Source organism: Alsobacter soli, from assembly GCF_003004785.1.
GTDB classification, from domain to species: domain Bacteria; phylum Pseudomonadota; class Alphaproteobacteria; order Rhizobiales; family Beijerinckiaceae; genus Alsobacter; species Alsobacter soli.
In genome coordinates this window covers 55299-110929 of record NZ_PVZS01000001.1, presented here as the reverse complement: position 1 = coordinate 110929, position 55631 = coordinate 55299, and the positions used below count along the sequence as shown (strand labels likewise).

The window sequence follows — 55631 nt, the reverse complement described above, 5'->3', positions numbered from 1 at the left end:
GCGAAGGGCTGGGACTACGCGCGGGTGCTGCCCTACTTCCGGCGCGCCGAAACGCGCGAGGAGGGCGGCGACGCCTATCGGGGCTCCGACGGCCCGCTGCACACCAGCTACGGGCCGATGAAGAACCCGCTCTACCGCGCCTTCGTGGATGCGGCGACGCAGGCGGGTTATGCGGAGACGGACGACATCAACGGCTTCCGCCAGGAAGGCTTCGGCCGCATGGACCGAACCATCCACGCGGGCCGGCGGTGGAGCGCCGCCAACGCCTATCTGCGGCCCGCCATGGGGCGGCCCAACCTGCGCGTGATCCCGCGGGCCATGGCCACCCGCGTCATCCTCGAAGGACGGCGGGCCGTGGGCGTCGCCTACAAGCCGGGCGGGGCGTCCTATCCGGAGCAGCAGGTGCGAGCGCGGCGCGAGGTGATCCTGGCGGGAGGCGCCATCAACTCCCCCGTGCTGCTGAAGCTATCGGGCGTGGGCCCCGGGGCCGAGCTGCAGGCGGCGGGCCTTCCGGTGATGCTGGATCTGCCCGGCGTGGGCGAGAACCTGCAGGACCACATGGAATTCTATTTCCAGGTGGAGAGCCGCGAGCCGATCACGCTCTACACGCACATGGGCGCCTGGGCGAAGCTGCTGATCGGCCTGCGCTGGATGGCGTTCAAGGACGGGCTTGGGGCGACCAACCACTTCGAGAGCTGCGGATTCATCCGCAGCCGGGCAGGGGTGCGCTGGCCGGACATCCAGTATCACTTCCTCCCGCTCGCCATCACGTATGACGGCAAGAGCCTGGCGAGCGCCCATGGGTACCAGGCCCATGTGGGGACGATGCGCTCCAGGAGCCGCGGCCATGTGCGGCTGCGCGGGCCGGACCCCTTCGCCAAGCCGGCGATCCGCTTCAACTACATGAGCCATCCCGAGGACTGGGAGGAGATGCGCGCCTGCGTGCGGCTGACGCGCGAGATCTTCGCCCAGAAGGCCTTCGATCCGTATCGCGGGCGGGAGATCCAGCCCGGGGCGGACGCGACCTCGGACGAGGCGATCGACGCCTTCCTGCGGGAGAAGCTGGAGAGCGCCTACCACCCCTGCGGGACGTGCCGCATGGGCGCGGCGGGCGACCCGATGGCGGTGGTGGATCCCGAGTTGCGGGTGATCGGATTGGAGGCGCTGCGGGTCGCCGACACCTCTACGTTCCCGACCATCACCACTGGCAACCTGAACGCGCCGGCCATCATGCTGGGCGAGAAGGCTTCCGACCTGATCCGCGGGCGCGACCCGCTGCCGCCCAGCAACGCGCCGGCTTTCGTGCACCCCGAATGGGAGGCGCGGCAACGGTGATTGTCGCCGTCATCCCCGGCCGGAGCGGCGCAGCCGCGGAGGGGAAGGGGATCCAGGGCAGCACGCGCCGGCGCGCGCGGGACTTATGCCCAAGCGCCTGGATCCCCTTCCGGGACTGCTGCGCAGGCCGCCGGGGATGACGGCGGAGTCTACTCCGCCTCGCTCCTCCGCAGCACGCCCGCGAGGGCGTCGCGGACGCCGATGGCGCCCACGAAGCGGTCGGCGGCGTCGAAGACGGCGACGGGGGCGGCGTTGTGCTGCATGGCGACCATGACGTCGCGCAGTGGCGTGTCCTGGCGGGCCCAGAAGGCGAGGGGGGCGTCCTTCGCCCAGGCCTCGGGATGGCCGAGGCAGTCCTGCCAGCGGGCGGGGGCGCCGTCGCGTTCGGCGGCGGTGACCTTGCGGTCCCCGTCGATCCGGAAGCGCGTCGTGCGGCGGCGGTCGAGCCAGACCCAGCCGTCTCCGGCGGTCTCCAGGTCGCGCGAGTCGCGCATGACGTTGTAGGCGGTGAGCACGCTGAGCGGGTTCACATGGGCGACGAACTCGCGGACGTAGTCGTCCGCGGGGCGCAGCACGATGTCCTCCGGCGCGCCGAACTGGACGATGCGGCCGCTTTCCATGATGGCGATGTGGCGGCCGAGCTTAAGGGCCTCGTCGAGGTCGTGGCTGACGAAGAGGATCGTCTTCTTCAGGTTGCGCTGCAGGTCCAGCAGCTCGTCCTGGAGCTTGGTGCGGATGAGCGGATCGAGCGCCGAGAAGGGCTCGTCCATCAGCAGGATGTCTGCGTCCGTGGCGAAGGCGCGGGCGAGGCCGACGCGCTGCTGCATGCCGCCGGAGAGCTCGTCGGCGTAGCGGTCCGCCCAGGCGTCCAGGGCGACCATCTTCAGCTTCTCGGCCACGATGCGGTCGCGCTCGGCCCTGGGGACACCGCGCAGCTCGAGCCCGAAGCCGACGTTCTCGGCCACCGTGCGCCAGGGCAGCAGGGCGAACTGCTGGAACACCATGGCGACGCTCTTCGTGCGCACGCCGCGTAGCGTGTCGGGGTCGGCGGAGGCGACGTCCACCATGCGGCCGCCGTGGCGCACGAGGACCTCGCCGCGCGTCACCTTGTTGAGGCCGTTCACGGCGCGCAGCAGGGTGGACTTGCCGGAGCCGGACAGGCCCATGAGCACGCAGATCTCGCCCTCCTGCACCTGGAGGCTGGCGCCCGCCACGCCGAGCACCTGGCCGCAGGAGGCCTGGATCTCGGCGCGCGTCCTGCCCTCGTCGAGGAGGCGCAGAGCCTCCTTTGGGCGGTCGCCGAAGATGATGTCGACGTTGCGGAATTCGACGGCGGCGTCGGCGGTCATGGGCGGGGCCGCCTGCGCTCGGGTTGCTTGAACACGCGGTCGAGCACGATGGCCAGGATCACGATGGCGAGCCCGGCCTCGAAGCCCATCGCCACGTTCACCGAGTTCAGGGCGCGCACGACCGGCTTGCCGAGGCCGTCGGCGCCGACCAGGGCGGCGATCACCACCATGGACAGGCTCAGCATGATGCACTGGGTGACGCCGGCCATGATGGTCGGCAGCGCGTAGGGCAGCTCCACCTTCCAGAGCAGCTGGCGCCGGGTGGCGCCGAAGCTTTCGCCGGCCTCGACCAGCTGTTTCGGGACGGAGGACACGCCCAGATAGGTGAGGCGGATCGGCGCCGGAATGGCGAAGATCACGGTGGAGATGAGGCCCGGTACGACGCCAAGTCCGAACAGGATCAGGGTGGGGATCAGGTACACGAAGGTCGGGATGGTCTGCATCAGGTCGAGCACGGGGCGGATGGCCGTGTAGAGCCAGGCCCGGTGCGCGGCCGCGATGCCGATCGGCACGCCGATGACGACGCAGGTGAGCGTGGCGAAGAGCACCAGGGAGAGCGTCTCCATGGTGGGCTTCCAGTAGCCCAGGTTGGCGACGAGCGCGAAGGCCAGCGCGATGAAGAGCGACAGCGCCCAGGAGCGGTGGAGCGCGTAGGCCAGGCCCGCGAAGGCTACGATCAGCAGCAGCGGCGGGCACCACAGCAGCGCGGCGGTGAAGGCCATGGTGACGGCGCCGAGGCCGGCCGAGATGGCGTCGAACACCGCCTGCGCGTGATCGTTCAGCGCGCCGACGGCGGTCTCCATCCACTTGCCGAGGGGGATCTTGGTCCCCGTGAACCAGCGCTCCATGGCTCTTCCTCCGCGGCCTTCATACCCGGCCGGAGCGGCTTAGCCGCGAAAGGGCGGGGATCCAGGGGCGGCCTGGCGCCCGGTCTCCTGGGGCCCTTCCCGGCGCTGCGCGCCGCCGGGGATGACGGCCGGGAGATCCGAACGCGTCTCCTTACTTGATGCCGAGCGAGGCCTTCACGGCAGGCAGGCCGGGCTTGCCGTCGAGCGTGGAGACGTCCTTCAGCCAGGCGTCGAGCACGGCCGGGTGTGCCTTCAGCCAGTCGCCGGCGGCCTTGTCGGCCTCCTGCTTGTCGAACAGGATAGAGCCCATGATCTCGTTCTCCATCTGCAGGGTAAACTTGAGGTTCTTCAGCAGCTGGCCGACATTCGGGCACTCGGCGAGGTAGTTGGCGCGGACATTGGTGTAGATGGTGGCGCCGCCGAGGTTCGGGCCGAAGATGTCGTCGCCGCCCTCCAGGTACTTGATCTGGTACTTGGTGTTCATGGGGTGGGGTTCCCAGCCCAGGAACACGATGGGCTCCTTGCGCTTGGTGGCGCGCTCCACCTGGGCCAGCATGCCCTGCTCGCTCGACTCGACGAGCTCGAAGCCCTTCACGTCGAACTTGTTGTCCTTGATCATGTCGAGGATCAGCCGGTTGCCGTCGTTGCCCGGCTCGATGCCGTAGATCTTGCCGTTCAGCGGCTTCTCGAACTTGACGATGTCGGCGAAGGTTTTGAGCCCGGCCTCATAGGTATAGGCTGGCACAGCCAGCGTGTACTTGGCGCCCTCCAGGTTGACGCCGACGACCTCGACGGACTTGTCGTCCACATAGGGCTTCCGGTCGGCCTCCATGGTGGGCATCCAGTTGCCCAGGAACACGTCGATGTTCTTGTTCTTCATGGACGTGTAGGTGACCGGCACCGAGAGCACCTCGGTCTTGGGCGTGTAGCCCAGGCCCTGCAGCACCAGGGAGGTCGCCGCCGTGGTGGCGGTGATGTCGGTCCAGCCGACGTCGGAGAAGCGCACCGTCTTGCAGGAGGCGGGCTCGGCCGCGGCGGCCAGCGTGGTGGCGGCGAAAAGGGCGGCGAAAAGGGCGGCGAAGGACAAAGCGAGGCGGTCGAAACGCATCGGGTGCTCCAAGTCAGCTTCCCGCCTCAAGCGCGGCGGTGGCGCGCATCGTGGATCACAAAGCCGTCATGGAAAAGGGGTCGGCGGCGATGCGCGAGGCGGCCAAGCCCCACAACCAAAGCGAGAGACTCCGTCCTTGCGAGCGGAGCGAAGCAATCCAGGAGCAGCTGCCGCCGGTCCCTGGATTGCTTCGTCGCTTCGCTCCTTGCAAGGACGGGGGAGCCGTCAATGCGTCGCGTCGGGCATGGAGGCCTTCTTGCGCTCGATGTAGTCGCGCAAGGCCTCGTCCACGCCGGGGTCGATGGGCGGGGCCTCGTATTCGGCCAGCATCTTCTTCCACAGGGCGTTGGCGCGCTGGGGGGCGTCCAGGCGGCCCTCGGCCTCCCACTGCTCCACGGAATTGTTATCGGCGACCGACGACCGGTAGAAGGCCGTCTCGAAGTTGGCCTGGGTGTGGGCGCAGCCCAGGAAGTGGCCGCCGGGAGGAACCTCCCGGAAGGCCTCCATGCCCTGGCCGTTCTCCGAGAGGTCGATGCCCTTGGCCAGCACGTGCATCATGCCGAGCTGGTCGCAGTCCATGACGAACTTCTCGTAGGAGGAGGCGAGCCCGCCTTCCATCCAGCCCGCCGCGTGCAGCACGAAGTTGGCGCCGGCGTGGAGCGTGGGGACGAGTGTCTGGGCGCTCTCGTAGGCCGCCTGGGCGTCGGGAATCTTGGAGGCGCACAGCGAACCGCCGGTGCGGAAGGGCAGGTTGCAGCGGCGCGCCAGCTGCCCGGCGCCGTAGATGGCGAGCGCCGCTTCGGGGGTGCCAAAGGTGGGCGCGCCCGATTGCATGGAGAGGGTCGACACGAAGGTGCCGAAGATCACCGGCGCGCCGGGGCGCACCAGCTGGGTGAAGGACACGCCGGCCAGCACCTCGGCCAGCACCTGCGCCAGCGTGCCGGCCACGGTCACTGGGCTCATCGCGCCGGAAAGGATGAAGGGCGTGATGATGGTCGCCTGGTTGTCGCGGGCGTAGACCTCCGCCGCGCCCAGCATGGTGTTGTCCCACACCATGGGGGAGTTGGCGTTGATGAGGCTGGTGCACACCGTGTTGTTGGCGACGAACTCTTCGCCGAACAGGATCTTCGACAGGTTCACGGTGTCCTGGGCGCGGTCGGGATGGGTGACCGAGCCCATGTAGGCTTTGTCCGAATAGCGCATGTGCGCGTACACCATCTCGAGATGGCGCTTGTTGACCGGGAGGTCGACGGGCTCGCACACGGTGCCGCCGGAGTGGTGCATGAAGGGGCTGGCATAGGCGAGCTTCACGAAGTTTTGGAAGTCCTCGATCGTGCCGTAGCGCCGGCCCTTGTCGAGGTCGTGCACGAAGGGCGAACCGTAGACCGGGGCGAAGACGGTGTCCTTGCCGCCGATATGGACGCTGCGCTCCGGGTTGCGGGCGTGCTGCACGTAGTCGCTCGGCGCGGTGGCGATCAGCTTGCGCGCGAGCCCGCGGGGAAAGCGGACGCGCTCGCCCTGGATGTCGCAGCCGGCGTCCTTCAGCAGCTTGAGGGCGGTCGGATAATCGCGGAACTCGATGCCGACCTCCGCCAGGATGGTCTCGGCGTTGCGCTCGATGATCTCCAAGCCTTCGGCCGACAGGATGTCGGCCACCGGGATGTTGCGGCTGATGTAGGGAACCGACACGGCCGCGCGCTGGGCCCGGGCGGCGCGACGGGCCTCGCGACCGCGCCTCGCCTCGCGGGGAGATTGAGCCTCGTCGTTCATGCCGTTCCTCGCCTGTGCAAGGTTCGCCGGGGGGCGGAACCATCTTTGCGGCAGGCTAGGCGCGGGATGCGACACGGCCTCACGCATGTGCGGCGCAGACTTGTCCGGCGGCGACCGCCTCGTCGCTCCCCTGCAGGGGAGGGTGGACGGCGCACAGCGCCGGACGGGAGGGGCCTTCCCCAGCGCTCCGCACCCACCGCCTTCGGCGGTTCCCCCTCCCCTCAGGGGAGGGACCGCCCCGGCGAGACGGCTCAGACTACAAGCGGCGCGGAGACCGAACGCGCCATCCTCCATGACGCGCATCCGACAGTCGGGGTCGGGGGGCGGTGAGCCTTGCGGGCCCCGCGCCTTGACAGTCGCGCTTATTCGCCGGCCTCTGGCCGGCAGCAGCGGCTTCGAGGGGACTGCATCATGAAAACACACGCGCGCGTGGTCGTGATCGGCGGCGGCGTGGTGGGCGTGTCGACGCTCTATCACCTGGCCCGCAAGGGCTGGTCCGACGTGGTCCTCATGGAGCGCAAGGAGCTGACCTCGGGCTCCACCTGGCACGCCGCCGGCCTGCTGCCGCTGTTCAACATGAGCTACTCGGTGGGCCAGATCCACAAGTACTCGGTGGCGCTCTATAAGACGCTGGAGGAGGAGACGGGTCAGCATGTCGGCCTCAGGCAGGTCTCCAACATTCGCCTCGCCCGCACGAAGGCGCGGTGGGACGAGTTCATGTACTACGCCGGCGTCGCCAAGACGATCGGCGTCGACGTGCGGGTGCTGACCCCGGCGCAGGTGAAGGCGATCTGGCCCCTCTGCGAGACGGACGGCATCCTGGGCGCCATCCAGCATCCCGAGGACGGCTACGTCCAGCCGGCCGATCTCACCCAGGCCCTGGCCAAGGGCGCCCGGAGCCGCGGCGCCGAGATCTACCGCTACACCACCGTGCTCGGGATCGAGCAAACGCCGACGGGCGAGTGGCTGGTGAAGACCGACAAGGGCGACATCACCTGCGAGCACGTGGTCTCCGCCTCGGGCAACTTCGCCCGCAAGACCGGCCAGATGGTCGGCCTCGACGTGCCGGTGATCCCGGTCGAGCACCAGTACATCGTGACGGAGCCGCACCCGGCCATCCAGGAGCGGCGCCGCCAGGGCCTGCCCGAGATGGGCGTCCTGCGGGAGAGCGACTCGTCCTGGTACATGCGCGAGGAGGCCGGCGGCCTGCTACTTGGCCCCTACGAGGTCGGCGCGCCCTGCTGCTATGTGGACGGCCCGGACGCGCAGAGCGAATACGAGCTGTTCCAGGAGGACCTCGACCGGCTCGCGCCGCACATCGAGACGGCCATCGCCCGCGTGCCCGCCTTCGGCGAGGTCGGCATCAAGAAGGTCTACAACGGCGCCATCGCCTACACGCCGGACGGCAGCCCCATCGTGGGCCCGGCCTGGGGCCTCAGGAACTTCTGGCTGAACGAGGGCCATTCCTTCGGCGTGACGGCGGCCGGCGGCGCCGGATGGCAGCTGGCGGAATGGATCGTGGAGGGAGAGCCCTCCATCGACATGATGGGCGTCGACCCGCGGCGCTTCGGCCCCTACGCCTCGCGGGGCTACCTGCGCGAAAAGAACGAGGAGGCCTACGCCAACGTCTTCACGACCCACTACCCGGACGAGGAGCGCGCCGCCGCGCGGCCGCTGCGCCAGACCCCCTGCTATGACCGGATGAAGGCGCTGGGCGCGGTGTTCGGCTCCGTGTTCGGCTGGGAGCGCCCCGGCTGGTTCGCGCCTCCCGGCTACGAGGTTCCGGCGAACGAGCTCAACACGGACGACGTGCTGCTCAACGAGAACCACGCGCCGGCCGCCTCAGACGGCAAGGTGAAGGAGCGCTGGAGCTTCCGCCGCTCCAACTCCTTCCCCTTCGTCGGCGAGGAATGCCGCAACGTGATGGAGAATGTCGGCCTGCAGGACATGTCGGCCTTCGCCAAGTACGAGGTGCGCGGCCCCGGCGCCGAGGCGTGGCTCGACTCGATCCTGGCCAACCGCATCCCGAAGAAGATCGGACGCCTGGCGCTCACGCACTTGCTGTCGCAGAACGGCGGCGTGCGCTGCGAGTTCACGGTGTTCCGCGACGGGCCGCAGAGCTTCTACCTGGTCGGCGCCGGCGCGTACGAGCGGCACGACTGGGATTACCTACAGAGGCTGAAGCCCCGGGACGGCTCGGTGGAACTGCAGAAGGTCACCACCCAGTACGGCGTGCTGGTGCTGGCCGGGCCACGCTCGCGCGAGGTCCTGCAGACGCTCACGGACACGGACCTGGGCAACGCCAATTTCCCCTGGCTCTCCGGGCAAAACATCTCGGTCGGCGCGGCCACCGCGCGGGCGCTGCGCGTCAACTTCGTGGGCGAGCTCGGGTGGGAGCTGCATCACCCGATCGAGATGCAGAACTACATCTTCGACAAGCTCATGGCCGCCGGGAAGCCGTTCGGCATTCGGCCCTTCGGCATCAAGGCCATGGACAGCCTGAGGCTGGAGAAGAGCTACCGCCTCATCCCGCGCGAGCTGTCCATCGAGTACGCGGCGCTGGAGTCGGGGCTCGACCGCTTCGTGCATCCGAACAAGGGGCAGTTCCTGGGCCGCGACGCCCTGGTCGCCTGGCGCGAGAAGGGGTTCAAGAACCGGTTCGTCACCCTGGACGTGCACGGGGTGACGGACGCCGACGCGCGCGGGTCCGAGCCGCTGTGGCTCAACGGCGAGCTGATCGGCCGCTCCACCTCGGGCGGCTATGGCTGGCGCATCGGCAAGTCCCTGGCGCTCGGCATGGTGCGGCCGGACCTGGGCGAGATCGGCCAGGAGCTGGAGATCACGATCCTGGGCCAAAACCACCGCTGCACGGTGATCGAGGAGAGCCCGTTCGACCCGAACAACGAGCGGCTGAGGGCGTGACCATCCCTCTCGATCGTCATTGCGAGGAGCGCAGCGACGAAGCAATCCAGGACCGGCGGGGCTGGCTTGCGCCAAAGCGAGCCCGGCGGCCCCTGGATTGCTTCGCTGCGCTCGCAATGACGAAGGATGCCCGGGCGCATGGCGCCAGCTTCCCCTTGAGGGGGGAGGTCGGATCGGGGAGGGATCCGGGAGGGGGTGGCTGGCGCGCGCCCTTGCAGGCCATTGAGGCCCGCGCCGGACATCACCCCACCCCGCCATTTCGCGGCGACCCTCCCCCTCCAGGGGAGGGTGGGGCCTGCGCTTCACGAGGTTGTTCATGAGCCGCCTGGTCGTCGGCATCGACACGGGCGGGACCTACACGGACGCCGTGGTGGTGGCGGCGGGCGCGCGGCGGGTGCTCGCCAAGGCGAAGGCGCTGACCACGCGCGGAGACCTCGCCATCGGGGTGGGCGAGGCGCTCGACCGGGTTCTGGCGGAGGCCGGGGAGGGGCGGCCTGGCGGCTTGACGGGCGCGGACATCGCGCTGGTGTCGCTCTCCACCACCCTCGCCACCAACGCCATCGTGGAGGGGCACGGCTCGCCCGTGGCGGCCGTGCTGATCGGCTTCGACGAGGCCATGGCGGAGCGCACCGAGATCGCTAAGGCGCTGCCGGGCACGCGCATCCTGCGGGTCGCAGGCGGGCACGACCATGGCGGCGGCGAAGCGGCGGCGCTCGACGTGGCTGCCATAGAGGCCTTCCTCCGGGAGACCGGCCCGGCCGTGGGCGCCTATGCGGTCGCGTCGCAGTGGTCCGTGCGCAACCCGGCGCACGAGCGGCGGGCGCGGGAGATGGTGGAGCGGATCACCGGCCGGCCCGTGACGCTTTCCAGCGAGCTGGCGCACGCGCTTGACGCGCCGCGCCGGGCGCTCACGGCGGCGCTGAACGCGCGCATCATCTCGGCCATCACGGCGCTGATCGCGGCGGTGCGGGCCGCCATGGCCCGGCACGGGATCGCGGCGCCCCTCATGGTGGTGAAGGGCGACGGGACGCTGGCGTCGGCCGAGGCCGTCGCGCTGCGGCCGATCGAAACCATCCTGTCCGGCCCGGCGGCCAGCGTGATCGGGGCTAAGTTCCTGTCCGGGCTGTCCGATTTCGTGATCTCGGATGTGGGCGGCACCACGACGGACGTGGCGGTGCTCGAAAACGGCTGGCCGCGGCTCGACCGGGAGGGGGCGCAGGTGGGCGGGCGGCGCACGCTGGTGCGCGCCATCGCGATGCGCACCTTCGGGCTCGGCGGCGACAGCCAGGTGACGATCGACGCCCAGCGCAACAGGGTCGCGCTGCTGCCCAACAAGGTGGTTCCGCTCGCCCTGCTGGCGCACCGGCATCCCGAGGTGATCCTTCGGCTGCAGGCGCAGCTGAACGACTCCCAGGGCGCGCCCTATGCGAGCCAGTTCCTGCTGCGCCCGTTCGGGCGAACGGCGGCGGCGGATGCGCCGGAGCTGTCGGGGCGGGAGCGGGACATCCTCGCGGCGGTGGGGGGCGTGCCGCGCCCCATGGGAGACGTGATCCACGGGCCCATGCAGGTCAAGGCGCTGGCGCGGCTGGTCGGCATGGGGCTTGTGGCGGCAGCAGGCTTCACGCCGAGCGACGCCGCCCATGTGCTTGGCTTGCAGGGGCAGTGGTCGGCGGAGGGAGCGCGGCTGGGCGCGCTCGTGCTGGAGCGGCGGCTTCGCATGGCGGGGCCGCTTGCGCCGGCGGAAGCCGACGCGGCGGCGCGGCGCTTCGCCCAGGAGGTGTTCGACGCCATGGCGGCCAAGTCCGCGCGCGTGGTCATCGAGGCGCTGGCGGGCGAGGCGATGGACGGGGAAGCGGCCGGGCTTCTCGAAGCCGTGACCAGCGGGAAGGGCCGCTGGCGCAGCCTGCGCGTGGCCTTGGGGCCCACCGCGCCGGTGGTGGCCGTGGGCGGCCCGGCGCCGGTGTTCTACCCGGAGGTCGGCCGTCGTCTGGGAAGCGAGGTCGTGCTGCTGGAGCATGGCGACGTCGCCAACGCGATCGGGGCGGCCGTTGGCGTCGTGAAGGCGCAGGCCATCGTGGACGTGTCATCGTCGGGCGTGGGCGCGTACCGCATCCATGCGGAGGGCGATCCGATCCCGGTGGCGGATCCGACGGAGGCCCTGGCGCGGGCCCGCGCAATCGCGGTGGAGCAGGCCCGGGCCCGGGCGCTCGCCATGGGGGGCGTTGCGCCGGACGTGGACGTGCATGTGGACCGGGTGGACCTTCCGGACATGGAGGGCGACCGCGGGCTCGTGGCCGCCACCGTGATCGCCGAGTGCTGGGGGACGCCGCAGGCCGGGTAAGTTTGCAACCGCAGCGCGCCGGAGGGGGAGACGATGGTCGCGACGCTCGATCGCATTCCGACGATGATCCAGGGAGAGGGCGCGCTGGCCCAGGTCGGCGCGCAGGCGGCCGAGCTGGCCGGGCCAAGCGCCGCCGTGTTGCTGGTGGCGGACCCCGGCCTGAAGGCCTCCGGGCTCGTGGACGAGGCGCTCGCGGCCCTGCGCGCCGGCGGCGTGGCGCCCGTGCTGTTCAGCGACATCAAGAGCGACCCGACGGCCGCCCAGGTGGACGCCGGGGCGGCGCTGGCGCGGGAGGCGGGCGCCAGGGCTGTCGTGGCGCTCGGGGGCGGCTCCGCCATGGACGCGGGCAAGCTGATCGCCGCCGTCGCGGGCTCGCCGGCCCCGGCCATGACCTACGCGCTGTGCGCCGCCCCGCTGCCGGCAGGCGCGCTGCCGAAGATCTGCGTGCCGACCACGGCTGGCACGGGCTCGGAGACCACGCGCGTGTCGGTCATCACCGGGCCTGACGGCTCCAAGCAGTGGTTCTGGGGCGACGCCCTGAAAGCGGAACGGGTGGTGCTCGACCCGGCGCTGACAGTCGGCCTTCCGGCCCACCTCACGGCCGCGACCGGCATCGACGCCCTCGTGCATGCGATCGAGGCCTGCACGAACCGCAACGCGAACCCGGCCAACGACGTCTACGCGCACGCCGCAATCCGGCTTGCGGTTGGCAGCCTGGAAAGGGCAGTAACCCGGCCGGGCGATCTCCACGCGCGCGCGGCCATGCAGCTGGCGGCGGCCTTCGCGGGCGTCGCCATCGACAACGCCGGAACGGCCATCGGCCACAATATAGGGCATGCGCTGGGCTCGCTGCGGCCCATCCATCACGGCCGGGCGGTGGGCTGCGCCATGCTGGCGACGCTGCGGTGGAACGTGGAGGGGGACGACGGCCCGTTCGCGGCGGTGGCGACCGCCATGGGCGAGCCGGCGGAGGCGTCCCGGGTTCCGGCCGCCTTCGAGCGGCTCATGCGGGCGACCGGCGTCGCGATCTCGCTGGCGCAGGAGTTCGAGGGCGTGACCTCGGCCCAGCTGGCCTCCCAGATGCGCCGGCCGGAAAACGAGGCCATGCTGCGCTCGAACCGACGCCCCGTGACGGACGCGGACATCGACGCTTTCGCGGCGGCCGTGCTGAGCCAGAGCTGAGGCGCGCCATGAAGATCACCGGCATCGAGATCACCCACCACCGGCTGCAGTACGACCCGCCGTTCCACGCGAGCTGGGACACGAAGCCCCGCACCGCCTTCGACGCCACGATCGTGCGCGTTCATACGGATGCGGGACTCACCGGCGTCGGCTCCGGCGATCTCATGCTCGGCTTCGCCGGGCACGAGCACCTGTTCGTCGGGCAGGACCCGCTGGCCATCGAGCGGCACCACCGGGTGCTGGACAACATCCAGTTCCACTATGGCAGGTGCTGGCCGCTCGACCTCGCCCTGTGGGACCTCGCCGGCAAGATCACGGGCCAGCCCGTCTACAAGCTGCTCGGCGGGCTCACGGATCGGGTGCGGGCCTACGCCTCCTCGGGCACGCTGCGCGATCCCGGGGCCATGGCGGAGGCGGCGGAGGGCTACCTCGCCCAGGGCTTCCGGGCGATGAAGATCCGCTTCCACCGGGGCGACTGGCGCCGGGACATCGCGGCTCTGGAGGCCGTCCGGGCCCGGGTAGGGGACAGGCTCGAGCTGATGGTTGACTGCAACCAGGGCTGGCGCATGCCGTGGGACACGTATCCCGCATGGTCGCTGAAGGACGCCGTCCCTATCGCCCGGGAGCTGGAGCGGCTCGGAGTCTATTGGATGGAGGAGCCGCTGCACCGGGCCGACCGGGAGGGCATGCGGCGGCTGCGGGAGACGACCGACGTACGCATCGCCGGCGGCGAGATGACGCGGGAGCCCCACGAGTTCCGCGACCTCATCGCGGACGGCTGCCTGGATGTGCTGCAGCCGGACGCGGCTCTGGTGGGCGGCGTCACGGGCCTGCGGCGGGTGGCCACCATGGCGCAGGCCGCCAACCTGGTGTTCACGCCCCACACCTGGACCAACGGCATGGGGGTGACGGCGAACGCGCACCTCGTCTGCGGGCTCACGGAGGGCGTCTACCTGGAATATCCGTACGACCCGCCGGAATGGGGCCTCGACCGGCGCGACTATATGATGGCGGAACCGCTGCGCGTGGACGCGGAGGGCTGGATCGTCCTCCCGGATACGCCCGGGCTGGGTTACGCGCCGGACGAGGACCGGCTCAAGGCGACGCGGGTGGGATGACTCCCTCTCCTTGGCACGGGGAGAGGGCTGGGGTGAGGGGCCGAGGCTCGGCGCCGTGCGCCTATGGCGGCCCCTCATCCGACCCGCTGGCGCTCGGCCACCTTCTCCCATTCCGGGGAGAAGGTCTCACGCCGACAGCGCGACGCGGACCTTGGCCTGGGAGGGGATGTCCACCTCGACCTCCAGGGTCGAGATCGCCTCGCCGCGCTCCATCTTGACGCGGACGTTGTCCGGCTCGACGGGGACGTGCTTGGCGATCACGGCCAGGATCTCCTCGCGGAGCACTCCGACGAGGTCGTTCTGGCCGCCCACGGCGCGCTCGTGGGCGAGCAGGATCTGCAGTCGGTCGCGGGCGACCGGGGCCGAGCCCTTCCGGCTGAAGAACTGGAGGATGCTCATGCCGCCTTCCTCCCGAACAGCATCCCGAAGAAGCTCCGCTTGTTCTGCGGAACCATCATGGTGACGCTCTCGCCCATCAGCCTCTTGGCTGCGTCGGCATAGGCCTTGGCGGGGGCGCTGTTCGGGTTCGAGAGGGTGACCGGGGTGCCGAGGTTGGAGGCCCGCAGGACTTCCTCGCTCTCGGGGATGATGCCCAGCAGCGGGATGGACAGGATTTCGAGGACGTCATCGACCTTGAGCATCTCGCCGCGCTCGGCGCGCCCGGTCTCGTAGCGGGTGAGCAGGAGGTGCTTGTCCATGCGCTCGCCGCGCTCGGCCTTGAGCGTCTTGGAGTCGAGCAGGCCGATGATGCGGTCGCTATCGCGGACGGAGGAGACTTCGGGGTTCGTGACCACGACGGCGACATCCGCATGGCGCATGGCCAGCCAGGCGCCGCGCTCGATGCCGGCCGGGCTGTCGCAGATCACCCAGTCGAACTTGGCGCGGAGTTCCTCCATGACCTTGGCGACGCCCTCCTCGGTGAGCGCGTCCTTGTCGCGCGTCTGGGAGGCGGGCAGCAGGTGGAGCGTGTCGATGCGTTTGTCGCGGATCAGCGCCTGGGAGAGCTTGGCGTCGCCCTGGGTGACGTTGATCAGGTCGTAGACGACCCGGCGCTCGGCCCCCATGACGAGGTCCAGGTTGCGCAGGCCGACGTCGAAATCGACAACCGCGACGTTCTGTCCGGTTTGCGCCAGCGCCGCGCCAAGCGCGGCCGTGGAGGTCGTCTTGCCGACGCCCCCCTTGCCCGAAGTCACGACCAAGACCTTGGCCATTTCCGTACGTCCTCCTCGACTAAAAAGCCCGGATCGGCGGCTTCGGCCGGTGGGCGCAGTTGATATCGGAATGCTTCAGTCCATCGCCGCCATGATGATGGCGTCGCCTTCGAGCCAGGCCTGCACGGCGCGGCTGCGGAGCTCCGGCTTCATGGCGTCCGCCGTCTTGTAAAGGCCGTCGATCGCCACGAGTTCAGCTTCGAACTTCTTGCAGAAGATGCGGGACTTGGCCGCGCCGGTGGTGCCCGCGATGGCGCGGCCGCGCAGCGTGCCGTAGACATGGATGGAGCCGCCAGCGACGATCTCGGCGCCGGAGCCCACCGAGCCCGCGACGATGACGTCGCCCTCGGGATGAATAATCACCTGGCCGGAGCGCACAGCTCCTTCGATCACGAGCGCGTCCCCCTGCTTCCGGGCCACGGCCGGAGCGGGCGCTGCGGCCGCCGCCTGGGCGTCCAGGACATCGGCCACCCCGGTGCTGCGCCCCCCGCTCAGGGACGGCGGCAGGCCGAGCCCGCAGGTGGACGGGTCCGACCCCTCGATGCCCATGAGGCGGACCGAGCGGTCATGCAGGTCCGAGACGAGCTTGGCGAGCGCAGGCTTGTCCAGGCCGAGGCCGGTCACGTCCAGCACCACCGGCCGGCCCACGAAAAAGCCTGGCGACTGGGCGGCCCAGGCGTCGAACTGCTCGAGCCACTGCTCCAGTGGGGCCTCCGGCGCCAGGACCAGCGCCAGGAAGGATCGTCCACGAAAACGGATCGAAGTGCGGGGAGGCGCTGAGATCGACACGGTTAAGATTCCCTTTCCCGATGATCTGAGCGCCGGATGGTTAACGCGCAGTTAAGAACCGTCCCTTAGAGAGACATCTCGTTACACGTGCGCAGAAGCGTGCGCAGACGGCAGCATCGGCAGGCCGCCTCCACATGGCACGCGCGATGCATCGAGCGCTTGGCCGCGATCGAGGGAGGCACACATGATCGAAGACGTGGATCTCGCCTGGCCCCTGCGTTTCCGCTTCGCGCATAGCCGGAAAACGCGCCTCCTGACCACGTTGAAGGACGCGGTCTCGCTCGTGGGGGCCTTGACCGAGGCGGAGCGTCGCAGCCTGCATTGGGCGGCCACGGCCGGCGCGGTTTCGCGCGCGCTGGGGATCCGGCGCGCCAACACGGCCCAGATCGCGACCGAAATGCTCGAGAACGCCCTGGCCGTCGAGGGCTGGCTGATTCTGGACGCGGAAGCGCCGGACCTGGCGGCCTTGCACGCCTAGCCTGGCGGCGCGCCAGGCCCCGGAGGGTCAGTCCGAGCCGGGGTCAGCCTCGCCGTTCTGGTCGCCGTTGGGCAAGGCGCCCGTCCCGGGCGTTTTCTCGCGGTCGGTCAGGTCAGGCCTGGCGTGCGGGCCGGCCGGGGGAACCCTGTCGTCCTCGCGCGACTCCCGTGCGGGATCACGCGCGCCCTCGGGACGGTCGGCCTGGCGCTGGGCGGGAAACTGCTCAGCCCCTTTGCTCGGGTCGGCGCCGGTCGCTGTCATGGAAGCCTCCTTGGCATCGGGAGGAACGGCAGTTGAGCGCAACGGTTCCCTGACCGATTGTTGATGAATGCGATGTCCTGAATGTAAGCATTTCGTGCCATTCATCCTTCTTTCACGATATGCCGCCATCCTCACAACCCAGAGATGTGGGATGGATTGAATGGCCTCGCGCGCTGAAGCCTCTTCGCCGACGGTTCCAAGCTTCACGCTTGCCGAGCGGGCCGGGGCCGTTCTGGTGGTGGACGACAGCGCGACCATGCGCACGGTGGTCCGGCGAATCCTGAACCAGCTGGGCGTGGAGAACGTGCTTGACGCTCCCGACGCGGCGAGCGCCTTCACGATCATGAACCAGAAGCCGTTCGGGGTTGTGATCTGCGATGTCCAGATGGAGCCGCATAGCGGCTTTCACCTTCTGCGAGCCGTCCGCGAGACGCCGGAGATCACCGAGACGCCATTCGTGATGATGACGGCCAGTCTCGACGCCAAGAATGTCGAGGTGGCCAGGCACCGTGGGGCGGACGCCTATATTCTGAAGCCGTTCTCGGCTGACGCCCTGCGCCAGAAGATGGAGCAGGTTCTACCCATGGGCCGCTACGTGGAGGCGGCGGAGCTGGTTGCGCTTACGCCCCAGGTGGTGGATCGCCGCGTGCGGACCTTCTCGGGTTCCCGCTAGCCTTCCCATCGCGAAGCCCGCCGCTGGCGGCGCCGCCCGCTTCGTGCATGATCGTCTCCCCCAGAGGAGATATCCCCATGGACATTCGGCCTGCAGGCGACATTCCGACGAAACGCGCGCCAGCTGACGCCTTCACCGGCGTGGTCTGGCAGGATCCGATCATCGAAGCGCCCGGGCCCGCGCGCGTGCGGGCGGCCAGGGTCACCTTCGAGCCGGGCGCGCGGACGGCATGGCATACCCACCCCCTCGGGCAGACCCTGTGGGTGCTGTCCGGCGTGGGTCGCGTCCAATCGTGGGGCGGGCCGGTGCGGGAGATCAGGCCAGGCGACGTGGTATGGATCCCGCCTGGCGAAAAGCACTGGCATGGCGCTTCGCCACAGCACGGAATGACTCACCTGGCCATGCAGGAGGCCGACAACGGCGCACACGTTCGCTGGATGGAGCACGTCAGCGACGCGGAGTACGACGCAACGCCCTCGCGCTAGAGGCGATCAGCGCTCTCCCCGCATGGCGAGAGTCCAGCGCCGCCGGTAGCCCGGGGTGCTGAGGTCGATGTTGGCGGCGGCCGCTTCTGCGGCCGGGAGCGGCTCGAGCAGGAACACCGAATCATCGAAGAGGGCGAGCTCCTCCTGCACCATGCGCACGGCTTCATCTGATGACTTTGCGACTGCCAGATGATAAGTTCTCACAGGCGATTGCGCGCCGGACAGTCCGGCTGCGACCACATAAGCTTTCACGCCGCTCCTCCTCGTGCATTCTTTGTGGACTGATTAGGGCCATTTTGACGGTTTTTCGCCCTTCAGTTGTTTAAAATAAAAATGTTTTATGTATGATGGGGCGCTTACGAGGCGATCCTTGAATCGCCTCGTCCATAATAAATTCGGGGGCAATATGTTCGGAAAATGGGAGCAAGGCGTCAAACTTGTCGCGACCCTGATCGCGAACGGCGCCCGACGCTTTCGCCGGTCCCGTGACCGAGATGGCTGAAAACGTGCCTTTTGACCTCGACCGTGATTTTTCGGCCTACGATCGGGATTGCTACCTCGCGCTGGCGCAGTCCATCCTGGACGCGATGCCTGCCGACCTCGCGATGCCTGCCGACCTCGCGCAGGCGTCCCGGGCGAGGGAGCCCGCGCTCAGCTTCTGCGCGGTCCGGTGATCGCCTTCAGGCCCGTCCGGGAGGACGCGACAGCTCGTAGTCGTCCGTGTGAACGATCACGCCGTCCGGACCCAGCAGCAGGATGCCGTAGGCGCCGGGCTCGTCGACGGACAGATGCGTGTCGCGCGCCTCGAGGTCCATGGGCTGCTGGTGGACCGGGCTCTTGAAGATCGCGAAGGGCGTCCCGGCGTGGACGCCGGAGATCGTGCGGTGCACGTGCCCCGCCACGACGAGGCGAACGTCGTGGCCTCTGAGGGTCTGGTGGAACGCATCGCCATTCTGCAGGGCAATGGCGTCCATGCCCGGAAACCCGGTGGGGTGAGGCGGGTGATGCATGAACACGATGGAGGGGCCGCCTTCGGCGAGCCTGGCGCGCAGCCACGCGAGGCGAGCCTCGCAGAGCCGCCCTTCGCCGCGGCCCTGCTCGACGGTGTCCAGCAGGATGAGCGTGTAGCCGCCCACCTTTAAGGCCTCCTGGACGAAGCCGTCTGAGTCCCGGGCCGCTCCCGGAAAAGCCTCGAGAAAGGCCTGCCGGTCGTCGTGGTTGCCGATGGTCAGGCTCAGGGGCGGGCGCAGCCGCCCGAGCAGGGTTCGGACACGCGCGTAGGAGGCCGGGTCGCCTCGATGGGCGAGGTCGCCCGTGACGACGACGCGGGCGGCGTCGCCGTGATGGCGATTGATGTGGTCGATCGCGGTCGCCAGGCGGGCGAAGGGATCGAGGCCGATGATGTCGCCGCCTTCCGGCACCATGTGCAGGTCGGTGAGGACGATCAGCTTGGCGGGCGCTGTCATGGGATCGCCGGAGCGGTTGTGGCCTCGAACTGGGGGGCGCGCACGGCGTCGGCCTTGCGGATCCGGATCAGCGTGAACAGGTCCAGCGGCGGCAGCGCACGGCGCTCCACCAGCGCCATGTCGGCGCGCCCGTCGATCCAGCCGCCGATCACCGCGAAGGGGAATTCGGGCCGCCACCCGAGCCGGGCCCCGTGGCGCGCCAGCCAGGCTTCCGCGCGGGCGCGCAGGCCGGTTTCGGCGCCGACGTGGTTGACCAGGACGATCTCGCCGCCGGGCTTCAGCACGCGGGAGAGCTCGTCCAGGGTGGCGTGCGGGTCCGGCACGACCGTCATGACATAGGGCGCCACGACGGCGTCGAAGCAGGCGTCCGGGAAGGCGAGGCGGGTCGCGTCCATGACGCACAGCCCGGCCACGTGGGCGAGGCCCTCGCGGCCGACCCGCTCCTGCGCCTTGCGCAGCATCGGCTCGGAAAGGTCCACGCCGACGATGCGGGTGGCCTTGCTCCAGAGCGGCAGCTCCAGGCCGGTGCCGACGCCGACGTCGAGAACGACCCCGCCGGGCCGCTCGGATGCGGCGACGGCGGCGCGGCGACCGGGGGCCATCACGGCCGTGAAGGCGAGATCGTAGACCGGGGCCCAGCGGGCGTAGGCGGCCTCCACGGCCTTGTTGTCGAGACCCGCCACCTCAGCGGCCCGCGGCGGCTGCGGCGAGGCGAGGCTCCGGCGAGAAGACCACGTCGGGCGTCGCCCCGCTGATCACGCCGCCGCCGAGCACGCGGGCCGTTGCCTCCGCGGCGTCGTAGAACACGCAGGCCTGCCCGGGGGAGACCCCGTATTCGCCGGACAGGAGCTCGACCTCCAGCGCGCCGCCGCGGCGGCGCAGGATCGCGGGCTGGGGCGGGCGGGTGGAGCGCACGCGGACGGCGATCTCGACGCCTTCCTCGGGAATGGCTTCGAGCGGGCCGTCGCCCAGCCAGTTCACCTCCCGCAGCTGGATGACGTGCGTGGCGAGCGCCTCGCGCGGTCCCACCACCACGCGGGCCCGTTCGGCGTCGAGCTTCACGACGTAGAGCGGCTCGCCGGTGGAGACGCCCAGCCCGCGGCGCTGGCCGATGGTGTAGCGGATGACGCCGTCGTGGGAGCCGAGCACCCGGCCGTCCAGGTGGACGATCTCGCCCGGGGTGGACGCCTCGGGCTTCAGCTTCTCGATGATGTCGGTGTAGCGGCCCGTCGGCACGAAGCAGATGTCCTGGCTGTCGTGCTTGTCGGCCACGGAGAGGCCGAACTCGCGGGCGAGTTCCCGCACGCGGGGCTTCTCCATGCCGCCGAGGGGGAAGCGCAGCAACGAGAGCTGCTCGGGGGTGGTGGCGTACAGGAAGTAGCTCTGGTCGCGGTCGGGATCCACCGCGCGATAGAGGCCGCGGGAGCCGTCCGGCAGGCGGCGGCTTTGCACGTAGTGGCCGGTCGCCAGCGCCTCGGCCCCGAGCTCGCGCGCGGTATCCAGCAGGTCGCGGAACTTGATCTGCCGGTTGCACTCGATGCAGGGCACGGGCGTCTCGCCGGCCAGGTAGCTGTCCACGAAACGGTCGATCACCTCGTGGCGGAAACGGCTCTCGTAGTCGAGCACGTAATGCGGGATGCCCAGGCGCTCCGCGACGCGGCGGGCGTCGTGGATGTCCTGGCCGGCGCAGCAGGAGCCGGCCCGGTGCACGGCCTCGCCATGGTCGTAGAGCTGCAGGGTGACGCCCACGACGTCATAGCCCTCGCGCTTCAGCAGCGCGGCCACCACGGAGGAGTCGACGCCGCCCGACATCGCGACCACGACGCGGGTCTCTTCCGGCCGGCCCGGAAGATCCAGGCTGTTGAGCATGAGCTTTTCACACCAAGGATGGCGGGCCGGCGCGCGGCCCCGTTGCGTTGCACTTTACAGGCTGCCGCCCTGCGGGGCCAGCCTGCCGGGCGGACCCGGCAAAAGCTGCCGGCGCGGCAGGATATTCCGGAGCGCCTCGGCCGAGCGGTCCCGCCAAGTGACGGAAATTGCGGGCGAAAACATGGCGGCCGGCGTGGCAAGCCGCTTGCAGGCCCGGCAGGGCGCAACCTGTTTCGAGCGTCATGTCCGCCACAACCCATTCCGTATCCGCCCATCGATCATCCGCCCGAGCCGCGGGCGCGCCCCAGCCGCGGCGCGCGCCGGAGAGGCCGGCCGATTTCTCCAGCCTGGTTTCGGGCCAGAGCGGGGCCGACAGCGCGCAACCTGCGCCCGCCTCGGCGGCCGCCCCCGCAGCTTCGGCGTCGCGCCAGCAGTCTGGCGGGCGGGCGGAGCGCACAGGCGGGGATGGTCGTGACCGGGCGGCCACCCAGAGCAAAGCTTCCTCAACCGATGCGCCGGCCCCTGCGCCTGCGCGCCAGGCAACGGATCAGGACGCGGGAGGCGCTCCTGCGGACCAGGCGAAGACCGCAAGCGGGCTGGGACCCGATGGGGCTGGTGCTGCAGCGGGGTCGGACAACGCGAAGGCGGAGGAGGATGCGAAGTCCGATCTGGCGGCGGTGGATGCTGCCGCGATCGCGGCGCTTTCCGAGGCCGGCCCCGTGACCGCGCCCCCACCCGAGGCTGCCCCGGCGCAGGCGCAGACCGCTCCGGATGTCCCGGCGGCGGCCGCGATCGTTCCGGCGGCGCCCCTTGTTCCGGGAGCGCCTGCCGCGCCCGCCGCGCAGGCCGAGTCCAATGGGATCGACATCGAGGTCTCAGCCACGCGCCCGAGGGCGACCGGCGGGGCGCAGGGGGGCGGCGGCGCGCCTGTCGCCGCCAACGGCGCCAAAGGGGCTCCTGCCGGCGATCCGGCCCAGCCGGACGCGGCCGCCCAGACCGCCGGCGCAGATGTCAGCCAAGCAACTGCAGGCCAGCCCGGCGCGCCGGCTGGCAAGTCATCGCCCGAAGACGCGGCGGACGCCGCTTCGCCGGTCGCAGCCGACAGGCCGGAGCATCCCGCCGCGAAGCTGACGCAGGCGCTTCAGCCTCCATCCCCGACGGCGCCGGACGCGTCCGCCAAGGCTGAGCCGACGCCTCCGGCGGTCGCGCCCGAGGCGCAGCGCCTGCCGCCGCCCGCACCGCCGGCCACCGCGCATCGTGCGGCGGCCGCAGCCGAAACCGCGGGGGCCAAAGGCGAGAAGAGCGACGCGAAGGCAGGCGCATCCTCGCCTTCCGACACCTTCCCGGCGTCCTTCGTGCTGGACCCTGCCGGGGCCGGTCCGGCGCGGCCGACCGCGGACGCAAGCTCCGCTGCGCCCGCGAGCGCCGCGCAGGACCCGCGCTCCGCCGCCTCGACGGCTCCTTCCGTGCCCCTGTCGGCGGTTCCCATCGAGATCGGGATGCGCGCGCTGGGCGGCGCCCAGAGCTTCCAGATCCGGTTGCACCCGGAGGAGTACGGGCGCGTCGACGTGAAGCTCGACATCGACGGGGACGGGGCCGTGACGGCCCAGCTCGTGGTGGACCGGGTCGAGACGCTCAATCTGCTGCAGCGCGACGCCAAGACCCTGGAGCGCGCCTTCGAGCAGGCGGGGCTCAAGACGTCCGACAACGGCCTGCAGTTTTCGCTGAACACCAACTCCGGCGGGCAGAACGCCCAGCAGGACCAGGCTGGGCGCGACCAGCCGACCCGCCGCCTCGCCCTTCGCGAAGACGCCAGCGGCGCCCCGGCGCCGGTCGAGCTCGCGGCGGCGCTGCGGGGATACCGGTCGTCCGCCGGCGGCCTCGACATCCGGATCTGACAAGGACCATCGCCATGACAACGGTCGGATCGACCTCATCCTCGAGCAGCACGAGCTCGACCAGCAGTTCGTCGTCCGACAAGAGCATGCTGGCCAACAACTTCGACCAGTTCCTTCTTCTGCTGACGACGCAGCTGAAGAACCAGAACCCGCTCGATCCGCTCGACACGAACCAGTTCACCCAGCAGCTGGTGCAGTTCGCGTCCGTGGAGCAGCAGATCAAGACCAACACGCAGCTCACGAGCCTGCTCGCCGCCACCAAGGCGTCGACGGCGACGAACGCGCTCAACTTCGTCGGCAGCACGATCACGGCGGACGGGGCCACCGCGCACCTCTCCAATGGATCGGCCACGTGGAGCCTCAATGCCGCCAAGGCGGCCCAGGCGACGATCTCGGTGAAGAACTCCAGCGGAGACGAGGTCTACTCCCTCACCAAGAGCCTGTCGGCCGGGGCGCAAACCTTCACATGGGACGGGACCAGCAATTCCGGCGTGAAGCTTGGCGACGGGGACTACACCATCTCCGTCTCGGCGAAGGACACGTCGGGGACTGGCGTGACGGTGACGACCCAGATCCAGGGCGTCGTGGATTCTGTCGACCTCACGAGCGACGTGCCGATGCTCAAGATCGGCGGCGTCTCCGTGCCGATCAACAACGTTCTCACCATGCGGAAGAGCGGAACGTGATGGGGTTCCATCGCGTGAAAACTACAGGTTGCGCTTAGGCAATTTTTAAGTGAGGCGGTCGTATGCTCACCTTCGACACTGGTCAGTCGAGTTGTGTTGTGTGAGCGTACAATGACCGAACCCTACCGCCCGAGGGCGAAATATGTGATCGGACCGGACGGAAGCCCGCTGACGATCGCGGACTTGCCGCCTTCCAACACGAGACGCTGGGTGATCCGGCGCAAGGCCGAAGTGGTCGCCGCGGTGCGCGGCGGGCTTCTAAGCCTGGAGGAAGCCTGCAACCGCTACACCCTCACGGTGGAGGAGTTCCTGTCCTGGCAGGCGTCCATCGACGAGCACGGCCTGGCGGGCCTGCGCACCACACGCATCCAGCAATATCGCCACTGACCTTCGGATTTCCCGCGAAAGCGCCGGCCTGCCGGCGCTTTCTGCGTTTCAGGCGCTCCTTCGCCGGTGCCCCCATTAACCCTCTGCTAACCCTGCGCCGGGCAAATATTGCCTAGCTGGCGGAGGTGGCCGCCGGCCGTGGTTGCGAGTCGGGGCAGAGGCTTGAACGGCCTGATCGAATTCCTGAACAAGCTGGGTCCGGCGCGGATCGCCGCCATGGGAGCGGTGACGCTGGCGCTCGTCGGCTTTTTCGCCTTCGTGATCATGCGCGTCACGCAACCGACCATGGGCGTCCTGTACGCCGACCTGGGGCCGGAGGATTCCAGCGCCATCGTCAGGGAGCTGGACCAGCGCGGCGTCAAGTACGAGCTGCGCGAGGACGGGCGGGCGATCGCGACGCCGAAGGCCGACATCCCGCGCCTGCGCATGGACCTCGCCGGCAAGGGAATGCCCGCCGGCGGCAGCGTCGGCTACGAGATCTTCGACAAGGGCGACGCGTTCTCGTCCACGAGCTTCGTGCAGGGCGTCAACCAGTTGCGGGCGCTGGAGGGCGAGTTGGCCCGCACCATCCGGTCGCTGAGCCGCGTGCAGTCGGCGCGCGTGCATCTCGTGATCCCCGAGCGCAAGCTCTTCATGCGCGACCGGGAGCCGGCGAGCGCCTCCATCGCGCTCAAGGTCTCGGGCGACCTCGACAGCTCGCAGGTCCGCGCCATCCGTCACCTCGTGGCCTCGGCGGTCGAGGGGATGAAGCCCGAGCGCATCTCCATCGTGGACGAGCGCGGGCGCCTGCTCGCCGACGGCGCGCAGGGCGACAACGGCGGCCCTGCAGCCGTGGAAGAGAAGCAGCAGAACTACGAGCGGCGGCTGCGCACGCAGGTTGAGGAGATCGTCGCCAGCGTGGTGGGCCAGGGCCGCACGCGCGTGCAGGTCTCCGCCGAGATGGACCTCAACCGGGTGCAGCAGACCTCGGAGAGCTTCGATCCCGAAAGCCGGGTGGTCCGCTCCACGCAGACCCGCAACGAGAGCCAGGCCACCACGGAAGCCAAGGACGGGCAGGTCACCGTCGGAAACGAGCTGCCCGGCGCCAAGGGCGACAACGGCGGCCAGCAGAAGGACGCCTCGCAGAAATCCGAGGAAATCGTCAACTACGAGATCTCGCGGACGACGCGCACCGAGACCGTCGAGGGCGGCCGGGTCAAGCGGCTGTCCGTCGCGGTGCTGGTGGACGGGGTCTACGGCAAGGGCGCGAACGGGGAGGTGACCTACCAGCCCCGCACCCAGGAGGAGCTCGACCGCATCACCGCCCTGGTGCGCTCGGCCATCGGCTACGACAACAAGCGCGGCGACCAGCTCGAGGTGGTGAACCTGCGCTTCGCCGAGGCCCCGCCCGTGCTCGACACGACGCCGGCGGCCGGAGGCATCATGAGCCTGCTCGTCCCCACGCGCGACGACATCATGCGCGGCATCGAGCTCGCCGTGCTCGCCCTGCTGGTGCTGATCGTCACCCTGGTGGTGGTGCGTCCGCTGGTGCGAACCATCCTGGCGCCGCTCGCGCCGCAGCCGCGCCTGGCGGAAGCCATCGCCGGCTCCGGCGCCGCAGCGGGCAGGCCCGGCGCGATCGCAGGCCCGGCCGGCCCCGGCGGCGCGCCCGCGATCCCGGTTTTCGAGGAGACGGAAGCCGGCCGCATGCTCGACATCGCCCGCGTGCAGGGCCAGGTGCAGGCCCGCTCGGTGGAGCGCATCGGCGAGATCGTGAAGGAGAACCCGGCCGGGACGGCGACCATCCTGCGCCAGTGGATCAACGAGGAGGCCGGCTCTTGACCCGCTTCCCTGACGTGAGTTCGCGATGAGCAGCGCCCAGAAATTCGCCTTCGGCGAGGACTTCGGCACAGACCGCCGCAGCCAGGCGATGCGCCGGCAGGCCGACATGGACCGCCTGCAGCAGGCCGAGCAGGACGGCTGGGCGCGGGGCCGCATGGAGGGCCGGCGCGAGGCCGAGCAGGAAGCCGCGATGCGCATGGCGAAGGCGCTGGAGCAGATCGCCGGCGCGGCGGCGGGCGTGCTGTCCCACCTGGATCGCGAGACGCATCGCCTGGAGCAGGAAGCGGCGGAACTCGCGCTCGTGTTCGCCCGCAAGTTCGCCGGCGACCTCCTGGACCGGGAGCCGCTTGCGCCGCTCGAGGCGGCCGCCGCCGAGTGCTTCCGCGAACTTGCGGGAGCCCCGCACCTCGCCGTCCGTGTGCCGCCGGAATTCGTCGACCAGGCCAAGGCGTCCCTCGACCGCAAGGCCCAAGAGCGCGGCTTCGCCGGGCGGCTCATCGTGCTCGGCGAGGACGGCATGGCGCTGGGCGACTTCGTGATCGAATGGGCGGACGGCGGCATGCGCCGGGACGCCCAGGCCTTGGAACGCAACATCGCGGAAGCCATCCAGCGCCACCTCGGCGCGGCCGGCCCGCGCAGGTTCTGATCGGAGACGACCGCGATGGCGGGACCCGACGACATCCCTCTCCCCAACCTCAAGGGGGGCGACATCGACCTCGGCTTCGCGGACGACGCCGGAGGGGCGTTCCGCGACGAGCCCGTGACCGGCAAGGTCGCCGAGGACCTGGAGCACGTGTTCGACGTGCCGGTGAACGTCTCGGCCGTGCTGGGGCGGACCCGCCTGGAGGTGGGAGAGTTGCTGCGGCTCGGCCCCGGGGCCGTGCTGGAGCTCGACAGGCGGGTGGGCGAGGCGATCGATATCTTCGTCAACGACCGCCTCGTGGCGCGCGGGGAGGTGGTGCTCGTGGAGGACCGCCTGGGCGTGACCATGACCGAAATCATCAAGGCCGACCGGTAGGAGATCTGATCATGCGGCTTCTCATCGCCGGCGCCATGAAGGGGCCTTTGGCCCAGGCCACCAAGATCGCCATCGAGCGCGGCGCGAGCGTGCTCAACGCCGAGAGCGTCGACCAGGCGCTCAGCGTCCTGCGCAGCAAGGGCGCGGACCTCGTGATCATCGATGTCGCGTTGTCCGTGCGCGAGCTCGTGGGGGCGCTGGAGGCCGAGCGCATCCGCACGCCGGTGGCCGCCTGCGGCACGGGCACGGACGCGCGCGCGGCCGTGGCCGCGATTCAGGCGGGCGCGCGCGAGTACATCCCACTCCCGCCCGACCCCGAGATGATCGCGGCCGTGCTGGAGGCCGTGTCGCGCGATACGCGGGCCTTCGTGTTCCGCGACCCCGCCATGGAGCGCGTGGTCAAGCTCGCGGACCAGGTGGCGCGCTCGGAGGCGTCGATCCTGATCACGGGCGAGAGCGGCGTGGGCAAGGAGGTGATCGCCCGCCATGTGCACGCCCGCTCCGGGCGCAAGGACAAGCCGTTCATTTCCGTGAACTGCGCCGCGATCCCGGACGCGTTGCTGGAATCCGAGCTGTTCGGCCATGAGAAGGGGGCGTTCACGGGCGCGGTGGCCAGGCGCATCGGCAAATTCGAGGAGGCCTCCGGCGGCACGCTGCTGCTGGACGAGATCTCCGAAATGGACGTGCGGCTGCAGGCCAAGCTGCTGCGCGCCCTGCAGGAGCGCGTCATCGATCGGGTGGGCGGCGGCAAGCCCGTGCCTGTCGACATCCGGGTGATCGCCACCTCCAACCGCAACCTCGCCGAGGAGGTCCGGAAGGGGACATTCCGGGAGGACCTGCTCTACCGGCTCAACGTCGTGAACCTGAAGGTCCCGCCGCTGCGCGAGCGCACGCAGGACATCCTGGAGCTCGCCAACCACTTCGTCCGCAAATACGCCGACGTGAACGGCGTCCCGGCCCGGCCGCTGTCGCCCGACGCGCGGCGGGCGCTGCTCGCCAATCCGTGGCGTGGGAACGTGCGCGAGCTGGAGAACGCCGTGCACCGGGCGGTGCTGCTGGCCGTGGGCGAGGAGATCGGCGTCGACGCCATCCTGACGCCCGAGGGCGAGGCTTTCGGGCATGCCCCGCGCGATCCGGCCGCGCGGGCTCTGGAGACTGCGGAGGCGACCTCGCGGGCGCTGGTGGGGCGCACGGTGGCGGACGTGGAGCGCGAGCTGATCCTCGACACGCTCGACCACTGCCTCGGCAACCGCACCCATGCGGCCAAGATCCTCGGCATCAGCATCCGCACGCTGCGCAACAAGTTGAACGAATACAGCGCCGAGGGGATTCCGATCCCCGCTCCTGGCGAAAGCCGGGTCGCGGGGCTCTGACGCTCCGCGCCCGGGGACTCAGGCGGACGGCCTGAGCCCGGGCTGCCTGGCGACCTCGCGGGCGTGCAAGGCGAGCGCCACCGCGAGGACGCCACGCGGTCCCAGCCGGTCCGGCTCAAGGGACGACATGCCCTGGCGGGCCATGACCTCCTTCAGGTCGTCGAGCCACAAGGTGGCGCCCATGGCCCAATTGGGGAAGGCGCGGCGGGGCTCGGTCGTCCTGTCCAGCAGGATGAGATCGCCATGGCGCGGGTCCGCGCCGATCCGGGCGTAGGTGCGGGCCACGACGGCCTCCTCGCCTTCGAGAATCTGGGCGAACACGCGGTCGTCAAACACCATGTAGCCGGTCACGCCGTCCCGGGCGTTGTTGCGGATCGACGCCTGGAGGATCTGCTTGATGGCCTTGAACCCGTCCTGCGGCGGGATGCGGCGGGTGGACCAATAGGTCAGTCGCGTCAGGGGCATTCTGCCAAGTCCCGGGGGCGCTGGGCGCAGCAGGCCGTGGGGGTACGGGCCCTTCAGCGCGCCGCAGCGCAACCCTGGATGGCACGATGGGGTGAAAGGATGAACGTTACGTATCTTTACGTAGCGCTCACTTCTTGGTCACCCCGCAGCCGCTGCAGATGCTGCCCACCGCGGCCTTGTCGGAGGCCTCGCGGGATTTCTGCACCTCGGAGGGACGGTCGACCGCGCGCACCCCATTGGGGTTGACGTCGGCAGAGCGCGGCCCGGCGGGCTTCTTGCCGGTCTGCGCCTTGCAGGCCTCGATCATCTTTGCGGTGAAGTTGCTCGGGTTGGCCAGCACGTCATCACAATTGCCGCGGTCGGCGGCGGCCGTGCCGCCGGCGCCCGGGCCGCTCTGGGTGGCCGCGGCGCCGTTGGTTCCGACGGACCCGGCGCCCTGGGCTGACGCGCCTCCGTTGGTGTTCGACGGGTTGTTGGACAGCGTCGAGCCCTCGGGGCCGCCCATGTTGCGGGTTGCGTTGCTGGGCGCCGTGGCGCCCGTGCTGGTGGGCTGCCCGGCCCCGGGCGCCGGGGCGGCGCCGGTCGGCTGGTTGGGCCCCGACAGCAGGGTGCCTGGAGGCGCTGCGAGCGAGCCGGGGGCGCTGCCCATGCCGCCGGTGCTCGGCGATGTCGGGCTGGCGCCGCCGATGGATCCGGACGTGGTGGCCCCGCCCGTCGATCCGGCGCTGGAGCCGCCGGCGCCGCCGCCGGAGCTTCCTCCGGAACTACCGCCCGAACTCTGGGCGAGAACGGGGGCGATCGCCGTCGCGGCCGCCAGGGCGAGGCCGAGGCCGAGGGCGGGAAGGCTGCGGCGCAGGGTGAATTCGCGAGTGCTGGCCATGGCGGGCCTCACGGCTGTGGCTGGGGTCTCGGACCTCAACGCCGCGCCCCGCCCGCGGTTGCCTGCGGCCCTCAGGCCGAAGCCGGTCGGCCCGGCCAACGGCCGCCTGCGACATCCTCGGCCAGGAGGTCGCGCGCGAACAGCGCCGCGCGGGCCTGGGTCACGTGCGCGAGCCGGAAGGCGGCGCCATGGATGGTCTCGTCCGGATACTCGGTGATGAGCTGGAGCGGGGTCGGCTGCGCAGGCCGCTCGGCCATCATGCAGGCGAAGCCGTTCAGCACGGGGAAGCCGATCGCGCCGGCGTGGGCCCGGTAGGCCGCGAGCTGCGCGGCGTTGAAGGCGGCCAGCTCCGCGTCCTCCGCCAAGCGGGCGGTGAGGCGTTCAAGAAAGTCGAGGCCGTAGGCGTCCAGGCCGGGGTGATGGCGCAGGATCAGGAAGAAGCCCTTCGGGATGGCCCAGGCCTCGAATCCGCGCGGGACATAGCCGCTCAGGGGCCGCGTCCATTCGTGGGCGGGGTAGCCGTGCAGGTTGATGTGCAGCAGGGCGCCCGTGGCCCGGATCGCTTCGTTGCGGGCCGCCTGCTCGAGGAAAGGCGGGGCGACTCGATATTCGAGGTCATCCCCCAGAGCCGTGTAGCGGGCGGCGTGGTGCATGTGGTGCGGGGCCGTCCCGATGAGCTGCTGGTGCAGCGCGTAGCCATCCGGATTCTCGGCCGGGATTACGGCGAAGGCCGCACCGGCGTCGCGCAGGGCCGCCGCCGCGCGCAGGGCGCCGACCACGCCGGACGTCTCGTTGGCGTGCTGGCCGCCGGTGACCAGAACCGGCGGGCCCTCGCCGGCGACGATGACGCCGCGGACGGTCCGACCCTGGCGCGTGGGTGCGGCGATCGGCGTCCCGGCGAACGCATCCAGCGCGCCCTGGACGCCGGCCAGGGGAGGGGGCGTGTCGCAAGCCGCCCAATCGGCCTCAGGCCCGGCGACCGGATCGTCCGCTTGCTCGTGGGTGGCCAGGGTCACGCGGACGCGGGTGGGGCCCTCCGTTCCAACGATGTCCGGAACGATCTGGCCCGGGCGCAAGGTTCGGTCGCCGTCCGGGCGGCCGCTGCGACGGTGGAAGAACTCCAGCAGCGAGAAATAGAGCTCCTCGTGCAGGGCCTCCCGGGTGCTCATGCGCTCGGCGAAGACGGGCAGATCGTTCTCCACGCCTCCGATCTCGACACGCACGCGCAGCGCGTCGAAGAACGGCTCCTCACGCGGCCAGCGATGGGCCGAAACGGCGGCCATGACGGCGTCGAAGGCGAGTTCGTAGTCGCTCGCCAGCGGCTCGTCGCAATCCTCGACTGCGTCCGCGCTGCCCCGAACGCGCAGCCAGGCCGAGGGGCACAGGGCGTCTCGGCCCAGGGCGTCGCGGCGGAGGCGGTTGGGAAGGAACACGGAATGGGTGGTGGAGCCCTGGCGCGTGTCGACGAGGAGTTCGCAGGCCGGCTCCGGGCCGGCCGGCTCGGCCGCGAAAGCCCCGAATCGAGACAAGGCCGCCAGCGGGTAAGCCTCCATCAGGAAGCGGCCGGGGTTCGCCTCTGGGCGGACCGGATAGCGCAGCCGGAGGCTCGCATCTTCCGGCACGCCCTCCTCCAGCACATGGTGGACCAGCGGCTTGTAGGCGCTCCGGAAACGCGCACGGACGCCGTGGCGCGCCAGCGCGGCCTCGGCGGCGGCGCGAGCCTCCCCGTCCTCGAACACCCATGCCTCAACGCGAGCGCCCCGCAGGGCGGGACGGCTCAAGCGCTCGACAAGGACGTCGATGGTGCGCGGGATCTCGATGTCGAGCAGGACGGTCATGGGGCCTCCTTGGCCGGACGCTAGCGGGGGCCGATGCACTCGGCAAACGCCATCGCCGGCGGCGGAAGCCGCACGCTGTCATCCCGGGCGGCGGCAAGCGCCGGCAACGGCGATCCAGGGGCCTCCTGACAAGGCTGTCGGGCCGTGCGGAACGGCCGACGTCGGCGCGCGCGGCCCCTGGATACCCTTCCCCTTCGCCGCTGCGCGGCTCCGGCCGGGGATGACGGCGAGGTTATGCCGCCGCGCAGACCCAGAGCGCGTCCTGAGGGAACTCCAGCCAGTGGTCGCCGCCCTTGATGCGGGCCGGAGAGAAGATCCGCACGCTAGCGTCGCCGCGGGTGAACAGGAGTTCGTAGCGCTCGCCCAGATACATCTCGGCGGTGAGCGTCATCCTGAGGCGGTTGGGGCCGGGGCCGTCGGCCACGCGCACGCGCTCCAGGCGGATCACCCCGAAGGCGTCCTCGCCGTCGCGGACCGGGCCGCATGGCAGGCCCTCCAGGCGGGCGTCGCCCAGCAGGAGCGCGGCGCCGCTCGGCGTCACGTTTGCGGCTTTGCCGGCCAGGCGGTTGTTGGCGCCCATGAACTCGGCGGCGAAGAGGGAGGCCGGGCGGCCGTACATCTCTTCCGGCGTCCCCTGCTGCTCCACGACGCCCCCGTTGAGCAGGAGGATGCGGTCGGCCATGGCCATGGCCTCGACCTGGTCATGGGTGACGCAGAGGGCGGACAGGCCCAGCTCGCTGATGAGCTGGCGCAGCCACACCCGGGCTTCCTCGCGCAGCTTGGCGTCGAGGTTCGACAGGGGCTCGTCCAGAAGGATCACCGGCGGCTCGTAGACGAGGGCGCGGGCGAGGGCCACGCGCTGCTGCTGGCCGCCCGAGAGCTGGTGCGGGAAGCGGGCCGCGAGGTGGCCGATGCCGATGCTGTCGAGCGCCTTTGCGACTCGGGTTTTCACGTCGGAGCCGGACACCCCGCGCAGGCGTAGCGGGTAGGCGACGTTGTCGAACACGGTCTTGTGGGGCCAGAGCGCGTAGGACTGGAACACCAGGCCAAGGCCGCGCTCCTCCGGAGCTAGGTTGATCCCCCTGGCGCCATCGAACAGCGTCTTGCCGGCGATCACGATGCGGCCTTCGTGGGGCTCCTCCAGGCCGGCGACGCAGCGCAGCAGGGTGGTTTTGCCGGAGCCGGAGGGGCCGAGCAGGGCGACGATCTGGCCCTTTTCGAGGGTCATCGAGACGCCCTTGAGGATCTCGACGCTGCCGTAGCGCAGCTTGATGTTGTCGATGACGAGGTCAGCCATGGAGGCGCACTCCGAGACGCAGGGCGAGGCCGAGGCCCACCGAGATGATCAGGACGTTGATGACGGCGAGCGCGGAGACGAGGTCGATGGCGCCCGTGCCCCACAGGGACACCATGAGCGAGCCGATCACCTCCGTTCCGGGGCCGAGCAGGTAGATGCCCGTGGAATACTCGCGCACGAAGATCAGGAAGATCAGGAGCCAGGCGGCCAGCATGCCGGTGCGGGCGAGCGGGACGGTGACGTCGCGGGCGACCCGGCCGCGCGTCGCGCCGACGGAGCGCCCGGCCTCCTCCAGTTCCGGGCCGATCTGCAGCATGGTGCCGGCCACGAGGCGCACGCCATAGGCGAGCCAGACCACGGTGTAGGCGACCCACACGGACACGAGCGTGGCGCGCAGGGGCGTCAGCGGCTTGATAAACAGGAACAGCCACAACATCGCGAGGCCTGCCACGAGGCCCGGCATGGAACGCGGTATCATCACCAGGTAGTCGGCAACCCGGGTCCAGCCCGAACGCCAGCGGTGCATCGCGAGCGCCACGAGGGTGTAGCAGCCGACCGAGATGGCGCCGCCCACGGTTCCGATCAGGATCGTGTTGACGATGGCGTTGATGGCGTTGGGGTAGTCCACCAGGTCGCGGTAGTGGGCCAGGGTCAGCACCTCCGCGAGCTTCACGCCCTCGCCCCAGGTGACCACGACCGACCGCAGCGCGATGCCGAAGACCGGAATGCCGACGCTCACCACGAACCACAGGACGATGAGGGCGAAGGCCGGCCAGCGCAGGCCGCCGAGGCGCAGGGGCGAGCGCTTGGCGGCCTTGCCGCGGACCGAGACGTATTTCTGGGACGAGGCCAGCAGCAGGCGCTGCAGATAAACCAGCGGGATGGCGATCAGGATGATGGCGACCACCACCACGGCCATCAGCTGGTAGGAGGGTACGCCCAGCTTGTTGGTGAGCTTGTACAGGTAGGTGGCGAGAACCAGGATGCCCTTGGGATCGCCCAGCACCAGGGGTAGGCCGAAGAGCTCGAAGCCGAGGAAGAAGATCAGCACTGCGGCGTAGAGCACGGCCGGGGTGACCATGGGCAGGCTCACGCTGACCGCCACCCGCCAGGGCGAGGCGCCGGTGGTGCGGGCGGCCTCCTCGAGGTCCGCGCCAAGGTTGCGCAGGGCGGCGGACGTGTAGAGGTAGACGTGCGGCACGTGGGTGAGGCCGGCGATGATCGTGATCGCCGTGACGGAGTAGATGCTCCACGGCACCACGCCGAAGACGTCCTTGAACAGCGTGGAGAAGATACCCACGGGGCCGAGCGCCACCACGTAGCCGAAGGCCAGAACCACGGCCGACATGAAGATCGGCACCAGGATGAGCGGCTCGAGGAAGGACTTTCCGGGCACGTCCGTGCGGGCCATCAGGAAGGCGAGGACGACACCGAGCGGCACCGCGATGGCCGTCATGCCGCCGGCCACGATGATGGAGGTGACCAGCGCCTCCCAGAAGTCGTCGTCCTCCAGCACGAACTGGAAGGCCTCCAGGCTGAAATGGACGTTGGGCTGGAAGAAGGGCCCGTCCAGGAAGCTCTGGTAGACGATGAGGCCGATGGGGGCGAGCACGGCGGAGGCCATGATCGCCAGCACGGCGGCGCGGAAGAGGGCGAAGGGCATGACGGGCTCCCGGCGTGGCCGGAGGGAGGTCGATCTGAGGAGCGGCGCTTAATGCAGCCGTCATCCCCGGCCGGAGCGGCGAAGCCGCGGAGGGGAAGGGGATCCAGGGGCCGCTTCGAGCTGTTTCCAGCGGCGCCAATCGGCAACGTTCGTCGTGCTGCTGCCGGATCCCCTTCCCGGGCTGCTGCGCAGCCCGCCGGGGATGACGGAGAGGTCCAACCCCGGCGGTTTCTCAGAGGAGCGGCTTATTGGCCCTTCATGGCGGCCTGCCACTGCTTCAGGAACTTGAGGCGCTTCACCGTGTCCAGGTTGGCGGCGAGGTCGCCGTTGATCTGGATGGGCCGGATCGCATCGCCGACCTGCTCCTTGACCTTGGCGACCGTGGCCTCGCCCTCGACGTCATCGCGCAGCGAATAGAGCTCCGCCTGGTTGGCGATGATGGTCTGGCCGCGCTTGGAGAGCAGGTAGTCGAGGAAGAGCTTGCCGGCGTTCGGGTTCTTGGCCTTGTTGGACAGGAAGGCGACGCGCGAGGCGATCAGCGTGTAGTCCTTGGGCAGGACGATGCCGATGTTCGGGTCCTTCTTGGAGCGCGACAGGGCGTAGGAGCCGAACACGCCGTAGCCGATGAGGTGCTCGCCGGAGGTGGTGCGCTCGATCATGGCGCCGGCCGAGGTGTAGAGCTTGATCTCGGTCTTGCCGAAGGCCTTGAAGAGGTCCCAGGCCTGCTTCCACGCCATGTCGTCCTGGGTGAAGAACAGGTAGCCGACGCCCGAGCGCTCGGGGTCGTAGGCCGTCACCTTGCCCTTGTAGAAGTCGGGCTTGGACTGCAGCAGCTTGAGCAGGTCGGCGTGGGTCTTCGGCACGTCGTCAGCCGGCACGAGCCGCTTGTTGTAGACGATCGCCACGGGCTCGTAGGTCACGCCGTAGGCGCTGTCCTTGTAGTTGGCCCAGGAGGGGATCTTGGCGGCCTCGGGCGTCTTGTAGGCGGAGGCGTAGCCGTCGTTGACGAGCTTGATCTGCAGGTCCTGGGCGGAGGACCAGGTCACGTCCGCGGTGCCCTGGCCGGCGGCCGCCTCGGCGATGAACCGGTTGTAGAGCTCGGTGGAGTTGAGGTCGTTGTACTCGACCTTGATGCCGTAGAGGGCCTCGAAGTCCTTCACCAGGAAGTTGGCGGCGGCGGCGTCCGTGGTGCCGTAGACCACGACCTTGCCTTCCTTCTTGGCGGCGTCGATCGTCTGGGCGTAGTCGGCCGGGTAGCCGGCGGGGACCTGGGCGGCCGCGAGGCCGGCGGTCATGACGAGCGCAAGGCTCGAGACGAACGGCAGGGCGAGCTTCGACATCTCTGTCTCCTTGGTTTCCACTTCCGGGATCAGTGTCCCGTTGGGCCAAGGAGTAGCGCGTTTACCTGTCGTGAACCTGTCGTCGGCCGACGCGCGTCAGATGGGCGCGATGGCCTCGTCCTTCACGTTCTCCAGCGCCACGGCCGTCCGGATCGTGCGGACGTTGGGGAGCGCCGTGAGCTCCGCCACCAGGGCCTGGAAGGCGCGCAGGTCCGGGGCGACGCATTTCAGCATGAAGTCGATATCGCCGGAGAGGGTCCAGCACTCGCGCACGGCGGGCCAGTCGCGCATGCGGGCCTGGAAGGCGGCGAGGTCGGTCTCGGCCTGGCTGGCGAGGTGCACGAAGGCGAAGAAGACGATCTCGTAGCCGAGCGCCTTCTCATCGACCAGGGCGCGGTAGCCCCGGATGATCCCGGCCTCCTCGAGCGCGCGCACCCGGCGCAGGCAGGGCGGGGCGGACATGCCGACGCGGCGCGCCAGCTCCACGTTGGTCATCCGCCCATCGGCCTGCAGCTCGCGCAGGATCTTCAGGTCGATGTCGTCGAGGCGTGTGGGCAAGATGGCGATTCCGCTGCGGCGCAAAACGGCCCCTGTTTAGACGTGAACGCTGCGGCGGGGAAGGGCGCCCGGCTTGCCGCCCGGCGCGATCCATGCGACCCGCTTCACTTCACCTCTCCGAGACGCCCCGCATGCTCCCGCCCGAAACCACCTGCTGGATCATCACCGACGGCAAGGCCGGGGACGAGAACCAGTGCCTGGGCGTGGCCGAGGCGCTGGGGCTCACGCCGGACGTGCGACGCATCAACCCGAGGGCGCCCTGGGTGTGGCTGATGCCCTGGGGGCCGATCGACCCGCGCGAGCGCCCCGGCCTCGAGGGCGGGCCGCTGGCCGGGCCTCCGCCGGACATCGCCATCGCGAGCGGCCGGCGGGCCGCGCCCTCCCTGGCGGCGCTGAAGCGGCTTTCGGGCGGCAAAACCTTCACGGTGTTCCTGAAGGATCCGCGGACCGGGACGGGCGCGGCGGATTTCATCTGGGTCCCGGAGCACGACCGGCTGCGCGGCCCCAACGTCCTGGCGACGGTGACCTCGCCGCACCGCGTCTCGGCCGAGCGCATCGCGGCGGCGCGGGCGAAGCCGGACCAGCGCCTCGCCGGGCTCAAGCGCCCCCGCGTGGCGCTGCTGCTGGGCGGCGACAGCAAGCATCACCGCTTCACGGGCGACGACATCGTGCGGCTCACGGCCCAGATCGGGAGCCTGGCGCAGAGCGGCGCGGGGCTGATGGCGACCGCCTCGCGCCGGTCCCCCTCGGCCCTTGTGGAAGGCGTGAAGGCCATCGTGCGCGGCAAGGGCGGGTTCTTCTGGGACGGTTCGGGCGAGAACCCCTACGTGGCCATGCTGGCCCTGGCGGACGCGATCGTGGTCACGGCCGATTCGGCCAACATGGTGGGCGAGGCCTGCGCGACAGGGCGCCCGGTACTCGTGTTCGAGCCGTCAGAGCGCAAGCAAGGGTCGCCTTCGCGCATCAGCGGTCAGATTCTTGCGCTAAAACGGGCAGGAGCTGTGCGTTCTTTTCAGGGTCGGCTTGAAAGCTATGCATACCCGGCATTAGATAGCATCCCGGAAATCGCCTCGGCGGTCGCCGCCGCCTTTGCGCGGCATCGGAGCACCCCCACTTAAATCGTTCTGAGCGCCCGCTCCGCGCTCCAAGAGACGTGGACATGTCCGCTCTGCACTCCAAGCTCGTCATCCTCGGCTCGGGACCGGCCGGCTACACGGCCGCGATCTACGCGGCCCGCGCCATGCTGGAGCCGATGCTCATCTCCGGCCTCCAGGAAGGGGGGCAGTTGATGATCACGACCGAGGTCGAGAACTATCCCGGCTTCGCCGACCCCATCCAGGGGCCGTGGCTGATGGAGCAGATGCGAAAGCAGGCCGAGCATGTCGGCACGACTCTGGTCTCCGACTACATCGTCAAGGCCGAGCTGGGCGTCCGACCGTTCCGGCTGACGGGCGACGGCGGGCAGATCTACACCTGCGACGCGCTGATCATCGCGACCGGGGCCCAGGCGCAGTGGCTGGGGCTGCCCTCGGAGGAGACCTTCAAGGGCTATGGCGTGTCCGCCTGCGCCACCTGCGACGGGTTCTTCTTCCGCAACAAGGACGTGGTGGTGGTCGGGGGCGGCAACACGGCCGTCGAGGAGGCGCTCTACCTCGCCAACATCGCCAAGAGCGTGACGGTGGTGCACCGCCGCGACAGCTTCCGGGCCGAGCGCATCCTGCAGCAGCGGCTGTTCCAGCAGGCCAACGTGACGGTGGTCTGGGACAGCGTCGTGGACGAGATCTGCGGGACGCAGGACCCGCTGGGCGTCACCTGCGTGAAGCTCAAGAACGCCAAGACGGGCGCCCTCACCGAGGTGAAGACCGACGGAGTTTTCGTGGCCATCGGGCACAAGCCCGCGACGGAGCTCTTCGTTGGGCAGGTCGAGATGCGGCCCTCAGGCTACATCCACACCACGCCGGGGCACACCACCACCAACATCCCGGGCGTGTTCGCGGCCGGCGACGTGACGGACGAGACCTACCGGCAGGCGGTCACGGCTGCGGGGCTCGGCTGCATGGCCGCGCTCGAGGCCGAGCGATACCTGCAGGGAATCCTGGTCGAGAGAGAGGCGGCCGAGTGATGCCTTTTTCGCTCAACAACACGCTGGACTGGGACAAGGTCCGCATCTTCTACACGGCGGCCGACGCGGGCAGCTTCACGCACGCGGGCGACGCGCTGGGCCTCAGCCAGTCAGCCGTGAGCCGCCAGGTGGGCGCGCTGGAGCGCGACCTCGCCGTGCCGTTGTTCCACCGCCATGCGCGAGGCCTCATCCTGACGGAGCAGGGCGAGCAGCTCTTCCGCACCGCCAAGGAGATGATGCTGAAGCTTGAGGCGACCCGCGCCCGGCTCACCGACAGCCGCGAGAAGCCGAACGGCGAACTGCGGGTCACGACTACGCTGGGGCTCGGCTCCAACTGGCTGACCCCGCGCCTCGGCGAGTTCCTCGACCTCTACCCGGAGGTGCGCCTTCAGGTGCTGCTCACGGACGACGAGCTCGACCTCTCCATGCGCGAGGCGGACGTGGCCATCCGGCTCCGGCAGCCGGTGCAGGGGGACCTCATCCAGCGCCGGCTCTTCACCGTGCATTTCCACGCCTACGCCTCGGCCGACTACATCAAGGGCCATGGGCAGCCGCGGGACGTGAACGACCTGGAAGAGCACCGAATCCTGACCTACGGGGGCGAGACGCCGTCCTACCTGCAGGAGGTGCACTGGCTCACGACAGTCGGGCGCGATCCGAAGAACCCGCGCCAAGCTTCGCTGACGGTGAACAACATCACGGCCCTGAAGCGGGCCGTGGAGCGCGGCATCGGCATCGCCGTGCTGCCGGACTACCTGATCGAGCCGGAATCCGGTCTCGTGCAGGTGCTCACCGGCGACGAGATGCCGGCGCTCGACAGCTATCTCGTCTATCCGGAAGAGATGAAGAACGTGGCGCGCGTCCAGGTTTTCCGCGACTTCCTGGTCAGCAAGGCCCAGCGCTGGACGTATTGAGCAGTTTGCCGGCATCTCGAGCAAGGTCGACGCGCGCCGCCGCTGGATCCCCTTCCCCTCCGCGCCTGCGGCGCTCCGGCCGGGGATGACGAGGTCCACGCTTTCGAAAATCCACCGCCGCCGCTACGGTGAGGCGCCCTTCGGGGCGCCTTTTTCGTTTCGCGAGTCCCCCATGAGCCTGATCCCCGACCGCTCCTCCCTCACCATCGCGTTCGCGCATGGCGCCTACCAGTTCGCCGACGCCTTCGCGCAGCGGAGCACCGGGATCCGGCATTTCCAGGTCTCCACGCCCGAGGCGCTGATCCCGCGGCTGCCGGAGGTGGACGTTCTGGTCGTCTCGTTCCTGTGGCGGGACGTCTACCTGGAGCACGCGCCGCGGTTGCGGTTCGTGCAGTCGATCAGCGCCGGCGTGGACCAGTTTCCCAAGGATCTCCTGCGCAGCCGAGGCGTGCGGCTCGCCAGCGCCCAGGGCGGCAACGAGCGCGCGGTGGCCGAGCACGCCATGAGCCTGCTGCTGTCGCTGACGCGGCAGTTGCACCTGGCGCGCGACCACCAGGCCAAGCATCACTGGCGGCCCATGATCGCCGACCGCACCCGGCGGGAGGACGAGCTCGAGGGCAAGACGCTGGTCATCGTCGGCATGGGCCGCATCGGCAGCCGGTTGGCCCGGCTGGCGAAGGCCTTCGACATGCGGGTGATCGGCGTGAAGCGCGACCCGTCCAGCGGGGCCGGCGCCGCCGACGAGGTCGTGGCGACGGAGCGGCTCCGGGACGCGCTGGCGCAGGCCGACGTCGTGGCGCTCACCTGTCCGCTGACGCCGGAGACGCAAGGTCTGATCGGGGCGGCGGAACTCGCCGCCATGAAGCCTTCCGCCTTCCTGATCAACGTGGCCCGGGGCAAGGTCGTGGACGAGGCCGCCCTGATCGACACGCTGGCCAAGGGGCGCATCGCAGGAGCCGGGCTCGACTGCTTCCACGAGGAGCCGCTGCCTGCGAACTCGCCGCTCTGGGCCATGCCGCACGTCATCGTGACCCCTCATTCAGCGGGCGAGACCCGGCGCTACGAGACCAATGTGCTCGAGATCCTGATGGACAACCTCGGCCGCCTGTGGCGGGGCGGGAGCGACCTGCGCAACGCGGTGGTTTGAACGGGCGATCGTCTGCATGACATTTGCGTCGTCATTCCCGGCGGCGTGCGCAGCAGGCCGGGAAGGGGATCCGGGGCGCTTGGCGCAAGTTTTGAGTGCAAGGCGGCAAAGGCGGCTGCACGCTGGAACGCGACTGCTGCCCTGGATACCATTCCCCTCCGCGGCTTCGCCGCTCCGGCCGGGGATGACGGGGAGGGCAGGGCGCAGGCTCTACAGCACCACCGTGACCCGTTTCGCGGCGCGGGTCAGGGCGGTGTAGAGCCAGCGGGCGCGGTGCTCGCGGAAGGCGTAGCTCTCGTCGAAAAGCACCACGTCGTCCCACTGCGAGCCCTGGGACTTGTGCACCGTCATGGCGTAGCCGTAGTCGAACTCGTCCGACTCGCGGCGCATCAGGAAGGGGATGGCCTCCGCGTCGCCCTCGAAGAACTCGCGCAGGATCTTCACCTTCACGGCCTTGCGGCGGCCTTCGTCCTCGGGCAGCACTTCCATCCGGACAAAGCCCTTGAGCGGTTCGCGCAAGGCCTTCACGGTCCAGATTCCCCCGTTGAGCAGGCCCTTCTTCTTGTCGTTGCGCAGGCAGACGAGTTTTTCGCCGACTGCGGGCATGGGGTCGCGGAAGCCTTTCAACTCCCGCATGCGCCGGTTGTAGAGGCGGCGCGTCTTGTTGAGGCCCACCAGAACCTGATCGCAGTTCATCACGATGTCGGCGTTTACGTCGCCGCGGCGGATGACCCGGCTGTCGCCGTAGTCGCCGGCGGGCAGGCGCTCGCCGCCCTCCCGAACCTCCAGGGAGAGCCGGATGATCGGGTTGTCGCGCGCCTGGCGGTGCACCTCGGTCAGCATGACGTCGGGCTCGTGCTCGGTGAAGAAGCCGCCGCCCTTCACGGGCGGCAGCTGGGCAGGGTCGCCGAGCACCAGGACGGGCACGCCGAAGGAGAGCAGGTCGCGGCCGAGCTCCTCGTCCACCATCGAGCACTCGTCGATGATGATCAGGTCGGCCTTGCTGGCCGGGCTCTCGCGGTTGATCACGAAGGAGGGCGCTTCCTCCTCCTCCATGGCCTTGGGACGGTAGATCAGGCTGTGGATGGTGCTGGCGTCCGGGCAACCCTTCTGCCGCAGCACGTGGGCCGCCTTTCCGGTGTATGCCCCGAAGGCGACCTCGCCGTCGATGCCCTCTGCGAAGTGCCGGGCGAGCGTGGTCTTTCCCGTGCCGGCGAAGCCGAACAGGCGGAACACCTGGGGGCTGCCGCGCTTGAGCCAGGCGTTCACCTGCCGAAGCGCGTCTTCCTGCTGGGGCGACCAATCCATGCGGCGACTCGTGTGTCCAAAACAAGAACACTTAAGCGCTTCGCCGCGCGATGGATAGAGCAGGAGACGCCCGTCGCCTATTTGGCGATGGCGATGATGCCGCCTGTCGGCCCCACGCCCTGCGGCACGGGCACGGATGTCGCGGCGTAGTTGCTGTTGAGAACCAGGTTGGGGCCGTCCTTCAACTGCACCCTGCGGGTCACCACCACGGTGAAGGCCGACTTGTCCGCGATGGCGCCGGCGCCCTTGGTGTCCAGGTCGATGCGCAGCACGCCGTTCTTCAGATAGATGGTTCCCAGCAGCTGCGACACCTTCTTGCTGGTGATGTCGTAGTTGAGGGGAGCCGCGCCCGAGTTGGCGCGCCCGGGGTCCTCGAAGAACAGGAACCCGGCGAGTTCGCCGGTCCGCGGCGCTGTCAGCGACACGGTCGAGTCGTCGTCGAACACGAAGCGGGACTTGGCCCCGGTGAAGTAGAAGGCAGCGCCCGCGGAGCTGTCAGCCATCTTCAGCACGGCGTTGTCCTTCACGATCAGGTCGCCGCCCATGACGTAGATCCCGCCCGGCGCGCCGGAGGTGCCGCTGAGCGTCAGAGTGGCGTTGTCCTTGACGATGATCCCGCCGCAGTAGAACCCGGGCGGAAGCGTCATCGTCACGTTCCCGCTGATCACGAGCGGCGGCAGGCTGCTCGGGCAGCCGACCGGCAAGGCGTGTCGATAGCTCAAGGGGTCGGGGCGCAGCGCCGGGCAGGCCACCGGCTGGGGCGTTGAATTCGTCTTTTGCGGGACGGTGACGCTGCAGATCTTGGTGGCTGTCAGGCTCGAGCTGCCGTCCACCTGCAGCCCGGAGGGCGACGAGGAATTCGAATAGATGGCGCAACCGTTTCCGGTGGCCTTGGACCATTTCTGCAGCCAGAGGGTCTGGGTGGAGGTCTCGTCGAGCGCCACCATGCAAAGCGGAGCGGCGCCCATCATCTTGGCGGTGGCCGAGACGTCCACCTGGATCATCTGCTCGGACATGTAGCGCGCCACCATGGTGGCGACCTGCTCCCGAAGCCTGACCTCGACGCTCGACTTGGAGCCGTCATAGATGGTGGTGACCTCGACCACGGCTCCCTGTGGAGTGGTGAGGCTCGCGGTCGTGGTCTGCGGCCCTGCGTCGCCCGCGGATGCGGTGGAAACGGCGGGGGCCGGCTGCATGGGTGGCGCGTCGACGCCCAGTTTGGAGGCCACATAGGAGAGGGCAACGGCGGCGATGCGGCGGGAATCCGAGCTGGCGATCCGCAGTTCGGTCGCGCTCGCGATGGCGGCGCTGTCGGCAGCGGACTGCAGGACGCCACGCTGCTGGTAGATTCTGCCCCCGTCCACGGCGAGCGCGCCAGCGCCCAGCATGGCGGGAAGGGCGACCGCCAGGAGGACGCCGAAGCCGCCTCGCCGGTCGTCAATGAAGGTTCGGATCAGGTTGCGCCAGCCCCGCAAGGCCGTCATGCCGCGGCCCCGTCCGCAGCCGGAGGTCCGGACTGCGCGCCAGCCCTGGCGGCCCGATCGGCGCGGAGCACGAAGCGCAGCTGGTAGGTCAGCAGGCGCCAGTTGATGGGCTTGGTGACGTAGGAGGTGGCGCCCACCTCGTAGGCGCGGTCGATCGCGAACAGATCGTCCCGTCCGGTCACCACAACGATCGGAAGGCCGGACAGCCGGGAGTCCTCGCGCACCCGCATGATCAGGCCCAGGCCGTCCAGGCGGGGCATCTCAAGGTCCACCATGGCGAGGTCGAAGTCGCTCGACTGCAGTCTTTCCCAAGCCGCGAGGCCGTCCTCGACCGTTTCGACCGTGACCTTCGGGGTGGCGAGATGGAGGGCTGCGAACTCACGCAGGATCGGGTCGTCGTCGGCGACAAGGATCCGGGCGGCGTCGTCGAGGACGTAGCCCAACTCCGCCGGATTTCTTCGTCCCAGCAACATCTCGCGCGCCAAGTGATCGACGAAGACGGAGCCTACACATGAAGTGTGAAGCAAATCTTTCCGATAATCGCATTCATGTCGGCAGCAGCAACCTGGCGTTGCATCAATGTTTCGGGATGTTTTGACTTAAGTTGTTAGCATAAGGAGATTAACCGCATCTTCAACCGACAGGTGTGTTCTGTGGATCATGGCAGAGATCCTCAGCGATGCGCCGTCTGGGCGCTTCCGGTCCATCCGCACCAAGCTGGCCCTGCTGGTCGCCGCAGCGATCGGCCTGGCCGCCGCCGTGAGCACGGCGCTGGCGATCGTGCATACGGTCCAGCTGGCGGTCAGCAGCGAGCAGAGCGTGCTGATGAACACGGCCCGGGTCTTCGCGGCGGCCGTGTCGAAGGGCGTGCAGGCCGGCGACCAGGCGGCGATCTACGAGGCTCTGGCGGGCATCCGCAAGTTCGAGGGCGCGGGTGACCAGATCGAATTCGTGGGCGTGGAGGACCTGGACGGCCGCCCGCTGGCGGACCTGGGCTCCGCCCCGAGGTTGATGCGCGACGCGCGCGTGGAGCCCGGCTTCGCGTCCGACCTCTGGTCCATCCTGTCGAGCCGGACGCTGCAGGCGTCCGCGCCCGTGGGCGAGCCGGGCTATCCGCCGGTGGCGCGGCTCATCGTGATCAAGACCAGCGACGGCCTGTTGGAGGCGGTGCGGACGACGCTTCTGGTGAGCGTGGTCAGCGGCCTCGTGGCCCTTGCGCTCGGCCTCCTGGCTGCATCCCGGCTGCAGCGCGCCATCACGCGGCCGGTCGTGGATTTGGCTGCGACCATGGCGCGCGTGCGGGACGGGCACGACTTCCGCGTGGCCGCCAAGGCGGCGGCGAACGACGAGGTGGGGCAGCTCGTCGGCAGCTTCAACGCGATGATCGCCGGCATCCGGGAGCGCGACGTCCAGCTCGCGCTGCACAGGGAACGGCTGGAGCAGGACGTGAGCGACCGCACGCGGGACCTGAACCTGGCCAAGATCGCGGCCGAGAACGCCAACGCGGCGAAGTCGGATTTCCTGGCCACCATGAGCCACGAAATCCGCACGCCGATGAACGGCATGCTGGTGATGGCCGAGCTGCTCACGGCGGGAGATCTGCCCGCCCGGCAACGGCGCTACGCCGAGGTGATCGCGCGCTCGGGGCAGAGCCTGCTGGCGATCATCAACGACATCCTCGACTTCTCGAAGGTCGAGGCCGGCAAGATGGACATCGAGCGGATCCCCGTGGATCCCGCCGAGACGGCGGACACGGTGCTCAGCCTGTTCTGGGAACGCGCACAGAAGAAGGGGCTGGACCTCGCAGCCCAGGTGGCGCCCGACACGCCGGCGCACATCCTGGCCGATCCCGTGCGTCTGAACCAGGTCATCGGCAACCTGGTCAACAACGCCCTGAAATTCACCGAGTCCGGCCACGTGCTGCTCTCGATCGGCCGGGATCCGCACGACCCGTCGAGGCTGCGCTTCGCGGTGACGGACACGGGCATCGGGATCCCGGAGGACAAGATCGCAGGGCTGTTCTCGGCCTTCACGCAGGTGGACCAGAGCACGACGCGCAAGTTCGGCGGCACGGGGCTGGGACTCGCCATCTGCAAGCGACTCGTGGAGGCGATGGGCGGCGCGATGCGCGTCACGAGCGACGTCGGCCGGGGCTCCACTTTCGCATTTTCCATTCCCGTCGAAGGTGCGGCCACGCGGACGCTTGCCCGGGTTCCTCTCGTCCGCGGGCGCGCGCCGCGCGCGATCGTGGCGGTGCGCGGGGAGGCGACGGCGCGTGTCGTGGCCGATCTCCTGGCCGCGTGCGGCTATGCGGTCGAGCGCAGGGAAGCCGACGCGCTCGCCGGCGCCGGGCTACCGGAGTGCGAACTCCTGTTCGCCGAGGGCGCCGTTCTGGCGCAGGGCCTGGCCGGGACGCGGCCGGCGCGGGTGGTCGCGCTCACGACGCTCGGGGACGGCTCCGAGCGCAGGCTCGAGGCGCGCGGCCTGGCCGACGCCATCCTGGCGCGTCCGCTCGCGCATGCCGATCTGGCCTTGTTGTCCGAGGGCCTGGCCCTCGGGGCGGGCCTCGCCGTGTCGCGCCCGGACCGGGGTGGGCGCGAGCGGGCCCTCCCGCAATTCACGGGCTGCCGCGTGCTGGTCGCGGACGACAGCGCCGTGAACCGCGAGGTCGCCGTGGAGGCTCTCGCCAGGCTTGGCGTGCAGGCCGATGTCGCGGCCGATGGCCGGGAGGCGATCGCGGCGGCTGAGCGGGGCGGGATCCACCTCATTCTCATGGACGGCAGCATGCCCGAGATCGACGGGTTCGAGGCCGCCCGGCGCATCCGTGAGGCGGAGGGCCGGGAGGGCCGGGCCAGGCTGCCCATCCTCGCGCTGACGGCGCACGTCGTCGGCTCGGCCGCCGACCTGTGGCGGACCGCCGGCATGGATGGCGTGCTGCACAAGCCCTTCACCATCGCCGCCCTGGCGGAGAGCCTGTCAGGTTTCCTTGAGCCTGCCGGCCAGGGCGCCGTGGCGCCACAACGCCACGGCGCTTCGACGCAGGAGCCAGATCCCCCAAGTCCTGCCGAGGGGGAAGGGTCGGCCACCCTCCTCGACCAGGAGACCTTCGGCGAACTCGAAGCCATGGCGGGCGCGGACGGCGGCGCGTTCCTGCGGCGGGTGGCCGGGCTGTACCTGGAACACGCGCCGCGCGCGCTGGCGCAACTGGAGGCCAGCCTGGGCGGGGACGCCGCGGACCAGGCCAGGGCGGCGCACGCCCTGAAGTCGATGAGCTTCAACATCGGCGCGGCGGCCGTGGCCGGCGCGGCCGGCGCCTGCGAAGCGAAGGCGCGCGAGAATCAGGACTCCGTGTCGCAGGAGGAAGCGCAGGAGCTGCGTCTTCTCCTCGACGCCACACTCGAGGCGCTGCGCTCCCGCGTGTTCTCCGCGGGCGGCCAGGAGGCTGCGTAGGAACACCGAGCCGCCCTGAAAACGCCTTTCGATTCAACGCTACGGCGTTTCCCCTACGTACGATTTCAGATGGCTGGAGCGCGGCCCTGGGCTTTCAGTTCAGGTGCAGCCTAAGGCCAGCGTTTTCCTGCGAATTCCCGGCTTCGGACTTGGGCTCATTGATCGAGGTCAACGCGAGCGGACCCCAACCCCTCGCATGGTGCCTCGAATCCAGCCGTTCGTCCGGCCCCTGGGGCATGCCAGGTTTCGGACGTGCGGCGCCTGACAGTGGATTTCGGTCCCAAGGGGGAGAACATGGCGCAATCGGCGTCGGTCAACAAACACATCACGATCGGGGAGGGCGGCTCCGCGCTCGCCTTCGCGGCGCTCGCAGCGCTGTCGATCCTGATCGCCGCGAAGGCGTGGACGCCGGCTTACGCCTTCCACGCCTATCTGTTCGCGGCGGCCAGCGTCGCGTCGATCTTCGCGATCTTCAATCGCTACTACGCCCGTCCGGCGGGTCCGGTCCCGCAGGAGATCGACGGCAAGCCGAACTACAATCTCGGCCCGATCCAGTTCGGGACGGTGGCCGCGGTGTTCTGGGGCATCGCCGGCTTCACGGTTGGCCTCTACGCCGCCCTCGAACTGGCCTTCCCGGCCCTGAACTTCGACTTCGGGCTGATCAACTTCGGCCGGCTGCGTCCGCTTCATACCTCGGCGGTGATCTTCGCCTTCGGCGGCAACGTGCTGCTGGCGAGCTCCTTCTACGTGGTCCAGCGCACCTGCCATGCCCGCCTCGCCGGCGACATCGCGCCGTGGTTCGTGATCCTGGGCTACAACTTCTTCATCGTCATCGCGGGCACGGGCTACCTGCTGGGCATCACCCAGAGCAAGGAATACGCCGAGCCCGAGTGGTATGCCGACCTGTTCCTGACCGTGGTGTGGGTCGTGTACCTGCTCATCTTCCTTGCGACTTTGTGGAAGCGCAAGGAGCCGCACATCTACGTGGCGAACTGGTTCTACCTGGCCTTCATCGTGACGATCGCGATGCTGCACCTGGGCAACAACCCGGCGGTGCCTGTCTCGATCTACTCGCCGAAGTCCTACATCGTCTGGTCTGGCGTGCAGGACGCCATGGTCCAGTGGTGGTACGGCCACAACGCGGTGGGCTTCTTCCTGACCGCCGGCTTCCTGGCCATCATGTACTACTTCGTCCCGAAGCGGGCGGAGCGTCCGGTCTACTCGTACCGGCTGTCGATCGTGCACTTCTGGGCGCTGATCTTCATCTACATCTGGGCCGGCCCGCATCACTTGCACTACACGGCCCTGCCTGACTGGGCGCAGACGCTCGGCATGACCTTCTCGGTCATCCTGTGGATGCCCTCGTGGGGCGGCATGATCAACGGCCTGATGACGCTCCAGGGCGCCTGGGACCGCCTGCGGACCGACCCCGTGCTGCGCATGATGGTGGTGTCCGTCGCCTTCTACGGCATGTCGACCTTCGAGGGGCCGCTCATGTCGATCAAGGCGGTGAACTCGCTCAGCCACTACACCGACTGGACCATCGGCCACGTGCACTCCGGCGCGCTCGGCTGGGTCGGCTACATCTCCTTCGGGGCGATCTACTGCCTCGTTCCGTGGGTGTTCAACCGCTCCCGCCTGTATTCGCTGAAGCTCGTCAACTGGCACTTCTGGATCTCGACGCTCGGCATCGTCCTGTACATCTCGGCGATGTGGGTGTCCGGCATCCTCCAGGGCCTTATGTGGCGCGCCTACACCAGCCTGGGCTTCCTCGAGTACTCGTTCATCGAGACGGTCGAGGCGATGCATCCGTTCTACGTCATCCGCGCCCTGGGTGGTGGCCTGTTCCTCACCGGCGCGCTCATCATGGCCTTCAACATCTGGAAGACGATCACCTCGCCCGAGACCGAGCAGGTCGCGGCGGCGCGTCCCCAGCTGGTTCCGGCCGAGTAAGGGGGCAGATCATGTCCGTCTGGGCCAAGCACGCCGTCTTCGAGAAGAACTCGATCATTCTTCTCGTCGGCATACTCCTCGTGGTCGCCATCGGCGGCCTCGTCGAGGTCGCACCGCTCTTCTACCTGAAGAGCACCATCGAGACGGTGCAGGGCGTTCGTCCCTACACCCCCCTCGAGCTCGCAGGCCGCAACATCTACGTCCGCGAGGGCTGCTACAACTGCCACTCGCAGATGGTTCGCCCGCTGCGCGACGAGGTCGAGCGCTACGGCCACTACTCGCTGGCGGCCGAGAGCATGTACGATCACCCCTTCCAGTGGGGCTCCAAGCGCACCGGGCCTGACCTGGCCCGCGTCGGCGGCAAGTACTCCGACGAGTGGCAGCGCGCGCACTTGATCAATCCGCGCTCCGTGGCGCCGGCGTCGATCATGCCCGGCTATCCCTTCCTGGCGTCCACGCCGCTCGACTACGAGCACATCCAGGACGACATGAAGACCAACGCCATCGTCGGCGTGCCCTACACCGCCGAGATGATCGAGAAGGCCAAGACGGACCTCGTCGCCCAGGCGGCGGTGGACGATCCGGGGCAGGCCGACCTCGTCAAGCGCTACCCCAAGGCCCTGTCCCGCGACTTCGATGGCAAGCCCGGCGAACTCACGGAAATGGACGCGCTGGTCGCGTACCTGCAGGTCCTCGGCACGATGGTCGACTTCAAGACCTACGACGACAAGGCGAACATCCGCTGAGGAGGCCGCTGTGAGCTACGAAACTCTCGCCCACATCGCGCAAACCTGGGGCACGGTCGGCTTCGTCGTGATGTTCGCCCTGGTCCTGGTCTACGCGCTCAACCCGAAGAACCGCACGCAGTTCGACGCTGCCGCGAAGATGCCTCTCGAGAAGGACTGATCCCATGGCCTCCGAGAACACCAAGATGGACGCCGTCACCGGCGTCTCCACGACCGGCCATGACTGGGACGGCATCCAGGAACTGAACACGCCGTTGCCCCGCTGGTGGCTGTGGCTGTTCTATGCCTGCATCGTCTGGGCGATCGGATACTGGATCGCCTATCCGGCCTGGCCGCTGGCCTCGACCTACACCAAGGGCCTGCTGGGTTATCAGACCCGCGCGGCCGTGGAGAAGGACCTGGCCGACCTGCAGGCTCTCCCGCAGCGTCGGGAGGCGTTCGCGGCCATCGCGGCGAAGCCCCTGGCCGACATCGAGAAGGATCCGGCCCTGCTCACCTCGGCCCGCGCCATCGGCAAGGCGGCCTTCGGCAACAACTGCGCGCCGTGCCACGGCCAGGGCGCGCAGGGCGCCAAGAACTACCCGAACCTGAACGACGACCAGTGGCTCTGGGGCGGTTCTCTCGACGCGATCAAGCAGACGATCACGCACGGAATCCGCAACGAGGACGCCGAGTCGCGCACCGGCAACATGCCGGCCTTCGTCAAGGACGGCATCCTGAAGAAGGAAGACGCGCCGAACCTGGCCGCATTCGTGCGCACGCTCGCCGGCAACAAGCCCGAGCGCGGCGATGTCGCCAAGGGCAAGCAGCTGTTCGCCGAGAACTGCGCCGCCTGCCATGGCGAAGCCGGAAAGGGCAACCCTGAGGTCGGCGCGCCGAACCTCACCGCCAATATCTGGCTGTATGGCGGCGACCAGGCGACCATCGAAGAGACGATCACCAACGGCCGCGGCGGCGTGATGCCGACCTGGGCCGCCCGTCTCGACGACCCGACCATCAAGGCGCTCGCCGTCTACGTCCACTCGCTGGGCGGCGGCCAGTAACGCGGCGCGCAGGCGCTGACGACCACGCGGGTCCGGCGGACGAAGAGCGCCGGACCCGATCTCCCCCGAACCCTCTTCGAGGTTCATCATGAGTTCCGCCGACACCGGCGCCGCCAAGTCCGCCAGCCCCATCGTGGGCGCGGACGACGACGTTCCGCTCTACGAGGCCCGCAAGGAGATCTATCCGGCGGCCGTTCGGGGGCGCTTTCGCACGATCAAGTGGGCGATCCTGATCGTCACGCTGGGCATCTACTACTTCCTGCCGTTCCTGCGCTGGGACCGCGGGCCCAACGCGCCGGATCAGGCCGTCCTGATCGACCTCGCCAACCGGCGCTTCTATTTCTTCCCGATCGAGATCTGGCCGCAGGAGCTCTACTACGTCACCGGCCTGATGGTGCTGGCGGCGCTGACGCTGTTCCTGATGAACGCCGTCGCGGGCCGCGTGTGGTGCGGCTATCTCTGCCCCCAGACGGTGTGGACCGACCTGTTCTACGCCGTGGAGCGCCTGATCGAGGGCGACCGGCGCGAGCAGATGAAGAAGGCCCAGGGTCCCTGGGACCTGGAGCGCATCGCCGAGAAGATGCTGAAGCACTCCATCTGGCTGCTGATCGCCTGGTGGACCGGCGGCGCCTGGGTGCTCTACTTCGCTGACGCGCCCACGCTGGTGAAGGACCTCGTGACGTTCCAGGGGCCGGTGGTCGCCTATGTGTGGATCGGCATCCTGACGTTCACGACCTATTCGCTCGCCGGATTCATGCGCGAGCAGGTCTGCCTGTACATGTGCCCGTGGCCGCGCATCCAGGCCGCCCTGACCGACGAACACGCGCTCAACGTCACCTACCGCTACGACCGCGGCGAGAAGCGCATGTCGGTCAAGAAGGCCGAGGCGGCGCGGGCGCGCGGCGAGGCAGTGGGCGACTGCGTCGACTGCAACCAGTGCGTGAACGTGTGCCCGACCGGGGTGGACATCCGCGAGGGCCTGCAGCTCGGCTGCATCCAATGCGGCCTGTGCATCGACGCCTGCGACAACGTCATGGCGAAGATCGGCCGACCGACCGGACTGATCGGCTACGACACCGACTTCAACGTGCAGCGCCGCATCGCCCGCGAGGAGCCGGTCTACAAGATCGTGCGCGTGCGCACCGTGCTCTACGTCGTCCTGATCGCAGCCATCGGCGCCTTCATGACCTTCGCGCTGGCGACCCGCACCACCTTGGGCGTCAGCGCGCTGCACGATCGCAACCCCCTGTTCGTGAAGCTCGCGGATGGATCGATCCGCAACGGGTTCACGGTTCGGTTGACCAACAAGGCGCTCGATACGCGGCCGTTCCGCCTGGAGCTGATCGGCCTGGCGGACGCCCACCTGGAGGTGGTTGGCATCGAGGCGACCGCGCAGATGTCGGCCCTCCTGGAGGTGCTGCCGGACCAGACGCGCGAGTTGCGCGTGCTCGTCACGGCGCGGAAGGGCGATGCGCCTGAATCCCGCACGATCCGGTTCCGCCTCACCGACGTGGTCAGCGGAGCCACGAGCTACGCCGATGACTTCTTCAAAGGCCCAGGGAGCGCGCCATGAGCGATACGAGCCTGACCGACAGCGGCTTTCGACTGAAGGGGCACCACGTCCTTCTCATGCTGGTGGCGTTCTTCGGCGTGGTCTTCGCCGTGAACGCCTACATGATGAAGGTCGCCATGGCGACGTTCAGCGGCGTGGAAAGCGCCACGCCCTACAAGGATGGGCTGGCCTACAACTCCCAGATCGCCGAGGCGAAGCGCCAGGCGGAGCTCGGCTGGACCGTGACGGGCCATGTCGAGCGCAACGCCGAGGGCGTCGCGCGGGTGAACCTGGATGCGCGTGACGCCCAGGGCCTTGGATTGGCTGGCGTTGTCGCCAGGGCGACCCTCGAGCGTCCGGCCGACAAGCGCGAGGACCGCACGGCCGAACTGCGGGAGCTGGGCGGGGGCCGCTTCGCCGCCCAGGTGGACGGCGTCGCCCCCGGCCAGTGGGACCTCGTGATCGAGATCCTGCGGGACGACCAGCGCGTCTTCAAATCGCGCAGCCGCATCACGCTGCGCTGATCCGGTGAGCGCCGTGGTTCGCCCGGCGCTCTGGGTCGCCGACGCTCCGCCCCACGGGGCGCCGGCGCGCATCGCTCTTCAAGGAGGCTGACGTGTCCCCCGCGTTCGACTACTCCGCCCTGGTTGAGAAGCGCCCTGACGGCGTCAGCCACCTGGACCTCGCGGTCGAGGGCATCACCTGCGCGGCCTGCATCGGCGACATCGAGCGGGGCCTCGCCACCCTGCCGGAGCTCGACAAGGCGCGTCTGAACTACACGAACCGGCGCCTCGCCGTGGAATGGCGCGCCGAGGGCTTCGATCCTGTCCGGGTCGTGTCGCGGCTGGCGGAGCTCGGCTACAAGGCGCACCCGTTCGAGCCGTCCCGCGAGGAGGAGATCGAGGCGGCCGAGATGCGCTTCCTGCTGCGCTGCCTGGCGGTGGCGGGCTTCGCGGCCATGAACATCATGCTGCTGTCCGTCTCCGTGTGGTCCGGCAACGCCAGCGACATCACCGACGAGACGCGCGACTTCTTTCACTGGGTTTCGGCGCTCATCGCGCTCCCCACGGCCGCCTATGCGGGCCAGCCGTTCTTCCGCAACGCCTGGCGCGCCATCCGCTCGCGCAGCATGACCATGGACGTGCCGATTTCGCTGGGCGTCACGCTCGCGATCGGCATGTCGCTGTACGAGACGATCCACCATGCGCACCACGCCTATTTCGACTCGGCGGTGATGCTGCTGTTCTTCCTGCTCCTCGGGCGCGTGCTCGACCAGGTGATGCGCCGCAAGACGCGCGCCGTGGCGGGCAACCTGCTGGCGCTCCGGGGCGAGACGGCCGTCGTGCTGGCAGAGGCCGGTGAAACGCGGGAAGTGCCGCTCAAGGCGGTGAAGCCGGGCGACCGCGTCCTGGTGCTGCCGGGAGACCGGGTCGCGGTGGACGGCGTGGTGATCGAGGGGCGCTCCAGCGTGGACGCGAGCCTCGTGACCGGTGAAACGGCGCGCGAGCCCATCGGGCCCGGCGCCATGGTGTACGCCGGCACCGTGAACCTGGACGGCGCGCTTACCGTGCGGGTCACGGCGGCAGCCGAAGGCACGCTGCTGGAGGAGGTGAACCGGCTGGTCGAGACGGCGGCGAACGCGCGGTCGCGCTACTTGCGGTTGGCGGACCGCGCGGCGCGGATCTATTCGCCGGTGGTGCACATCGCGGCGCTGGCGACAGCGATCGGGTGGATGTTGCTGGGCGCATCCCTGCATGACGCCCTCATCACCGCCATTGCGGTCCTGATCATCACCTGTCCCTGCGCGCTGGCGCTCGCGGTCCCGGCCACCCAGGTGGTCGCCTCTGGCTCCCTGTTCAAGGCGGGCGTCCTGCTCCAGAGCGGGGACGCGATCGAACGCATCGCGGCGTGCGACACCGTCGTGTTCGACAAGACCGGCACCCTGACCATGCCGCAGCCGCAAGTGGCGAACGCCGCGGAGGTTCCGGCGGACCTGCTGCAGGCCGCCGCGCGCCTGGCGCTGTCGAGCCGGCATCCTCTCGCGGCGGCGCTGTCCGCCAGGGCGCTCGGCCTTTCGCCGATTCCGGGGGGCCAGGAGCAGGCTGGCCATGGGGTTGCGGCAGAGTGGGACGGCGTGGAGGCGCGGCTCGGAAGTCCCGCCTTCTGCGGGGCTGAAGCGGAGGCCGCGGCGGCTCTGGCGAAGGATCTCGATGCGACGGTGATCGCTGTGCGTGTTGGCGAGCGCCGGGCCGTCATGCTGCTCCATCAGGCGCTGCGGCCGGACGCCGTAGACGTGGTCCGCGAGCTGGCCGGTCGCGGCAAGCGGATCGTGATCCTCTCTGGCGACCGCGAGCAGCCGGTCGCGGAGGCCGCGCGCGCGCTCGGCGTGGCCGAGTGGCGGGCCGGGCTCAAGCCCGCCGACAAGATCGCTGCGCTGGAAGCCATGGCCGCCGAAGGGCGCCGCGTGCTGATGGTGGGCGACGGTCTCAACGACGCGCCGGCCCTGGCGGCCGCGCATGCGTCCATTTCGCCCGTTACGGCGGCGCACCTGGCGCAGGCTTCCGCCGACGCGCTGTTCCTGGGCGAGCGTTTGCAGCCGGTCGCGGACGCGGCGCTGCTGGCGCGCAAGGCTCACGCTGTGATGCGCCAGAACCTCGGCATCGCGGTGATCTACAACCTGATCGCCGTGCCCCTGGCCATCATGGGCCACGTCACGCCGCTCATCGCCGCCGCGGCGATGTCCGGGTCCTCCATCATCGTGACGGTGAACGCGCTGCGGGCGAAGCTGCCCTTCAGGGAACCCGCGGCCGAGCCGCAGGTTACCCGCGGCAAGCCGGCGAGCCCCGCAGTTCCGCCACAGCGTCCGGCCAGAGTCGCGTCATGAACGTCCTCGTGTATCTGCTTCCCATCGCGCTGAGCCTCGGCCTGCTCGGTCTGGGAGCCTTCCTCTGGTCCCTCAAGAGCGGCCAATACGACGACCTTGACGGCGCCGCCGTCCGCATCCTGGACGACGACGACGTCCGGCGCGGTTGAGCGCCGTCTGGCCGTCGCGAAGGCCGGACAGAAAAATGGCCGGACGCGTGAGCGATCCGGCCAAGGCTGTTTGTCGAGCACATGAGCAGCTGGTCAGCCGCCCAAAAGACGTTAGCGTGATCGGCGCGCTTTCGAGTGTGAGCTAGTTCACACATGGTCAGCTTAGATTGGCGCTGTCGAGCCGCAACTCCTGCGTGCTTTACGTGTTGAGGTCCCGGCGTTTACATTCTGTTCACCCTTTGCGGCGCGTCGGCGTATTCGAGGCCATTCCATGGAAGACCCTGTCTTCGCTTTCCCGACCAGACGGCCGGCTCAGCCGGACCTGAAGTCGGCCATGCGCAAGGCGAGGATCGAGGAAGCGGAGCGATCGTCGGCCGTGGCTGAACTCCGTGGGGCCGAACTCGGGCGCCTCGAGCTCCTCAAGGAGGAGCTGGCGCCTGTTTTCGCCCA

Annotated in this window: 52 protein-coding genes (2 of these 52 cut by a window edge); 30 read left to right on the top strand and 22 right to left on the bottom strand. The window is 69.5% G+C overall.

Going from position 1 to position 55631, the window contains the following annotated elements; translation table 11 throughout:
• Positions 1-1335, top strand: partial view of a choline dehydrogenase gene (betA, locus tag SLNSH_RS00530; RefSeq protein ID WP_106334693.1) — the 3' portion only. It extends 333 nt beyond the left edge of the window; 1335 of the gene's 1668 nt are visible here — the last part of the coding sequence; its start codon lies beyond the left edge, outside the window; the stop codon is at positions 1333-1335.
• A 149-nt stretch (positions 1336-1484) separates the two neighbouring features.
• Here betA and choV read toward each other — a convergent pair whose 3' ends face one another.
• The 4 genes from choV to SLNSH_RS00510 form a co-directional block, all read right to left on the bottom strand.
• The gene (choV, locus tag SLNSH_RS00525) at positions 1485-2684 is read right to left on the bottom strand and encodes a choline ABC transporter ATP-binding protein (protein ID WP_106334692.1); all 1200 of its coding nucleotides are present in this window, start codon (positions 2682-2684) and stop codon (positions 1485-1487) included.
• Positions 2681-3532 carry a choline ABC transporter permease subunit gene (gene choW, locus SLNSH_RS00520; protein ID WP_106334691.1) on the bottom strand — a complete coding sequence of 284 codons (852 nt, stop codon included), beginning with the start codon at positions 3530-3532 and terminating at the stop codon, positions 2681-2683. Before choW ends, choV begins: the two co-directional genes overlap by 4 nt.
• Before the next feature lie 151 nt (positions 3533-3683).
• Entirely contained in the window at positions 3684-4640 is a 957-nt protein-coding gene (locus tag SLNSH_RS00515; RefSeq protein WP_106334690.1) for a choline ABC transporter substrate-binding protein, read from the bottom strand.
• 225 nt (positions 4641-4865) lie between these two features.
• Positions 4866-6410 (bottom strand): trimethylamine methyltransferase family protein, encoded by a 1545-nt coding sequence (locus tag SLNSH_RS00510; RefSeq protein WP_106334689.1) that lies wholly within the window; start codon positions 6408-6410, stop codon positions 4866-4868.
• A 411-nt stretch (positions 6411-6821) separates the two neighbouring features.
• Between SLNSH_RS00510 and SLNSH_RS00505 the strand changes: the two genes are divergently transcribed.
• From SLNSH_RS00505 to SLNSH_RS00490, 4 genes are all read left to right on the top strand, one after another.
• Entirely contained in the window at positions 6822-9332 is a 2511-nt protein-coding gene (locus SLNSH_RS00505) for a GcvT family protein (RefSeq protein WP_106334688.1), read from the top strand.
• Positions 9333-9648: 316 nt separating this feature from the next.
• Positions 9649-11673 carry a hydantoinase/oxoprolinase N-terminal domain-containing protein gene (locus SLNSH_RS25530; RefSeq protein ID WP_106334687.1) on the top strand — a complete coding sequence of 675 codons (2025 nt, stop codon included), beginning with the start codon at positions 9649-9651 and terminating at the stop codon, positions 11671-11673.
• A gap of 33 nt (positions 11674-11706) precedes the next feature.
• Positions 11707-12855, top strand: coding sequence for an iron-containing alcohol dehydrogenase (locus SLNSH_RS00495; RefSeq protein ID WP_106334686.1), 1149 nt, complete (start codon positions 11707-11709; stop codon positions 12853-12855).
• 8 nt (positions 12856-12863) lie between these two features.
• Positions 12864-13973, top strand: a complete 1110-nt coding sequence (locus SLNSH_RS00490) for a mandelate racemase/muconate lactonizing enzyme family protein (protein ID WP_106334685.1) — start codon at positions 12864-12866, stop codon at positions 13971-13973.
• A gap of 126 nt (positions 13974-14099) precedes the next feature.
• On the opposite strand, the gene minE is transcribed toward SLNSH_RS00490, so the two are convergent.
• The 3 genes from minE to minC form a co-directional block, all read right to left on the bottom strand.
• Positions 14100-14372, bottom strand: a complete 273-nt coding sequence (gene minE / locus SLNSH_RS00485; RefSeq protein WP_106334684.1) for a cell division topological specificity factor MinE — start codon at positions 14370-14372, stop codon at positions 14100-14102.
• Positions 14369-15184, bottom strand: a complete 816-nt coding sequence (gene minD, locus SLNSH_RS00480) for a septum site-determining protein MinD (protein WP_106334683.1) — start codon at positions 15182-15184, stop codon at positions 14369-14371. The genes minE and minD overlap by 4 nt, the downstream gene beginning before the upstream one ends.
• A gap of 75 nt (positions 15185-15259) precedes the next feature.
• Entirely contained in the window at positions 15260-15973 is a 714-nt protein-coding gene (gene minC / locus SLNSH_RS00475; protein ID WP_196240190.1) for a septum site-determining protein MinC, read from the bottom strand.
• Positions 15974-16157: 184 nt separating this feature from the next.
• Between minC and SLNSH_RS00470 the strand changes: the two genes are divergently transcribed.
• Positions 16158-16451, top strand: coding sequence for a hypothetical protein (locus tag SLNSH_RS00470; protein WP_106334681.1), 294 nt, complete (start codon positions 16158-16160; stop codon positions 16449-16451).
• Between the two features lie 27 nt (positions 16452-16478).
• On the opposite strand, the gene SLNSH_RS00465 is transcribed toward SLNSH_RS00470, so the two are convergent.
• Positions 16479-16712 (bottom strand): hypothetical protein, encoded by a 234-nt coding sequence (locus SLNSH_RS00465; RefSeq protein ID WP_106334680.1) that lies wholly within the window; start codon positions 16710-16712, stop codon positions 16479-16481.
• Positions 16713-16872: 160 nt separating this feature from the next.
• Here SLNSH_RS00465 and SLNSH_RS00460 point away from each other — a divergent pair, with 160 nt between their 5' ends.
• A complete protein-coding gene (locus tag SLNSH_RS00460; RefSeq protein ID WP_106334679.1) occupies positions 16873-17385 on the top strand; it encodes a response regulator in 513 nt (170 codons plus the stop codon).
• Between the two features lie 77 nt (positions 17386-17462).
• Positions 17463-17870, top strand: coding sequence for a (R)-mandelonitrile lyase (locus SLNSH_RS00455; RefSeq protein ID WP_106334678.1), 408 nt, complete (start codon positions 17463-17465; stop codon positions 17868-17870).
• A 6-nt stretch (positions 17871-17876) separates the two neighbouring features.
• Here SLNSH_RS00455 and SLNSH_RS24780 read toward each other — a convergent pair whose 3' ends face one another.
• Positions 17877-18029, bottom strand: a complete 153-nt coding sequence (locus SLNSH_RS24780; RefSeq protein ID WP_158266631.1) for a hypothetical protein — start codon at positions 18027-18029, stop codon at positions 17877-17879.
• Between the two features lie 335 nt (positions 18030-18364).
• Between SLNSH_RS24780 and SLNSH_RS00450 the strand changes: the two genes are divergently transcribed.
• Entirely contained in the window at positions 18365-18544 is a 180-nt protein-coding gene (locus SLNSH_RS00450; RefSeq protein ID WP_146140140.1) for a hypothetical protein, read from the top strand.
• 6 nt (positions 18545-18550) lie between these two features.
• On the opposite strand, the gene spdA is transcribed toward SLNSH_RS00450, so the two are convergent.
• Genes spdA through mnmA form a run of 3 tightly spaced genes read right to left on the bottom strand, consistent with a single transcriptional unit; the run spans position 18551 to position 21205 of the window.
• Positions 18551-19336, bottom strand: coding sequence for a 2', 3'cyclic nucleotide phosphodiesterase SpdA (spdA, locus tag SLNSH_RS00445; protein WP_106334676.1), 786 nt, complete (start codon positions 19334-19336; stop codon positions 18551-18553).
• Positions 19333-20019, bottom strand: a complete 687-nt coding sequence (locus SLNSH_RS00440; protein WP_245421918.1) for a class I SAM-dependent methyltransferase — start codon at positions 20017-20019, stop codon at positions 19333-19335. Before SLNSH_RS00440 ends, spdA begins: the two co-directional genes overlap by 4 nt.
• 1 nt (position 20020) lies before the next feature.
• Entirely contained in the window at positions 20021-21205 is a 1185-nt protein-coding gene (gene mnmA / locus SLNSH_RS00435) for a tRNA 2-thiouridine(34) synthase MnmA (protein WP_106334675.1), read from the bottom strand.
• Positions 21206-21924: 719 nt separating this feature from the next.
• On the opposite strand from mnmA, the gene SLNSH_RS00430 reads away from it, so the two are divergent.
• The 7 genes from SLNSH_RS00430 (at position 21925) to flbD (ending at position 28388) form a co-directional block, all read left to right on the top strand.
• Positions 21925-23103, top strand: coding sequence for a flagellar hook-length control protein FliK (locus tag SLNSH_RS00430; protein ID WP_146140139.1), 1179 nt, complete (start codon positions 21925-21927; stop codon positions 23101-23103).
• Positions 23104-23117: 14 nt separating this feature from the next.
• Entirely contained in the window at positions 23118-23789 is a 672-nt protein-coding gene (locus SLNSH_RS00425) for a flagellar hook assembly protein FlgD (RefSeq protein ID WP_106334673.1), read from the top strand.
• Between the two features lie 111 nt (positions 23790-23900).
• On the top strand, positions 23901-24176 hold the full coding sequence (gene sciP, locus SLNSH_RS00420) for a CtrA inhibitor SciP (protein WP_106334672.1): 276 nt from the start codon (positions 23901-23903) through the stop codon (positions 24174-24176).
• A 162-nt stretch (positions 24177-24338) separates the two neighbouring features.
• On the top strand, positions 24339-25997 hold the full coding sequence (gene fliF / locus SLNSH_RS00415) for a flagellar basal-body MS-ring/collar protein FliF (RefSeq protein WP_106334671.1): 1659 nt from the start codon (positions 24339-24341) through the stop codon (positions 25995-25997).
• 25 nt (positions 25998-26022) lie between these two features.
• Positions 26023-26643 (top strand): FliH/SctL family protein, encoded by a 621-nt coding sequence (locus SLNSH_RS00410; protein ID WP_106334670.1) that lies wholly within the window; start codon positions 26023-26025, stop codon positions 26641-26643.
• A 15-nt stretch (positions 26644-26658) separates the two neighbouring features.
• Positions 26659-27015, top strand: a complete 357-nt coding sequence (gene fliN, locus SLNSH_RS00405) for a flagellar motor switch protein FliN (RefSeq protein WP_106334669.1) — start codon at positions 26659-26661, stop codon at positions 27013-27015.
• An 11-nt stretch (positions 27016-27026) separates the two neighbouring features.
• Positions 27027-28388, top strand: coding sequence for a sigma-54-dependent transcriptional regulator FlbD (gene flbD / locus SLNSH_RS00400; RefSeq protein ID WP_106334668.1), 1362 nt, complete (start codon positions 27027-27029; stop codon positions 28386-28388).
• An 18-nt stretch (positions 28389-28406) separates the two neighbouring features.
• Here the strand turns inward: flbD and SLNSH_RS00395 are convergent, their stop codons facing one another.
• From SLNSH_RS00395 to SLNSH_RS00365, 7 genes are all read right to left on the bottom strand, one after another.
• Positions 28407-28853 (bottom strand): BLUF domain-containing protein, encoded by a 447-nt coding sequence (locus tag SLNSH_RS00395; protein WP_106334667.1) that lies wholly within the window; start codon positions 28851-28853, stop codon positions 28407-28409.
• A gap of 127 nt (positions 28854-28980) precedes the next feature.
• Positions 28981-29733, bottom strand: a complete 753-nt coding sequence (locus SLNSH_RS00390; protein ID WP_106334666.1) for a hypothetical protein — start codon at positions 29731-29733, stop codon at positions 28981-28983.
• Positions 29734-29804: 71 nt separating this feature from the next.
• Complete coding sequence (locus SLNSH_RS00385) at positions 29805-31571, bottom strand: M14 family metallopeptidase (RefSeq protein ID WP_106334665.1); 1767 nt, start codon at positions 31569-31571, stop codon at positions 29805-29807.
• Between the two features lie 232 nt (positions 31572-31803).
• Positions 31804-32868, bottom strand: coding sequence for an ABC transporter ATP-binding protein (locus SLNSH_RS00380; RefSeq protein WP_106334664.1), 1065 nt, complete (start codon positions 32866-32868; stop codon positions 31804-31806).
• Entirely contained in the window at positions 32861-34531 is a 1671-nt protein-coding gene (locus SLNSH_RS00375; protein WP_106334663.1) for an ABC transporter permease, read from the bottom strand. The genes SLNSH_RS00380 and SLNSH_RS00375 overlap by 8 nt, the downstream gene beginning before the upstream one ends.
• Before the next feature lie 245 nt (positions 34532-34776).
• Complete coding sequence (locus SLNSH_RS00370; protein ID WP_106334662.1) at positions 34777-35871, bottom strand: ABC transporter substrate-binding protein; 1095 nt, start codon at positions 35869-35871, stop codon at positions 34777-34779.
• A 96-nt stretch (positions 35872-35967) separates the two neighbouring features.
• Positions 35968-36429, bottom strand: coding sequence for an Lrp/AsnC family transcriptional regulator (locus SLNSH_RS00365; protein ID WP_106334885.1), 462 nt, complete (start codon positions 36427-36429; stop codon positions 35968-35970).
• Between the two features lie 131 nt (positions 36430-36560).
• Here SLNSH_RS00365 and SLNSH_RS00360 point away from each other — a divergent pair, with 131 nt between their 5' ends.
• From SLNSH_RS00360 to SLNSH_RS00345, 4 genes are all read left to right on the top strand, one after another.
• Complete coding sequence (locus tag SLNSH_RS00360; RefSeq protein ID WP_106334661.1) at positions 36561-37547, top strand: mitochondrial fission ELM1 family protein; 987 nt, start codon at positions 36561-36563, stop codon at positions 37545-37547.
• A gap of 41 nt (positions 37548-37588) precedes the next feature.
• Positions 37589-38551, top strand: a complete 963-nt coding sequence (gene trxB, locus SLNSH_RS00355; protein ID WP_106334660.1) for a thioredoxin-disulfide reductase — start codon at positions 37589-37591, stop codon at positions 38549-38551.
• Complete coding sequence (locus SLNSH_RS00350) at positions 38551-39465, top strand: LysR family transcriptional regulator (protein ID WP_106334659.1); 915 nt, start codon at positions 38551-38553, stop codon at positions 39463-39465. The genes trxB and SLNSH_RS00350 overlap by 1 nt, the downstream gene beginning before the upstream one ends.
• A gap of 172 nt (positions 39466-39637) precedes the next feature.
• Positions 39638-40612, top strand: coding sequence for a D-2-hydroxyacid dehydrogenase (locus SLNSH_RS00345; protein ID WP_106334658.1), 975 nt, complete (start codon positions 39638-39640; stop codon positions 40610-40612).
• Between the two features lie 210 nt (positions 40613-40822).
• Here the strand turns inward: SLNSH_RS00345 and SLNSH_RS00340 are convergent, their stop codons facing one another.
• From SLNSH_RS00340 to SLNSH_RS00330, 3 genes are all read right to left on the bottom strand, one after another.
• A complete protein-coding gene (locus SLNSH_RS00340; protein ID WP_106334657.1) occupies positions 40823-41920 on the bottom strand; it encodes an ATP-dependent DNA helicase in 1098 nt (365 codons plus the stop codon).
• Positions 41921-41997: 77 nt separating this feature from the next.
• A complete protein-coding gene (locus SLNSH_RS00335; protein WP_106334656.1) occupies positions 41998-43404 on the bottom strand; it encodes a pilus assembly protein TadG-related protein in 1407 nt (468 codons plus the stop codon).
• On the bottom strand, positions 43401-43877 hold the full coding sequence (locus SLNSH_RS00330; protein WP_106334655.1) for a response regulator: 477 nt from the start codon (positions 43875-43877) through the stop codon (positions 43401-43403). Before SLNSH_RS00330 ends, SLNSH_RS00335 begins: the two co-directional genes overlap by 4 nt.
• 187 nt (positions 43878-44064) lie before the next feature.
• On the opposite strand from SLNSH_RS00330, the gene SLNSH_RS00325 reads away from it, so the two are divergent.
• From SLNSH_RS00325 to SLNSH_RS00280, 10 genes are all read left to right on the top strand, one after another.
• On the top strand, positions 44065-46854 hold the full coding sequence (locus SLNSH_RS00325; RefSeq protein ID WP_106334654.1) for an ATP-binding protein: 2790 nt from the start codon (positions 44065-44067) through the stop codon (positions 46852-46854).
• A gap of 294 nt (positions 46855-47148) precedes the next feature.
• Entirely contained in the window at positions 47149-48807 is a 1659-nt protein-coding gene (gene ccoN / locus SLNSH_RS00320) for a cytochrome-c oxidase, cbb3-type subunit I (protein WP_106334653.1), read from the top strand.
• An 11-nt stretch (positions 48808-48818) separates the two neighbouring features.
• Positions 48819-49553 (top strand): cytochrome-c oxidase, cbb3-type subunit II, encoded by a 735-nt coding sequence (gene ccoO / locus SLNSH_RS00315; protein WP_106334652.1) that lies wholly within the window; start codon positions 48819-48821, stop codon positions 49551-49553.
• Positions 49554-49563: 10 nt separating this feature from the next.
• Entirely contained in the window at positions 49564-49713 is a 150-nt protein-coding gene (locus SLNSH_RS25265; protein ID WP_245421916.1) for a cbb3-type cytochrome c oxidase subunit 3, read from the top strand.
• Between the two features lie 4 nt (positions 49714-49717).
• Complete coding sequence (gene ccoP / locus SLNSH_RS00305) at positions 49718-50596, top strand: cytochrome-c oxidase, cbb3-type subunit III (protein ID WP_106334650.1); 879 nt, start codon at positions 49718-49720, stop codon at positions 50594-50596.
• Positions 50597-50684: 88 nt separating this feature from the next.
• On the top strand, positions 50685-52169 hold the full coding sequence (ccoG, locus tag SLNSH_RS00300; protein WP_106334649.1) for a cytochrome c oxidase accessory protein CcoG: 1485 nt from the start codon (positions 50685-50687) through the stop codon (positions 52167-52169).
• On the top strand, positions 52166-52672 hold the full coding sequence (locus SLNSH_RS00295) for a FixH family protein (RefSeq protein WP_106334648.1): 507 nt from the start codon (positions 52166-52168) through the stop codon (positions 52670-52672). Before ccoG ends, SLNSH_RS00295 begins: the two co-directional genes overlap by 4 nt.
• Before the next feature lie 92 nt (positions 52673-52764).
• The gene (locus tag SLNSH_RS00290) at positions 52765-55032 is read left to right on the top strand and encodes a heavy metal translocating P-type ATPase (protein ID WP_106334647.1); all 2268 of its coding nucleotides are present in this window, start codon (positions 52765-52767) and stop codon (positions 55030-55032) included.
• Complete coding sequence (gene ccoS / locus SLNSH_RS00285; RefSeq protein ID WP_106334646.1) at positions 55029-55181, top strand: cbb3-type cytochrome oxidase assembly protein CcoS; 153 nt, start codon at positions 55029-55031, stop codon at positions 55179-55181. Before SLNSH_RS00290 ends, ccoS begins: the two co-directional genes overlap by 4 nt.
• A gap of 271 nt (positions 55182-55452) precedes the next feature.
• Positions 55453-55631, top strand: partial view of a hypothetical protein gene (locus tag SLNSH_RS00280; RefSeq protein ID WP_106334645.1) — the 5' end (the start) only. Its footprint extends 445 nt past the window's final position; the window shows 179 of its 624 coding nt (coding positions 1-179); its start codon is at positions 55453-55455; its stop codon lies beyond the right edge, outside the window.

Bases quoted from the DNA above. Each gene is read 5' to 3' on its own strand.
- choV (WP_106334692.1), bottom strand. From the start codon at position 2,684: ATGACCGCCGACGCCGCCGTCGAATTCCGCAACGTCGACATCATCTTC.
- choW (WP_106334691.1), bottom strand. From the start codon at position 3,532: ATGGAGCGCTGGTTCACGGGGACCAAGATCCCCCTCGGCAAGTGGATG.
- SLNSH_RS00515 (WP_106334690.1), bottom strand. From the start codon at position 4,640: ATGCGTTTCGACCGCCTCGCTTTGTCCTTCGCCGCCCTTTTCGCCGCC.
- SLNSH_RS00510 (WP_106334689.1), bottom strand. From the start codon at position 6,410: ATGAACGACGAGGCTCAATCTCCCCGCGAGGCGAGGCGCGGTCGCGAG.
- SLNSH_RS00505 (WP_106334688.1), top strand. From the start codon at position 6,822: ATGAAAACACACGCGCGCGTGGTCGTGATCGGCGGCGGCGTGGTGGGC.
- SLNSH_RS25530 (WP_106334687.1), top strand. From the start codon at position 9,649: ATGAGCCGCCTGGTCGTCGGCATCGACACGGGCGGGACCTACACGGAC.
- SLNSH_RS00495 (WP_106334686.1), top strand. From the start codon at position 11,707: ATGGTCGCGACGCTCGATCGCATTCCGACGATGATCCAGGGAGAGGGC.
- SLNSH_RS00490 (WP_106334685.1), top strand. From the start codon at position 12,864: ATGAAGATCACCGGCATCGAGATCACCCACCACCGGCTGCAGTACGAC.
- minE (WP_106334684.1), bottom strand. From the start codon at position 14,372: ATGAGCATCCTCCAGTTCTTCAGCCGGAAGGGCTCGGCCCCGGTCGCC.
- minD (WP_106334683.1), bottom strand. From the start codon at position 15,184: ATGGCCAAGGTCTTGGTCGTGACTTCGGGCAAGGGGGGCGTCGGCAAG.
- SLNSH_RS00470 (WP_106334681.1), top strand. From the start codon at position 16,158: ATGATCGAAGACGTGGATCTCGCCTGGCCCCTGCGTTTCCGCTTCGCG.
- SLNSH_RS00465 (WP_106334680.1), bottom strand. From the start codon at position 16,712: ATGACAGCGACCGGCGCCGACCCGAGCAAAGGGGCTGAGCAGTTTCCC.
- SLNSH_RS00460 (WP_106334679.1), top strand. From the start codon at position 16,873: ATGGCCTCGCGCGCTGAAGCCTCTTCGCCGACGGTTCCAAGCTTCACG.
- SLNSH_RS00455 (WP_106334678.1), top strand. From the start codon at position 17,463: ATGGACATTCGGCCTGCAGGCGACATTCCGACGAAACGCGCGCCAGCT.
- SLNSH_RS00450 (WP_146140140.1), top strand. From the start codon at position 18,365: ATGGCTGAAAACGTGCCTTTTGACCTCGACCGTGATTTTTCGGCCTAC.
- spdA (WP_106334676.1), bottom strand. From the start codon at position 19,336: ATGACAGCGCCCGCCAAGCTGATCGTCCTCACCGACCTGCACATGGTG.
- mnmA (WP_106334675.1), bottom strand. From the start codon at position 21,205: ATGCTCAACAGCCTGGATCTTCCGGGCCGGCCGGAAGAGACCCGCGTC.
- SLNSH_RS00425 (WP_106334673.1), top strand. From the start codon at position 23,118: ATGACAACGGTCGGATCGACCTCATCCTCGAGCAGCACGAGCTCGACC.
- sciP (WP_106334672.1), top strand. From the start codon at position 23,901: ATGACCGAACCCTACCGCCCGAGGGCGAAATATGTGATCGGACCGGAC.
- SLNSH_RS00410 (WP_106334670.1), top strand. From the start codon at position 26,023: ATGAGCAGCGCCCAGAAATTCGCCTTCGGCGAGGACTTCGGCACAGAC.
- fliN (WP_106334669.1), top strand. From the start codon at position 26,659: ATGGCGGGACCCGACGACATCCCTCTCCCCAACCTCAAGGGGGGCGAC.
- flbD (WP_106334668.1), top strand. From the start codon at position 27,027: ATGCGGCTTCTCATCGCCGGCGCCATGAAGGGGCCTTTGGCCCAGGCC.
- SLNSH_RS00395 (WP_106334667.1), bottom strand. From the start codon at position 28,853: ATGCCCCTGACGCGACTGACCTATTGGTCCACCCGCCGCATCCCGCCG.
- SLNSH_RS00390 (WP_106334666.1), bottom strand. From the start codon at position 29,733: ATGGCCAGCACTCGCGAATTCACCCTGCGCCGCAGCCTTCCCGCCCTC.
- SLNSH_RS00385 (WP_106334665.1), bottom strand. From the start codon at position 31,571: ATGACCGTCCTGCTCGACATCGAGATCCCGCGCACCATCGACGTCCTT.
- SLNSH_RS00380 (WP_106334664.1), bottom strand. From the start codon at position 32,868: ATGGCTGACCTCGTCATCGACAACATCAAGCTGCGCTACGGCAGCGTC.
- SLNSH_RS00375 (WP_106334663.1), bottom strand. From the start codon at position 34,531: ATGCCCTTCGCCCTCTTCCGCGCCGCCGTGCTGGCGATCATGGCCTCC.
- SLNSH_RS00370 (WP_106334662.1), bottom strand. From the start codon at position 35,871: ATGTCGAAGCTCGCCCTGCCGTTCGTCTCGAGCCTTGCGCTCGTCATG.
- SLNSH_RS00360 (WP_106334661.1), top strand. From the start codon at position 36,561: ATGCTCCCGCCCGAAACCACCTGCTGGATCATCACCGACGGCAAGGCC.
- trxB (WP_106334660.1), top strand. From the start codon at position 37,589: ATGTCCGCTCTGCACTCCAAGCTCGTCATCCTCGGCTCGGGACCGGCC.
- SLNSH_RS00350 (WP_106334659.1), top strand. From the start codon at position 38,551: ATGCCTTTTTCGCTCAACAACACGCTGGACTGGGACAAGGTCCGCATC.
- SLNSH_RS00345 (WP_106334658.1), top strand. From the start codon at position 39,638: ATGAGCCTGATCCCCGACCGCTCCTCCCTCACCATCGCGTTCGCGCAT.
- SLNSH_RS00340 (WP_106334657.1), bottom strand. From the start codon at position 41,920: ATGGATTGGTCGCCCCAGCAGGAAGACGCGCTTCGGCAGGTGAACGCC.
- SLNSH_RS00335 (WP_106334656.1), bottom strand. From the start codon at position 43,404: ATGACGGCCTTGCGGGGCTGGCGCAACCTGATCCGAACCTTCATTGAC.
- SLNSH_RS00330 (WP_106334655.1), bottom strand. From the start codon at position 43,877: ATGTTGCTGGGACGAAGAAATCCGGCGGAGTTGGGCTACGTCCTCGAC.
- SLNSH_RS00325 (WP_106334654.1), top strand. From the start codon at position 44,065: ATGGCAGAGATCCTCAGCGATGCGCCGTCTGGGCGCTTCCGGTCCATC.
- ccoN (WP_106334653.1), top strand. From the start codon at position 47,149: ATGGCGCAATCGGCGTCGGTCAACAAACACATCACGATCGGGGAGGGC.
- ccoO (WP_106334652.1), top strand. From the start codon at position 48,819: ATGTCCGTCTGGGCCAAGCACGCCGTCTTCGAGAAGAACTCGATCATT.
- ccoP (WP_106334650.1), top strand. From the start codon at position 49,718: ATGGCCTCCGAGAACACCAAGATGGACGCCGTCACCGGCGTCTCCACG.
- ccoG (WP_106334649.1), top strand. From the start codon at position 50,685: ATGAGTTCCGCCGACACCGGCGCCGCCAAGTCCGCCAGCCCCATCGTG.
- SLNSH_RS00295 (WP_106334648.1), top strand. From the start codon at position 52,166: ATGAGCGATACGAGCCTGACCGACAGCGGCTTTCGACTGAAGGGGCAC.
- ccoS (WP_106334646.1), top strand. From the start codon at position 55,029: ATGAACGTCCTCGTGTATCTGCTTCCCATCGCGCTGAGCCTCGGCCTG.